Consider the following 57,671-nt stretch of genomic DNA (forward strand, 5'->3'; position numbering starts at 1 on the left):
AGCATAGAGAAGATCTCATCAGCATGAGCTGCATTCTCGATGGTGACTTGTTTGAGGAGTCGTGTCTTTGGGTCCATGGTGGTTTCCCAGAGCTGCTCGGGGTTCATCTCACCCAAACCTTTGTATCGCTGAGTGTGGATGTTCTTGTCTTCCACGCCTTCGCCATACTTGTCGATAAAGGCCTGGCGCTGCTGTTCTGTATAGCAGTATTCGCTCACCTTGTTCTTGAAAGAACATTTGTACAGTGGTGGAGTGGCGATATAGAGGTGTCCCTCCTCGATAACCTTTGGCATGAAGCGATAGAACAATGTCATAATCAGGGTGTCGATGTGTGAACCATCGACATCGGCATCCGTCATGATAATAATCTTGTCGTATCTCAACTTGTCTGTGTTGGCCTCCTTGCTGTCTTCTCCGTCTACTCCGAAGCGGACTCCGATGCTCTGGATGATGTTCATTACTGACTCCGCCTCGAACACCTTATGCCATTGCACCTTCTCTACGTTAAGAATCTTACCGCGCAAAGGAAGAATAGCCTGATGGAAGCGGTCGCGTCCCTGCTTGGCAGAACCACCAGCCGAGTCACCCTCGACAAGGAAAATCTCGCACTCCTTAGGATCCTTGATAGAGCAGTCGGCCAATTTGCCTGGCAGACCTCCACCTGTCATAAAGTTCTTGCGCTGTACACTCTCGCGTGCCTTGCGTGCTGCGATACGTGCTGTAGCAGCCAAGACCACTTTTTCACAAATCTTCTTTGCCTCGTCTGGATGTTCCTCTAAATAGTCGGTCAAAGCTTCATTGACAGCCTGTTGTACGGCACCCTGCACCTCGCTGTTTCCAAGCTTGGTCTTGGTCTGACCTTCAAACTGCGGCTCAGCGACCTTGATAGAGATGACAGCTGTAAGACCCTCACGGAAATCTTCAGGTGCAATCTCGACCTTGGCTTTCTCAATCTGCTTGGCTATGGTTGGCTCTGCTTCTGCGTATGCTTTCAGTGTGCGGGTGAGCGCCATGCGGAAACCAGTGAGGTGGGTTCCACCCTCGATGGTGTTGATATTGTTTACATACGAGTGAATATTCTCGCTGTAATCAGTATTATACATGATGGCAATTTCGATAGGAATGCCCTGCTTTTCTGTCTTCAGATAGATGACGTCGTCGAAGAGATGAGTGCGGTGACGGTCTACATAGCGAACGAATTCCTTCAAACCGTCCTTGGCATGGAACACCATCTGTTTTGTTTTTCCCTCTTCGTCGGGACGAAGGTCTGTCAGCGTTATCTTGATACCGGCATTAAGGAATGCCAACTCACGCATGCGGCTTGCAATAATATCCCATTTGTATACTGTAGTGGTGAAGATGGTTGGGTCTGGCCAGAACTGCTGGCGTGTACCACGCTTGTCGGTCTCGCCAATCACCTTTACAGGATAGAGAGGCTTTCCCTTTTCGTATTCCTGCTGGTAGATCTTGCCTCCACGGAACACCTGAGACATCATGTGTGTTGACAGAGCATTAACGCAACTAACACCCACACCGTGCAAACCTCCGGAAACTTTGTAGGAACCTTTGTCGAACTTACCTCCGGCATGGAGTACTGTCATTACTACTTCGAGAGCAGACTTGTGCAATTTTTCATGCTCGTCTACAGGAATACCACGTCCGTTATCTTCTACTGTGATAGAGTTGTCTTCGTTGATAGTAACCTCTATGTCTGTACAGTAACCTGCCATGGCCTCGTCGATAGAGTTGTCTACAGTCTCATTTACCAAGTGATGCAGACCTTTCTCGGAGATGTCACCGATGTACATCGCAGGACGTTTGCGAACAGCCTCAAGTCCTTCGAGAACTTGGATGTTGCTCGCTGAATAATTATTTGCGTTGTTTTGATTTTCTGCCATTTCTTTGTTTAGTATTATTTCCGTGCAAAGATAACAAAAAAAAGCGAGAAAAGGGATAGAATGTTGCTAAAAAACCACAAAAAGCGATGCTTATTTTTTTATTTTTCCCTTTTATATTCAAAAGGGTCGTTTATGCTCCTTTTGTGGGTGAGTTCCTGGATGTTTGGTAAACAAATTAAGGCTGCAATCCTTTCGGAATGCAGCCTTATGTATGTTTATCTCCTAATTTGAGATTAGCCCAACTTAGCGATATGCTGAGCAAGACCAGACTTCAAGTTAGCAGCCTTGTTGCTGTGGATGATGTTGATCTTAGCCAACTTGTCTAAAAGCTTCTGAACAGTAGGATACAGCTTTGTAGCCTCTTCCTTATCTGTCATGTTGCGCAACTTGCGTACAGCGTTACGCATGGTTTTTGCATAATACTTATTGTGCAGAGACTTCTTTTTGTCCTGACGGATTCTCTTGATTGATGATTTATGATTTGCCATCTTTTTTTATTATTATATATTCTACTTGTAGTCCCTAGCAGAGTCGAACTGCTCTTTAGAGAATGAAAATCTCTCGTCCTAACCGATAGACGAAGGGACCATTTGTTGTTTGCGGGTGCAAAGTTACTACATTTTTTTTGTTCTCACAAATTTTTTATGTGGAATTTTTCTTCAAATGCATATTTTTTCGTATTTTTGCCATAGTTTTGGTAAAAAAGGCGATTAAATGGTTATAAAAACGAAAGCTGTTGTGCTACATGTGGTTAAATTCGGTGACAATCAACTTGTTGTTGATTTTCTTACCGAGGCATTGGGGCGTTTGTCTTTTATGATTCGTCTGCCCAAATCGGCGAAGGCTAAGGTGAAGCGTCAGTATTTTCAACCTCTTTCTGTTTTGTCCTTAGAGTTTGATTATCGTCCTAAGGCCAGTCTGCAACGGCTCAAGGATGTTTTCATTGCTGTTCCTTTTACAGATATTCCGGTTTCGCCCTATAAAATGTCTATGGCGATGTTCCTTTCTGAGTTCTTGTATTATACTACACGCCACGAGCAGGAGAACGTTTCCTTGTTCAGTTTTGTAGTGAGCAGTCTGCAATGGTTGGACTTGGCGCGTGAAGGGTTTGCCAACTTCCATATCGTTTTCATGATTCGTCTTACCTTGTTCTTGGGAATTGCGCCCAATGTGGAAGATGCGTCACAAGGTGGTTGCTTCGACCTGAGTGAGGGAATGTTTGTTGCCCCAGCATCTGTACATTCGATGTTCTTGTCGAAAGATGATTCTTTGCGGATGCGCGATTTGATGAGGCTTCGCTTTCAAACAATGCACCTCTACACAATGTCACGGCAGGAGCGTAACAGATGTGTAGAGGTGATTATAAGTTATTATCGGTTGCATATGCCCGATTTTCCCGAATTGAAAACTCTCCCTATATTGAAGGAACTGTTTGTTTAAGCGAAACTGATGACACCCTTTACTGGTTCGTCGCCCTCTTCTTTCTTGGTGGTTTCCTGCTGACCGGAGGCGATGTGGCGAATGTCTTCAAGCATCTGACGTGTACGCTTGTAGGTTGGAGTATCTTCCACTTGCATGATGACGTCCTCGTTGTCCAGGTCTTCAGGACGGAAGAGGAAGATATGTGGATGACGCTTGTACTGAGGTGTATTGCCGTCAGAACCATAGTAATGTTTTCTGCGGTCTTCTCGCTCAGCTCTTTTCTCTTCCTGTTCGGCGATTCTGCGTGTCTCTTCCTCTGTATGTTTTCTGAGATGTACGTTCATACCGTCTACATCCTCTATGCCGAATCCTGTTGCAAGAACAGTCACTTTTACCTTGTTGCCCAACTCGGGGTCGATAGCCAATCCCCATTTCAGTTCGAAGTCGTCGCCAAAGTTGCCCATGAAGTCGTTGACGTCATTCATCTCGTCCATGGTGAGACCTGTGTTGTCTTTTCTCTCACTTGAGAAGGCAATGCTGAGAAGAATCTTCTTGGAGTTGAACACATCGTTGTCGTTGAGCAATGGAGAGTTGAGCGCATCCTCGATGGCTTTCTTTACTCTGCCTTCTCCCTCGCCATAACCTGTACTCATGATTGCCACGCCACCATCTTTCAACACTGTTTTCACATCGTTGAAGTCGAGGTTGATGAGTCCGTGTACGGTAATGATTTCGGCGATACTCTTGGCTGCAATGCTCAGTGTGTCGTCTGCTTTGCCGAAAGCATCGAGCACAGCCAGTTCCGGATAAATCTGACGCAGGCGCTCATTGTTGATAACGAGCAGAGCATCGACGTGCTTTGACATTTCCTCAACACCATCCAGAGCTTGGTCTATCTTCTTGGTTCCCTCGAAACGGAAGGGGATTGTAACGATACCTACGGTAAGAATGCCTAATTCCTTGCTTACTCTTGCTATGACTGGAGCTGCACCAGTACCGGTGCCGCCACCCATACCAGCTGTGATGAAGGTCATCTTGGTACCATCATTCAGCATGTTCTTGATGTCGTCCAATGTTTCTTCGGCTGCCTCGCGTGCTTTTTCTGGTTTGTTGCCGGCACCAAGTCCTTCCTTGCCTAATTGGAGATGTACGGGCACAGGAGAGTCGTTGAGAGCCTGATTGTCGGTGTTGCAGAGTACGAAACTCACATCATGGATGCCCTCTTTGTACATGTGATTGACTGCATTACCGCCGCCACCGCCTACACCAATTACCTTGATGATGCTGTTCTCTTTCTCTGGTTCTCCAAAATCCAGAATATGTGGAGTGTTATCTTGCATGATGAATATCTATATTAAATTTGTTGTTTGTATATATATATTAAAGAGGTGTAACTATTCTTCCTCAGAAATACTGTCTTCGACGAATTTCTTCAAGAATCGGAAGCCTCTGTGGAAGATGCTCTTCTCTTTCTTCTCTTTCTTGATTCGCTCAGCCTCCTCTTCGGCAGCTTTTCTTGCAGCCTCTTCCTCTTCTTCTATTTTCTTACGTGCCTCCTCTTCTGCTTTCTGCTTTTCGGCAGCAGTGAGAACTACGCCTGTTCCAACTGTATCGTTAGGATTTCGTGGAGTCTTATGTACATCATTGACAGTGGTGTGACCATCCTGATTGAACAGGTCGGTGTTGATTTCGTCGCCAGCACAGTTCATATTGCCTTTTGCCAACAATCCAAGAACAGTGTTCATCGTTCCGTCGTGGTTGGTGTATCTTGGATCTTTCGAGTTGACTGTCTGGTTGATGAACTTAGCAATTCTAATTTTGTCGATATGAGTGTGCATCTTGAAGGCCCTGCCAATCTCTGGCATATTGCTACCACCTCCGGTAAGGATGATGCCACCCAGCAGTTTGTCGGCATATTCTGCTGGAACCTGGAACCATACATTCTCCACGATTTCCTCAACACGTGCTTCCACAATCTCGATAAACTTTTTGCTTTCTACTACACGGTCTTTGTCTATCGGGTAGTTGAGTGTCGGGTCGATATTGCTGTTCTCAGTATAAGCCTTGCCATATTTGAGCTTCATCTTCTCGGCATCCTGTTCCTCGATTTGCAGGCTGGTGATGTCTTTTGTGATATTGTTGCCTCCCAGTGGGATGACTGAGAGATGACGCAAGATGCCCTTGCTGTAGACTGATACTGTAGTGGTGTCGGCACCTAAGTCGACAAGCATACAACCTGCTCTCTTCTCAGAGTCTGTCAGTATATGGTCGGCCAATGCCAAAGGTGCAAGATACATCTCGGCAATAGAGATGTGGGCATTCTCGAAACATGTGTTGATGTTGTTGTAGAAAGTCCTGCGCCACAGGATATTCAGGAAGATGCCCTCGAGGTGAGAACACTGTATGCCAACAGGATCCAGCTGGTGCTGGCTGTCTATCTTGTATTCTTGGGTGATGGCATCAAGGATTTCCTGGTCAGGATAGGTCATGTTGCGGTTGATGTCCATCAACTCGTTGATCATTTCCTGTGTGATGATGGTGTGCTCAGGCAGGTCTTTCACGATCACGTTCTTGATGCTGCGGATAGAACGGCCACCCACACCGACATAAACCTGTCGGATATCTTGCTTCAGTATTGCCTTCAACTTTTTGATGATATTGGTCAGGCAAAGACATGTCTGGTTGATATTGTATATCACACCTTTCCTGATGCAAGAAGACGAGTCTTCCTCCACTGTGGCAAGAACCGTGATGCTTCCATCCAGGTTCTTTTGTCCTGCTATACCTGTCATCTTTGATGAACCAAGTTCAATTGCTACGATAAATTCCTTTGGCATAGTTGTATCTATTTATCTATTTTTTATTTGCTGTGTTGTTTATTGCTGCCTCTTTTTGCAGATAATCTGGTTGTCGAACTCGATGTTGATGTACGAGTATTTGTTCCATCCTGCCTGTGAGAGTCCGTATTTGTAGAATTTCTCCAATCTGTCCATTTTCTTATTGACAAAATTGTTGATATCCTCTTCTCTTTTCCTCTTTGAGCTGCATTCAGGCAGGCGTCCTATATATACAATGTGGTTGCCTACTCTGGGTACCAGTTCTATGCTTCTGTCGGGAAGAACATTGATTTGTTCTATCTGGTTTCTCCATAACTCGTTGACCATAAGCGATTTGCTTAATAGTGAGATATAGTTCTGTGCAAACCATTTGTTGATCTGCCCTGTCGCTACAATGAGGTCGCTTGTATATTTGGTATTCGGCATCACCTGATAGTGGTCGTCAATATAGTAGTCCTCGTTGTTGGCGCTCTTTATCCGTACGATAGGCATTCGCTGTGTCAGATGGATGTCGACAAGGCCGTTTTGTGTCTTGTAGCATTCTGCTGTCTTGACAAAAGGACTGGTCTTCAGTGTCTCTTCTATTTTGCGGGCACTGATGTCGGTCATCTTCTTCTTCAGAGGGTACAGTTGCTTTGCTTCTAACCTTTTCTTTATTTCTTTAGCGTTCAGAAAACCATTCGTCATCTCGTCTTGTATGTTGATGTTCACCTTTGTGCAGACTTTCTTGCTTTCATCAGGTTTGTTAAACTTGGTGATAGCGAAAGTCAGGTAAACGCCGAGCATGAGGTCGAGCAAGATGATAATAGTCTTCTTCCAATTGATGCGCATTATATTTTTTCCTTTAGAATTTTTTCTATTTCAGGGACATAGTTGTCCAAGTCGCCAGCTCCGAGTATGACGAGCACGTCGAAGTCTCTGCTTCTTACGAGGTCGAGAACATCTTCCTTATGAATCATACTCTTCTCTACGCCTGGTTTGAGGTTGTCGTAGATGAGTTTGGAGGTGACTCCTGGTATAGGTTGCTCTCTTGCAGGATAGATGTCGCAGAGGATTACTTCGTCGAGCATGCTCAGACTGTCGGCAAAGTCCTTGTAGAAATCTCTTGTACGGGTGTACAGATGAGGCTGGAAGATAGCTGTTATCTTACGTTTCTTGTACAACTCGCTTAGGCTCTTTGCACTCTGGTAAATCTCCTTGGGGTGATGAGCATAGTCGGAAAGCAGTACCAACTTGTCGGTCTTAATCTTGAAGTCGAAGCGGCGAACCACTCCCTCGTAAGTCTTCATGCCCTGTCGCAACTCTTCTGCTGTGCAGCCATTGAGCTGTGCCATGGCCATAGCTGCCACTCCATTCTCTATATTGATAGGAACGGGTTGTCCTAAGATTACACCGGGCACGTTCTCAATAGGAGAAACAAAGTCGAATGTGATTTCGCCGTTGTCGATCTTGATGTTCTCGGCATGGAAGTCTCCTTCGTCGAGGCTGTATTCATATACGCGAACGCCTTCCTGTACATGCTGTTTCATCTCCAGGTTTTTGTGGATGATGAGGGCACCGCCAGGCTGGATGAGTTCTGTATAATGGCGGAAACTCTCCAAGTAGGCTTCCTTTGTGCCATAGATGTCAAGATGGTCGGGGTCGGTAGCTGTAATGACGCTCATCCAGGGACGAAGCCAGTGGAAACTGCGGTCGAACTCATCAGCCTCAATGACTACATAGTCGCTCTTGTCGGACAGGATGTAGTTGGTTCCATAGTTCTTTGAAATGCCTCCGAGGAATGCGTTGCAGTCGATATGACTCTCGTGCATGATGTGTGCGCACATGGTGGAAGTGGATGTCTTGCCATGAGTACCGGCCACGCATAGTCCTTTGTGTGTGCGGGTGAGTGTGCCCAATACCTGAGCACGTTTCTCGATGGTGAATCCATTCTGCTGGAAGTATACAAGCTCCTGATGGGTGGCGGGGATGGCAGGTGTGTAGATGACCAGCGTGTTCTTGGCATCCTTGCATGCTGAAGGAATCAGTTCCACATTCTCCTCATAGTGGATGAGCATACCTTCCTTTTCCAGTTCGTGTGTCAACTCGGATGGAGTCTTGTCGTAACCGGCTACGGTGAGCCCTTTCTTTAAGAAATATCTGGCGATGGCGCTCATTCCGATGCCGCCTGCTCCTACGAAATATACTGCTTTTATATCTTTGATTTCCATTATTTTGTTGCTAATTTTATGACTTCGTCGGCGATGACGTCGGCAGAGTTCTTCAGTCCTAATTTCTTGATATTCTCGCTCATAGAAGCGAGTTTCTTTGCATCCTCAACTATGCCGACAGCCTTCTTGATGAGTACTGCCGGTGCGTCGGCATCCTTCACATAGATGGCTGCATCCTTGTTGACCAGTGCCATGGCGTTCTTGGTCTGATGATCTTCTGCTACATTCGGGCTTGGTACCAAGATGACAGGCTTGCCGATAAGGCAGAACTCGCTGATACTGCTGGCTCCTGCACGACTTATGACAAGGTCGGCTGCTTGATAGGCTGCCCCCATGTCGCTAATGAAATCGGTAACCTTCAGCATAGGAAGGTCTTTGTCTTTGAGCTGATTGACGATGCTCTCGTGGTAGTACTTACCTGTTTGCCAGATAAACTGTACGCCACTTTTTTCTATGATGTCCAGGTTTTGCAAGCCACTTTCGTTGATGGTTCTTGCACCTAAGCTTCCGCCTACGAGCAGAATTGTCTTTTTCTCAGGGTCCAGACCGAACTGCTTGCGTGCTTCCTCTTTAGTGAGAGTAGTGCTCAGCACATTCTGTCTTACGGGATTACCTGTCATGATAATCTTGTCGGCAGGGAAGAAACGCTCCATTCCCTCATACGCCACACATATCTTCTGGGCTTTTTTGGCCAGAAGCTTGTTGGTTACTCCGGCATAAGAGTTCTGCTCTTGAATGAGGCAGGGAATACCTTTGCTGGCACACACGTTGAGAGTTGGACCGCTTGCATAGCCTCCAACTCCTACTGCTGCCATTGGCTTGAAGTCCTTGATGATCTTCTTAGCCATTCTTTGGCTTTTCCAGATTCTGAAAAGTACAGCGAAGTTCTTGAGCAAGTGTTTGCGGTCGAATCCGCAAATGGGCAAGCCTTTGATTTCGTATCCTGCTGCAGGGACACGTTGCATTTCCATTCTGCCTTTAGCCCCGACAAACAATATTTTTGCATCAGGACGCTTGGCTTTAATTGCGTTGGCAATAGATACGGCAGGGAAGATGTGTCCACCAGTTCCACCGCCACTAATGATAATTCTTAGCTCGTTATTCATATTTTTTCAGTTTCTATCGCAAAGGTAAATAAAAAAATCCATTTTATGGCATTTTTTATTTAAAATGTTGTTCTTTTTTATGCTGTAGCCAATTTTGGGTCAGTCTGCCTGTCATCTGCTCCTTCTTTCTTCTTGGCTGTTCTGCTGATGCTTAGGATAATACCCACATACATGCAGTTGATGATGGATGATGTTCCACCTCGGCTGATAAGAGGAAGTGGCTGTCCGGTAACAGGAGCGAGTCCTACGGCTACTGCCATGTTGAAAAGGGCCTGTGTGACGAGAAGAATGGCAAGTCCCATGGCAAGAAATGCCGGGAAATTGTTCTCACACCGGTTGGCTATTCTTCCTGTTCTGAAGAGCAGGATGATATATAGGAATGCGACAAAGAGTCCTCCCGGCACCCCCATCTCCTCAATGATGATGGCATAGATGAAGTCGGAGAAGGCCTGCGACAGGAAGTCGCGTTCTACAGAGTTTCCCGGACCTTTGCCCATGACGTTGGATGAGGCAATGGCAATATTGGCATGAGCCACCTGAGCATCCTTGTCAAGGTCTACCTCCTCTGGCGACACAGGCTTTGTGTCGAGGAAGTGGTCGATACGGGCTTTCCATGTATCCATACGGTGGAACATCTTCTGTACGGTATTCTTCTTCTCAGGTTGTTCTGTCGCTACCTGTTCGGTAAAGGTGTCGTTTGTCTTTGCCAACTTCTCTTCGTCATGCCCCAACAGCATGACCATCGAGATGGCGAAGACGATGGTGAGCAGTACAATACCAGCAAGCTTTCCGAGCAGTTTACCAGGCACTCTTCCTATGATCATCATGAAGAAAATGGTGATACACAAGAGCATGGCTGTAGACATATTCTCGAGCATGATGGGGAAAATCATAACGGCGCTGATTGTCAGGATGTATTTGAATGCCCGCTTGTCAGCTCCGTTCTCGTTCTGCATGGCACTTAGAATCTGTGCTACTGCAAGTACGAGTGTTCCCTTGGCTATCTCGGAAGGCTGAAACTGGATGCCCACGAGGCTGATCCATCTGGATGCGCCATTGGTAGACTGTCCAGCCAACAGTACCCACAGAAGTAAGACTATAGAGATAAAAATCATGAAAGGAGTCACGATTTTGAAATACTTGCACTTGACCTTCAGCATGCAAATCATGACGAAGACACCGCCAACCAGGATAGCCATGTGCTTGATGACTGGCCCCATGAAGTTTCCGCTCTTGTACGACAGCGTACTTGAGGCTGAGTAAACCTCAATGATGCTGATCATACAGAGGAAGAAAAACACCATCCAGATGACTTTGTCTCCCTTGAATATGTTACCTATTTTGTTGCTCATTTCTCTTTTTTGTCTTCCTCTTTGTCTTTAGTCTTTCTGTTTTTTACAGTTGTCGGGCAAGTGTCTTGAACTGTTCGCCTCTGTCTTCCATGTTTTTGAACAGGTCGAAGCTTGCACAACATGGACTCAGCAGAACAGTGTCGCCTTCTTTTGCCATCTTGTGGCAAGCTGCGATACAGTCTTTCATGCTGTGAGTATCACAAACAGGAATGCCAAGACTGTCGAAGTTGTCGTGCAACTTCTTGTTGTCGGCTCCCAAATATACCAGTCCTACACACTTTTGCTTTACCAGTTCTGTGATGTGGCTGTAGTCGTTGCCCTTGTCCTTTCCTCCCAAGATCAGGATGGTAGGTGTCTTCATGCTTTCGAGTGCATACCAGCAGGCGTCTACGTTGGTAGCCTTTGAGTCGTTGATGTATTGTACGCCGTTCACCTTGCATACTTTTTCCAGGCGGTGTTCCACGCCAGGAAAGTCGCCCAGGCTCTTGCGGATCGTAGCCTCGTCAATTCCTGCAATATGGCAGGCAAGTCCTGCTGCCAGGCTGTTGTAGATATTGTGTTTGCCTGTAAGGCTCAGCTCAGCTTCTGGCATGGCGAAAGGAGTAGGGTAGTCGAGTTTGTAGAGTCCGTCCTCTATGTATCCTACACATCCTTCCTCCTTGTTCTCAGCAAACGGACAGATTCTTGACTTCAGATTGTATTTCTCTATCTCTTTCTTCACGATGGAATCGTCGTTCCAATAGATGAAACTGTCTTCTTCTGTCTGATTTTGTGTGATACGCATCTTGGCGTCCACATAGTTTTGCATGCAGAAGTCGTAACGGTCCAGGTGGTCGGGTGTGATGTTGAGAAGGATGGCTATGTTGGCGCGGAACTTGTACATATTGTCAAGCTGGAAACTGCTCAGCTCGATGATGTAGTACTTGTGTGGCTCCTCTGCAACCTGGAGGGCAAGGCTGTTTCCGATGTTTCCTGCCAGACCTGCATCCATGCCCGCCGCCTTGAAGATGTGGTATATGAGTGATGTGGTTGTGGTCTTGCCATTGCTGCCAGTGATGCACACCATCTTGGCGTCAGTATATCTTGCGGCAAACTCTATCTCGCTGATGATAGGTGTGCCCTGCGCCATCAGTTTCTGAATCATGGGAGCCTCTTTAGGAATACCCGGGCTCTTGATGATTTCGTTGGCATTCAGTATTTTCTCTTCTGTATGGTGGCCTTCTTCCCATTCTATCTGGTGGTCATCAAGCAGCTTTTTGTATTTGTCCTTGATTTTTGACATGTCGGATACAAATACATCAAAACCTTCTTTCTTGGCAAGTACGGCAGCTCCTGCTCCGCTTTCGCCAGCACCTAAAATTACAATTCTACTCATATTTTTTATCTTATCTTCAATGTTATAATTGTTAAGGCAGCAAGAATGATGGTGATAATCCAGAAACGGATTGTTATCTTTGATTCGTGGATGGCACCATGTGGCTTCTTGATGAGATACTTACACTCAGGGTCGAGCTGGCTGTCCTGTGTTCTGAAGTTGTCGTGGATAGGCGTTCTCTTGAAGATGCGCTGCTTGATACCTTTACGCTTGCCTAATTTATAGTAGTATACCTGTACGATGACGCTGAGGCTTTCTACGAAGAAGATGCCACAGAGAATAGGCAGCATGAGCTCTTTGTGGATGATGATGGCTCCCACGGCAATAATGCCGCCAATGGTCAGCGAGCCTGTATCGCCCATGAATACTTGTGCAGGATAGGCATTGTACCACAGAAAGCCAATCAATGCTCCAATGAAGGCGCAGAAGAATACTACGAGCTCCTCGGAGCCAGGTATGTACATGATGTTGAGGTAGGCGGCATATTGGATGTGGGAAGACACATAGGCCAGTATGCCCAATGCCACACCTATGATGGCAGAGTTGCCTGCACACATTCCGTCCATACCGTCATTCAGGTTGGCTCCGTTGGATACAGCGGTCACGACAAAGATAGTCATCAGGACGAAGAGAATCCATCCTGCTGCTGTCTTGTATTTGCCGCAGAATCCCATGATGCGTGAGTAGTCAAGGTTGTGCCCCTTGATAAATGGTATGGTGGTCTTCAGCGACTTGGTAGACTCTGCCCTGTGCTTGACGACCATCTCCTGTCCCTGACGCTCGATGGCTAAGTTCTCGTTCATCTTGACATCAGGTGAGGCCCACAGCACCAAGCCAACGATAAGTCCGATGCCGAGCTGTCCCACTATCTTGTATTTTCCTTTCAGTCCTTCCTTGTCGCGCTTGAAGATCTTGATGAAATCGTCCATACCTCCCAGGAATCCCAGCCATACGGTGGTGATGAGCATCAGTATCAGATAGATGTTGCGTAAACGTCCCAACAGCAGTACCGGTATGAGTATTGCCATGATGATGATGACACCACCCATGGATGGAACTCCTATCTTCTTGACACCAAATGGGTCGATGCTGGCATCGCGCTGAGTTTCAGTTATCTGCTTGCTTTTGAGGTATTTGATGAACTTCTCGCCAAACCAAGCAGAGATAATCAACGAAAGAATGAGAGCCAGGAGGGCACGGAAAGAGATGTAACCCCACATGTGGGAGCCGGAAATGCCCCATTGCTCTAAAAATCTAAAGAGATAGTATAACATTTTCTTCTTTTATTATTTCTTGTTAATACCGAAGATGCCGCGAATCACTTCCTTGTCGTCGAAGTGGTGTTTCACGCCCTTGATTTCCTGGTAGTCCTCGTGGCCTTTGCCTGCCACCAGAATCACATCGCCCTTCTTTGCCATCATGCATGCTGTGCGGATGGCCTCTTTGCGGTCTACGATGCTGATGACTTTCTTCATCTGCTGTTCGTTCAGACCAGCCAACATGTCGTTGATGATGTCCTGTGGCTCCTCGAAACGGGGATTGTCGCTGGTGATAATCACCTTGTCGCTTTGTTTGACGGCTTCTTGTGCCATGAGTGGTCGCTTGCCCTTGTCGCGGTTTCCGCCTGCACCACATACGGTGATGACTTCTCCCTTTCCGTTGAGCACCTCATGTATGGCATTGAGCACATTCTCGAGAGCATCGGGAGTATGAGCATAGTCAACGATGGCTGTGTAGCCTTCTGGTGACTGGATGGGTTCGAGACGTCCGTTCACGCTGTGCAGTGTGCTCAGTACTACAAGCACATCTTCTGGATTTTTGCCCAGCATGATGGCTGTGCCATATACTGCCAGCAGATTGCTTACGTTGAATTTACCGATAAACTGCACGCCTACTTCTCTGCCGTCCACATCTAAGTACATGCCTCCGAAGTGGCATTCCAGGATTCTTGCCTTGAAATCGGCCATGCTCCGTGTAGAGTACGTCTTGATGGTGGCTTTTGTGTTCTGTACCATGATCATGCCGTTCTTGTCATCGGCATTGGTAATGGCAAAGGCCGACTTTGGCAGACCGTCGAAGAAGGCCTTCTTGGCATTGCGATAGTTCTCGAAAGTCTTGTGATAGTCGAGATGGTCGCGTGTGAGGTTGGTGAAGATGCCGCCTGTGAATGTCAGACCGCCGATACGCTTTTGTGCTATGGCGTGCGAAGAGCATTCCATAAAGGCATACTCGCATCCTGCTTCTACCATCTTGCTCAGCAGGAGGTTGAGCTCGATTGGGTCGGGAGTGGTGTGGTCGGCAGGAATAGCTTCGTCCTCGATATAGTTGCAGACGGTAGACAGCAAGCCGCACTTATGTCCGAACTTGCGGAACATATTATATAATAAGGTGGCGATGGTGGTCTTTCCGTTTGTTCCAGTCACACCCACCAGCTTCAGTTTCTTGGATGGATCGCCATAGAACAGGGTGGCAACTTTTCCCACTGCGTCCTCTGTAGATTCTACTTTCACGTAGGTGACGCCTTCCACCTTCTCCTCAGGCATGTCTTCGCACAGAATGGATTTGGCGCCAAGTTCGATGGCTTTGGGTATAAACTTGTGACCATCTACTTGCGTTCCCTTCATGGCAACGAACAAATGGCTATCTTTGATTTTTCGAGAGTCAATGTTCACTCCTGTAACCTCGGTCTCCACATCGCCTGCTATTTCCACAGGCTGAATGTTCTTGAGTAAATCTTGTAGTTTCATATTCTGTTTCTTTGATGTTTCTATACATTATTATATATTATAGGTCGAGTGTGAGTTCGCAGACTTGTCCTTTCTTGATTCTCGTTCCTGGTACAAGACTTTGTTTTACTACTTTTCCACGACCGTAAATTCTGGTCTTTATGCCTCGGCTTTCCATCATGAAGATAGCGTCTCTTGCTCCCATGCCCGATACATCGGGTACGGCATTCTTGCTGTATTGCTTCTCCTTGATGAGCAGTACTTTCTTCTTTCCTTCCTTCTCGGCCTTTCCCCATATAGGATTGCCTGTCGCATAACTGCCCGACCAATTGGTGGCGGTGTTTATTCCGAGATGCTTCAGCACATAGTCGGCAGCCAGTATGTTGCCCGACTTTACGTCTGGCAAGAAGACTGAGGCTGAGTCGCGGGCATCTTTCACATCGAGTTTCAGACTCTGTGCCATGATGCCTTCTGAAATTTCATGAAAGACCTTTCCACTCATCGTGCCGCCCGAAGCTGGGAGTCCCGATTTCTGAATGCAGACGATGCAGCTGTATTGAGGAGCATCGGCAGGGAAATAGCCTGCGAAACTGACGAGGTAGTTTGTTCCTCCGTTCTTGTATCCTCCCGCACCTTTAGATATCTGGGCTGTACCCGTCTTGCCTGCCACCTTGAAATTGGGTGAGCCTGCCTTACGTCCCAATCCCACACTTACCACTTGCTCCAAGATGGTCTGCAGTTCTTTGATGCTTTTTTCTTTGGCTATCTGTGGTCGCATGACTTCTACTGGGAACTCTTTGAGGGTTTCTCCGTTCTTCACCACTTTGGTGACGAAGCGCGGACGAACCATCTTTCCGTTGTTGGCTACTGCGTTGTAGAATGTCAGCGTGCTGATGGGCGGAACCTGTGTCTCGTATCCTATACTCATCCATGGCAGGGCAGTCTTGCTCCAGTTGACGTATTGCCCACGGCTGTTCTTGCGAGGCATACGGATGATGGCAGGTGTAGAGCCCACCAATGGTATTCTCAGATTGTCTCTCAGTCCGAGACGGTCTATTCCCTGCACAAACTTCTCTGGATGTTTGTGGTAATGGTCGTCTATGATTCGGCTTACTCCGATATTGGAGCTGTACCACAGGGTCTTCGCAAAGGTAAGCATTCCGTAGCCTCCCTTTCTCCAGTTATGGTCTTTCATGTCTCGACCATACATGTTCCATACGCCGTTTCCTGTCTCCACTCGGCACAGGGTGTCAACCACTCCGTCGTCCAAGGCTACAAGCAGCGAGGCTGGCTTGAATACAGAGCCTGGCTCCAGCAAGTCGCTGACGGCATGGTTCCTTACTTCCCGATATTCGCCGTCATCACACTTCTCCAGGTTGACGATGGCTTTCACATCTCCCGTATGCACTTCCATGACGATGGCTACGCCCACATTTCCGTTTATTTCCTTCAACTCCTGCTCTAATGAGCGTTCTGCCAGGTCTTGCATGCTCACGTTGATGGTGGTCACGATGTCGGCTCCGTCTATAGGTGGCGTGTCGGTAATGTTCAGGTATTTGTTAAGCACTTTCTTGCGCTGCACGATTCCGTTGGTTCCTCTCAGGATGGAGTCGTATGAGAGTTCCAGTCCGAAGCGGGCAGTATCCTTGGCACCAAACAAGGCTCCGATGGTTCTGCCAGCCAGTCCTCCGAATCCACGTGTACGGGCGTTGTATTCTTCCCAATGGAAACCGCTGCTGTTCTTTCCCAGGTTGAATACCGGCAGGGCTTTCACCTCGGTGAACGTGTTGTAGTTGATGCGGCGTGGATATAAAGACCAGTGTCGGCTTTGTTTCTTTCTTCCCTCGTCTATGTGTCGCTTGAATTCGGTGAATGTCAGTTCGGGGAAAATCTTACTCAGCCCCATACAGATGGAATCTTCCTTGACGTCCCACAGTGAGTCGTTGCCAGCTTCTTTGAGTGCCTTGAAGTCCATGAAGAGCTTATATTCAGGCAGCGAACTGGCCATCAACTGTCCGTCGCAACTAAGGATGTTTCCTCGGGTAGGCTTCACGGTTACAGAATCTTTCTTCTGTCGCTGTGCCACCTTCATCCAGTAGTCGCGCTTGGCCGTTGCTATGTATATGGATTTTCCTACGATGCAGAGTGCAAAGACCGTCATGACGATGGCTATGGCGCTGTATCGTGGCATCACTCTCTTATTGTCAAATTTACTCATTCTCCGGTACGTTTATGATGTATGGTGGCTGAGTGGCAATGTGCAGGACGCTGTCTTTGTTGTTCTGCAGCATTTTCAGCACGTTGCTCTCTCGGCTTCTTTCTGTTATCTGGCTGCTGCTCGACAGGGCTTTGTATTTGGCGTTCTGCAGTTCCTCCTGCAGTTGGTCTATCTCTATCATGTCCTGTTGTATGCTGTATCTGTTGGATATGTATATGATGATAAAGAACACCACTAACACGATGAGCCATATCTGCCGGCGTATCACTTGTGCCGTCAGAATGTCGCCGCCCAAAATCTTTCTCAGGGTGAAGCTCGACGATAGGGGCGCCTCGTCTTCTATGGCTTGTTTGGCGATGGCTTCCTTGAGCGACTCCTCGTGTTCCTCTCCCTCAGCCGGCTCCTTTGGATCGTCTGAGTCTTGCGAGTCTTGGGGCTTTTGTGAGGCTTTCGTTTCTTTTGCCTCTTTTGCCTTCTTGCCCAGCTCTTGAGGAGCGGGTGTCTCGGCAGTCTTGCTGTCGGCCTTCGCTTCCTGGTCTTCCTTTATTTCTTTTTCTTTCATCTCTTTTCTGCAATTCTAAGTTTGGCACTTCGGCTTCTTGGGTTTCTCTCTTGCTCCTCCTGGTCGGGGATGATGACCTTGTTGTTGATGAGTCTGAAGGGAGATTCTATTCTTCCGTAGAAGTCCTGCACAACTTTTCCCTCTGGGTTTCCCGTCTTCATCACGTTTTTCACGATTCGGTCTTCCAGCGAGTGGTAAGTGATGACCGACAGTCTTCCGCCTGGTTTCAGGATTTCTGTCGCAGCCTTGAGCATTTCCTTCAGGGCATCCATCTCGTGGTTTACCTCTATTCGCAGGGCCTGGAACAGTTTGGCCATGTCTTTTTTCTCTCGCTCGCGCTTGAAGAAAGGCTCCACTACGTGTATGAAGTCGGTCGTTGTCTCTATCTTTTGGCTGCTTCTTGCTTTGACGATAGCTGCAGCTATGCGCCGGGCGTTGCGCAGTTCGCCGTACAGGTAGAAGATGTCTGCAAGTGCCTCCTCCTCGTATTCGTTTACGATATCGGCAGCAGTCTTGCCCGCTCTTTTGTTCATTCTCATGTCGAGCGGAGAGTCGAAGCGGAAGGAGAAGCCTCTGCTCTCATCATCGAAATGATGGCTCGATACACCCAGGTCGGCAAGCAACCCGTCAATACCTTCCTCGCCATAGTAGCGCATCCAGTTCTTCAGGTATCTGAAGTTGGAGCATACGAAGGTGAAGTGCTCATTGGGGATGACGTTCTGTTCGGCGTCGGCGTCTTGGTCGAAGCTGTACAGGTGACCGTTGTCGGCTATTCGTGAGAGTATCTCCTTAGAGTGGCCTCCGCCTCCAAAAGTAACGTCCACATACACTCCTCCAGGATGTATGGACAGGCCGTCTACGCTTTCTTTGAGAAGCACAGGCACGTGGTATGTATTGTTGTCGATTAATCGCATGTGTACCTATTTAAATAAGAATTCGGGTTCAAAGGTACACAAAAATCCTCATATCCGTTTACTTTTTCTTGCAAAATTTATAAAACTTAATAAAATGAGGTCGCTTTTTGTCTTGTGTCAAGAGTTGGCGAGAGTTCTTTCAGAATGTTTAAAGTGAGCTTCAGACATAAAAATGAAAGCCAAAAGCTATATAAATCGACTGTTTTTTCATCAAAAACATCGTATTTTATCATTTTTTCATCAAAAATGGCACGTATTTAAAAAAGTTGAGTTATTTTTGCACGTACTTTAGATGTTTTTACAGCAAACATGAGCGAATCTATAGAGAAAACGATTGACATAAGCAGGATTTTGAAGAGCAAGATGGGAGCAAAGGCAAAGTTTGTGCCCTCTTTTCTTGTGTCCTGGCTCAAGAAGACCGTTCACGAGGATGAAGTGAACCGCTTCTTGTGGGAAAGTCGTCATCTTCAGGGTACCGAGTGGCTTACTGAGTGCGTGAAGTATCTCAAGATGAACATACAATTGGAGGGAGTGGAGAATCTGCCCGACAAGAACGATGGCAAGCTTTATACCTTCGTGTCCAATCATCCGTTGGGAGGACAGGACGGTGTGGCGCTTGGCTCCATCATTGGCACCCATTATGACGGAAAGTTCCGGTATCTTGTGAACGACCTGCTTCTTAATCTGCCAGGTCTCAAGCCCGTCAGTATAGGCATCAACAAGACGGGACGCCAGAGCCGTGACTTCCCCCGTATGGTGGAGGCTGGCTTCCAGAGCGACAATCACATGCTGATGTTCCCTGCAGGTCTCAACAGCCGCAAACAGCCAGATGGCAGTATTCGCGACTTGCCCTGGAAAAAGACATTTATCTCAAAGAGTGTGGAGTATCAGCGCGATGTGGTGCCTATCCATTTCAGCGGACAGAACTCGGAGCGCTTCTATCGCATCGCCCGATTCAGCGACAAGTATTTGCCTTTCAACTTAGCTATGCTTTTCTTGGTCGACGAGATGTACCGGAACGTGGGAAAGGACTTCCGTATCGCCTTTGGCAAGCCCATACCCTGGCAGACCTTCGACAAGAGCAAGACTCCCACAGAATGGGCGCAATATGTAAAAGACAAAGTTTACGAATTATAGAAAGTTACATCATAGATTATGGAAGAAGATATAATCCAGCCAATAGACAGGGACTTGTTGAAGAGTGAACTCACTCCCGACAAGCAGCTTCGTATGACAAACAAGAGTCATAACGAAATCTATATCGTGACAGCCAACGACTCTCCCAATGTGCTGAAGGAGATAGGCCGTCTTCGTGAAATCGCATTCCGTACAGCAGGAGGCGGCTCGGGCAAGTCAATGGATTTGGACGAGTTCGACTTTGGAGATAATTGTTATAAGCAGCTCATTGTGTGGAATCCTGAGGCCGACGAGATTATTGGCGGTTATCGTTATCTCTTGGGTAAAGACTGGAAACTCGATGCTAAAGGACAGCCTATATTGGCTACGAGTCATATGTTCCATTTCTCAGACAAGTTCCTTAAGGAGTACATGCCTTATACCGTGGAGTTGGGACGTTCCTTTGTCTCATTGGAATATCAGAATGTGCGCATGAACAGCAAGAGCATCTTTGCGCTCGACAACCTGTGGGATGGTCTGGGAGCTCTTACCGTGCTCTATCCCGAGCTGAAATATTTCTTTGGCAAGATGACGATGTATCCGTCTTACATTCGCCGTGGTCGCGACATGATTCTCTATTTCCTCAAGAAGCATTTCGATGATAAGGAGAATCTTGTTATCCCGATGAAACCATTGAAAATAGAGACTCCAGAGAGTGAGCTGAAGGCGCTCTTTACCGAAGATGACTTCCGTGCAGACTATCGCATTCTCAATCGTGAGGTACGTGAGTTGGGCTACAACATTCCCCCTTTGGTGAATGCTTATATGAATCTCAGTCCTACGATGAAGCTTTTCGGAACAGCCATCAATTATGGTTTTGGTGATGTGGAGGAAACTGGTATTCTGATTGCTGTCGACGAGATTTTGGAAGAAAAGCGTGTGCGCCATATCAACAGTTTCATAGCCGAGCATCCGGAGGCGTTGAAGATAACAAGTGGCGCCAACAATATTATTTATAAGGAAAAGGAAGACAAGTAAACCTTATCCGTTTTATAAAAGACATTCAACTTCCGAGTGGAGTGAAAGTTGGAGAAGTAAAACAAGATACTAAAGAAGCGTTTCGTTCATTCGAGGCGCTTTTTTAGTATTCTTGTTTATGAATGTCTACGATTTTTAACCTGCTGATAAAACGAAGTTGCTTGTGATGGACAATGCAAGTACTTGTTTTTTCTATTTATTCTGCTGAAAAGCTTTAGTATATATATTCATCGGGGCGCTATGGTTAACTGCGAAAAAATAATTTCCCAGTTGGGAAAAAATATTTTTCCAGTTGGGCAGATTCTTTTTCCCAGTTATGTGGCGCTTTTCGGACAATTATCGCATGAATATACAGTATAAATATGCGTTCGTGTTTTCCGTTTCTCTCCCTCACGCCCTATACGATAGGCAGGCTGATACCGTTTATCTTCTGATAGATGTCGAGGGCGTAAATGTCGGTCATTCCGCTGATATAGTCGATGACAGCCATGATTCGCTCCTCTATATTCTCGTTGTTGATGTCGTACTGACTGCTTACCCGTCGCAACAGTTGTTGAGAGTCGAAACGTTCGGGCGTGATAGCTGCATTGACAAACACCTCCATAAGTGTAGCCATAATCTTGTAACCTGACAGTTCGATGTCGAGTACAGGCTTGCTGTGGTAAATCTTTGCAAACGAAGTCTTCTCGCATTCTTTGTAGGCATTTCGCTGTTGTTCGGCGATATGGTCGATGAGGCTTCCCTCGAATGTTCCTGCCAAAATCTCCTTCTCATGCTCCAGGAAGGCCGTTACACATTCGTTCTCCAGTCGGCCGATGGCGCTGGCTCTCATGTAGACCACCTTTTCGTTCTCGTCGGTCACGCCTTCTTCCTTGATTCGCTCCTTAATCTTATTTTGGGTTTCCTTGTCGAAGAATCCCAACAGCAGTCTCTCCGTCTCTTCGTAAGACAGGATCTTGAGTTTGTGGGAGTCTTCGATGTCCATGATTTCGTAGCAGATGTCGTCGGCAGCCTCTACCATATATACTAACGGATGACGGGCGTATCTTAGAGGCTCACCAGGTTTTGACTTGCAAAAAATGCCCAATTCATCGGCCACTTTCTGGTACGAGTCCTTTTCCAAGGTGAAGAAACCGAACTTGCCATGACTTCCAGCCAACTGGCTGGCGAATGGATATTTTACGATAGAAGCCAGCATGGAGTAGGTCATGACGAAGCCGCCTTTGCGTCTTCCCTTGAATTGGTGGGTCAGTATGCGGAAGGCATTGGCGTTGCCTTCGAAGTGAGTAATATCTTGCCAAAACTCCGGTGAAACCAGCTCTTTTACTGCTTTTCCTGCTCCCTCGCTGAAGAAAGTTTGTATGGCTTTCTCTCCAGAATGGCCGAAAGGAGGATTGCCCAAGTCGTGTGCCAGGCAGGCTGCGCTCACGATAGTTCCTATTTCCTCAAAGAGAGTATCCTTCAGTTCAGGGCGCTTTTCTATGATACGTTTCGAGATGTCGTTGCCCAACGACATTCCTACACTCGATACTTCCAGACTGTGGGTCAGTCGGTTGTGTACAAAGATAGAACCAGGCAAGGGGAAAACCTGAGTCTTGTTTTGCAGTCGTCTGAAAGCCGACGAGAAGATGAGCCTGTCGTAGTCGCGTTTGAACTCCGACCGGTCGTCGTGGCGCTCGGCATGCTTATGCTCCTGTCCGAAACGCTTGTTAGATATGAGTTTAATCCATTCCATATCGCAAAAATACAGCAATCCTGACACAATACAAAATAAAAAAGCATTTATTTTTTATAAAATCTATCATTTTCGTCATGAAAATGCCTAAATGTGCCCGAAAAACATTATTTTTGCATCTTAAAAGAATGAACATGATGAAAGTACAAATTATCAACCGTGGGCATCAGCCGTTGCCAGCTTATGCCACACCCCAGAGCGCAGGTATGGACCTGCGTGCCAATATCGACGAATCTATCGTGCTTCACCCCATGGAACGCCGGCTTGTACCTACAGGTCTTTTCATGGCTTTGCCTGCAGGCTTCGAGGCACAGATACGTCCTCGCAGTGGGTTGGCATTGAAACATGGCATTACTGTTCTTAATACCCCCGGCACTATTGATGCCGATTATCGAGGCGAGATCATGGTTCTGCTCATCAACTTCTCGCAGACCGATTTTGTCATCAATGATGGTGAGCGTATTGCCCAAATGGTGATTGCCAAGCACGAAAATGCTGAATTCATCGAAGTAGAGACGCTCGATGAAACTGAGAGAGGTGCTGGTGGCTATGGTCATACAGGTGTAAAATAAATATAGATACATTCAATTAATCTGTTGTGAATAGAATCAATATTTTGAGACAAGTATTCTTGGGCTTCATAAGCTTTATAGCATTCCTGACAGCTATGCCCGTGCAGGCTGCCGATGGTTTGAAGGGCAATGACCGCAAGCGTTACGACTACTTCTTTCAGGAGGCGGCCCGTCTTCAGGCTTTGGGTCGTTACGGCGATGCATTCGAGCTTTTTGAGCATGCCCGCAAGATCAATCCACGTGCTGCTGAGGTGTATTTCTATCAGTCGATGTACTATCAGCAGATGAAGCAAGACTCCTTGGCTCAAGACTGTCTGGCGCGTGCCATCACCTTGGCTCCATCCAATCTTACCTTTCGCGAGCGGATGGCACAGTATTATGTTGCCAACCAGCAGTACGACAAGGCTATCGAAGCTTATGAAGGCATCTTCGCTCAGAATCACGACAATACCGATGCGCTCTATATGCTGTTGCGCCTTTATCAGCAGCAGAAAGAATATCCACAGATGCTGAAAACCCTCAACCGCTTGGAGACAGAAGAGGGCGAGAACGAGAAGTTCACGCTTGAGAAGATGCACATCTACGAGTTGATGAACGATTCCAAGTCAGCCTACAAGGAACTCAAGTCGCTGACCGAGGCGCATCCGCTTGATATGATTTATAAAACCATGTTGGGCAACTGGCTTATGGAACACCAGCGCCGAAAAGAGGCCTATAAGTTGTTTACCCATGTGCTCGAAGAAGAGCCTGACAACTCGTATGCCCAGATGTCGCTCTACGACTATTATAATGCCACCGACCAGAAAGAACAGGCTCACGCCATGCTCGACCGCATTCTGTTGGGCAAGAAGACCGACCTGGATACCAAGTTGATGATGATTCGCTCGTTCATACAGGATAACGAGAGCCATGGTGCCGATTCAACCCAAGTCATCGCTCTTTTCGACAGAATGCTGGCTCAGCCCAAGCCCTCGGCAGACATCGCTGAGTTCCGTGCTGCCTATATGAATATTAAGAAAATGCCGATGGATACGGTCAATGCCGCTTACCGCAAGGTGCTCGAGATAGCTCCCGACCGTAGTGAGTCGCGCATCCAACTCATTCAGAATCTATGGGAAAAGAAAGACTACGACGAGGTTATCCGCCTGTCTAATGCTGCCCATGACTACAATCCGGAAGAGATGGTATTCTATTACTTTGGCGGTATGGCGCACTATATGAAGCATGAGGAAGATGCCACGCTCGAAGAGTTCCGCCGCGGAGTGGGACAGATCAACAGCAAGAGCTCTCCCGATTTGGTGTCCGACCTTTATATGATCATGGGCGACATCCTTCATGGCAAGAACCGTCAGGCAGAAGCTTTTGCCGCTTACGATTCCTGTCTGCATTGGAAACCCGACAATGTTCCTGGACTCAACAATTATGCTTACTACATCAGTCAGACGGGCAAGAACCTGCAGAAGGCAGAGTTGATGAGCTACAAGACCATCAAGGCAGAGCCCAAGAACTCCACCTATCTTGATACTTATGCGTGGATTCTCTTTATGGAGGAACGTTATGCCGAGGCCAAAACCTATATCGACCAAACCTTGGCGTATAGTGATTCAACGGCCGACAACAGTACCGTTATTGAGCATGCAGGCGACATTTATGCCATGAACGGACTTACCGACCAGGCTGTGGCCTACTGGAAGCAGGCACAGAAAGGCAGCCAGGACCCTGATGCTCTGAAGGTGAAAATCGAGTGCAGGAAATATATGACAGAAAGTGAAATCATTAAATATAAGCGAAAATGGAAAAAAACAAAATAATGAAACTGGCAGCATTCTGTCTGCCCTTGATGTTGCTGGCATCGTGTGGCACCAAGAAACAAATTATCTCTGATGGCGTGAGCAACAAGAACTTGCCACATCAGGAGGTGAAAAGTGTAGAGACCGAACGCATGCAGAAACTGGCTTTTGTACAGAAGGTGTCCGACAATCAGGTGTACGCCAAGAACATTACGGGCAGCATAAACTTCACCATCCGCATGGGAGAGAAGAAAATTTCGGTAGATGGTGCGCTTCGAATGCGTAAGGACGATGTGATACGTCTACAGTTGTATGCTCCCATTCTGGGCTTCGAGATTGGCCGTCTGGAGTTTACCCCCGATTATGTGCTCATCATCGACCGTTATCACAAACAGTATATCAAGGCCGACTATAATCATGTAGACTTCCTGCAGAAGCAGGGCATCAACTTCTATTCGTTGCAGGCGCTGTTCTGGAATCAGCTTCTCTTGCCTGGAGCCAAGCAGGTGAAGGAGTCTGATCTGAAGAAGTTTGATGCCGATTTGGCTGTAGAGGGAAACGAAGTGCCAGTCACCTTGAAGAATGGCAACATGACGTATGCCTGGACTTCCCAGCGTGCCACAGGTCGTATAGACAAAGCCGACGTGAAGTATGTCAGTTCGCAGCATGGCACATCGGGAGTGCATATTCGTTATGACAACTTCCGCGCCGTAGGTGTCAAGATGTTCCCAGCCTTGTTGGATATGACTCTTGTCACTAATGCAACCCGTCAGAAGAAGGAGATCAACATCGTTATCAAGATGAACGAGGTGAAGACCGACAGCAACTGGGAGTCGCGTTCCGAAGTTTCGAGCAAGTACGAGCAAGTATCGGCAGAAGACGTGCTGAATAAAATAATGAGTCTGTAAATGAAACGTATATTATTGATTATTCTGGCCTTGTCGTTTGTCTTGACTCCTTATGCGCAGAAGACTGCACAAAGAAAGAAGACTGCCACAACGGCAAGAACGGTAAGAACCCAAAAGAAAACCCCAAAAAAGAAGCCTGTGAAAAGGCGCCAATCCAAGGCTCCCACACGGGCAGAGAAGAAAGCCGCCTATAGCAATGCTTCCATTCGAGGATTGCAGGGACAGCGTGCCAACATACAAAAGAAAATCAAGGAGCAGGAGAGAGCTCTCCGCCGCAATCAGGCTGACGTGAAGAAACGTCTGCAAGACCTCATGGTGCTTAATGGCGAAATCGACCAGCGACAGAAGAACATCGATGGTATACAGCAGGATATCCACCACATCGATGGCAATATCGGCTTGCTCAATACTCAGCTCAAAACCCTTGAACAGCAGTTGCAGGACCGAAAGAACAAGTACATCCGTTCTATGCGCTATATGACCCGTCATCACTCTGTGCAAGACAAGCTCATGTTTATCTTCAGCGCCAAGAACCTTACGCAGATGTATCGCCGCCTGTCGTTCATACGTCAGTATTCTGCCTATCAGAAGGCACAGGGCGAGGCGGTAAAGGCCAAGCAGAAGCAGGTGACCGAGAAGCACAAGCAACTGCAGGTGGTGAAGGGACATAAGAACAACCTTTTATATAAAGGTCAGCAAGAGAAAACTGCGCTTGAAGGCAAGCAGACCGAGCAACAGCAAGTGGTGCAGGGATTGCAGAAGCAACAGAAAACCATTCAGGCTGTTATTGCTGATCAGCGCAAGAAGGATGCTGCTATCAATGCGCAGATTGACCGTCTGATAGCCATTGAGGTAGAGAAAGCGCGTGCCCGTGCGGCAGCTGAGGCTAAGCGTAAGGCTGAAGCTCAGGCGGCAGCACAGCGTAGGCGTGAGGAACTGGCTCGTCGAAAGGCCCAGGCCGAGGCTGAGGCGCGTGAGAATGCCCGCCGTATAGAGGAGGCACGGCGCAAGGAACGTGAGGCCGAGTTGGCTCGTCAGCGTGCTGCAGAAGAGAATCGTAAGGCTCAGGAGTTGGCTCGTAAGGCCCAGGAGGAAGCTCGTCTGCAAGCCGAAAATAGTGCTAAGGCCAGAGCTCAGGATAAGGCACGTGCCCGTGCAGAGAAGGCTGCCCGTGAGGCTGCTGAACAAGCCAACCGACAGGCCAGAGCTGAACAGGCTGCTCGTGAGGCTGAGGCCGACAGACGAGCTGCAGAGTTGAAGGCAAAAACTGATGAGGCACGTAATCGCAAAGAGTTGGCAAGCGCCCGCCGGGAAGCCAATGATGCTGCTACTCTCAGTACGGTAGACCGTATGCTGAGTGGAGGTTTTGAGGCCAACCGTGGTCGCCTTCCTATGCCTATCACAGGAACTTACAAGATAGTGAGTCATTTCGGACAATACAATGTACAGGGTCTTTCCGGCGTTACCCTCGACAATAAGGGTATCAACCTTTTGGGCAAACCCGGTTGCGTGGCTCGTAGCATCTACGATGGTGAGGTAAGTGCTGTCTTTGGTTATGGAGGCATGTGGAATGTCCTTGTTCGCCATGGTGCCTATATCTCTGTATATTGTAACCTCAAGTCGGTGAGTGTTCACAAGGGCCAGAAGGTAAGTACCCGTCAGGCTTTAGGTGCTGTGGGTGCCGACAATATCCTGCAGTTCCAGTTGCGCAAGGAAACAGCCAAACTCAATCCCGAGGCATGGCTTGCCCGTTAATGTAAACTTCTCTAACTTCCGTACATGCGAAAGTTAGATTAAAATATTCTTTGAAGGAGAGGTAGTACTTACTTGCCCAAGTGAGCACTACCTCTTTTTTTGTATTGCATCAATAAATGGTGGATTTCCTTGAAACCGTGCAAACGATTGCTCATGGAATAAGCATTTTTTTCCTGATAAACTTAGTGGTCTATCAAAACTTATTTCTATTTTTGCCAACGTTTGAACTAATAACTTATCAACTTAACATATTATTTTATGCAAAAAATTTCTACGATGCTTTGTACTTTGGCAATGCTTTTCGGCATGATGATGGCTCCGGGAAATGCTCTCGCTGCTGTTACCGCCGATGATTATACGCCAATAGTTACAGAAAATGAGATCTCCGTGTTCTTGGAGACAAGTTATGATAATGCCAAGATTTGGGCCTGGAATGACAAGGTAAAACAGTTTACTACTGCTGCTTGGCCTGGAGATGCCATGACCCTGGTGGGAACTAAAGGTGGCAAGAATGTCTTTAAATGGACATATACAGCTGGTACTGAAATTCCTACAGGTGTGATTTTTACTCATGATGGTGAGCAGAAACTGAATGGCGGTGATCAGGAATTCAAGAATCATGGTTATTACGTAGAAGGTAAATATGAAAAGACGATTACCCCTGGCCCTGAAGGCAAGGTAATGGTCTTCTTCGATAATTCCACAGCCAACCTCGCAGATGTATATTGCTATATCTACGACGGTACAAAGGCGGCTCAGGAATGGCCTGGATTGAAGATGAGTCTTGACAACGAGACTGAGTACAATGGCAAGAAGGGCTATTATACAGTAGAAGTCCCTGCTGCTTTTGTCACAGGCTATTTCGTAATCAACAACGGACAGAATGGCTCTGTTCTCACAGGCGAGACGGTTTACGTAAACGGACAGGCTTCCTCTATCGAAAACACCGTTCTTCAGGAGGTGCAGAAGGCAGAGGACAATGCTTGGTACACCTTGACAGGTATGCGTATCGGCAAGCCTGCTCAGCCAGGTCTCTATATTCACAATGGTAAGAAAGTAATCATCAGAAAATAATAGCAGATTATGAAAAAGACAATCAATTATGGTCTCCTGATGTTGGTGATGCTGTTCAGCATGGCATCCAACATCTTTGCAGACAACAAATACGGTCTTAAAGACAATATTCAGGATGGTGTCATCCTTCATTGTTTCGACTGGACGTTGGCAGATATCCAGGAAGAAATTCCTAATATCGCCAAGGCAGGCTTTACTGCCGTTCAGACATCTCCTGTTCATGAGAGAGCAGGTAAAGGATCCGTTTGGTATGATGTTTATCGTCCATACGACTTTAAGATAGGTAATGGACTTGGTTCTGAAGCAGACCTGAAGGCCCTCTGTGCTAAGGCTCATGAGTATGGTGTTAAGGTGATTGTGGATGTTGTTGCCAACCATACCGACCATCCTAACGTGGCTGAACGCTTGAAGGACGAGAGTCTTTATCATGAACGATTTGGCGTGGGTAACTGGCACGACCGTCATCAGGTGACATTTGGCATGATTGGTATGTGGGACCTCGATACCAACAATCCTACTGTGCAAGCCATCATCAAACAATACATCCAGGATTTGAAGGCCTGTGGTGTGGATGGTGTACGTTGGGATGCTATCAAGCACATTGGTTTGCCTTCTGAGGGTGACTCTTTTATGCAGAATGTGGTGGATCCGGAGATGTACAACTATGGTGAGATCCTTGACAGTACTGGTGGTGATGATAATGTCCTTTTCCCTGAGTATCAGACCTACATGAGCATTACTGATAATGGTTATGGTAATGGATTTGCCAATTCTTTTGCCGGTGGTTCTATCAACGAATCTGTTGGCAATTTCAATCGGAGAAATGCAAAGACAGAAAAGTTGGTTTATTGGGGTGAAAGCCATGATACTTATGCCAACGATGGTGGCGAATCAAAGGAAAAGAGCCAGAATGTTATCGACCGTGCGTATGCTGTTGTTGCAGGTAACAATGGAGCTACCGCTCTTTATTTCTCCCGTCCTGCTCAGAAGGCAAAGAATGATATCAAATTTGGCGATAAGGGAAGTGTTCACTTCAAAGATGCCGAAGTGGCTCAGGTAAACCACATGCACAATGTTTGTGCCGGCGAGCCTAACTATTATGTAAAAGGTAATGGCGTTTGTGCTCAGGTTCGTAAGAGTGGCGCTATTATCGTATTGGGAAGTGGTTCTGACCGTGACGTGACTGTAGCCAATGGTGCTGGCGACGGCAAGTGGCTCAAGTCTGGTACTTATAAGGATATGGTAGGCGGTGGTGCTTTCACCGTCAATGCTTCTACAATCTCTGGTCATGTTGGCGAGTCAGGTATTGCTGTCATCTATAATGCTGGTCCTATCGTGCTGACTCCTGAGGTGATTTTCAATCCTGCTGACGGTACAGCCTTCTCTGATGAAACGCTCACCGTGACAGCTACTCCTTTGAATGCTGTTTCTGCCTGGATTCAGGTGAATGGTGGTGCTAAGCAGACTTTTACTGCAGCCAAGCAGTTTACTGTAGGTGCTGATGTTGCCTATGGTAAGAATGTTACCATCACTTGGGGTGCAACCGACAAGGCTGGTAAGACAGAAACAGGTTCGGTAACTTACAAGAAGGTGAAGGCTTACGTTCCAGCCTTGGGCAAGGCTGACGAAATCTCCTGTTTCTTGGAGACATCCAATGCGGCAGCAGCCGTATATGTATGGAATAACAAGGTTAGTCCTGTAATTAAGTATGCTGGTGATTGGAATGATGCTATCAATAAAAAGTTGCCTCTTGTAGGTAAGAGTGTTTCTGGAAAGAATGTCTTCAAGTGGACTTATGATGGCACCGAGACAAGTGCTCCTACTCATATCATTTTCTTGGATGGTAATGGAAATAAGTTAACTGATAACGTGGACTTTGTCAACCACGGCTACTATGTTGACGGAGCATACAGCACTACTGTGACCAAGGTACATGAAGATGAGACCGTTGATCCAGAGTATGTTTACTTCGATAATGCTTCCAACTGGGAGAATGTTTATTGCTACTTCTATAATGGCACCACCTCTTCTGCTGCATGGCCAGGAGTCAAGATGACTTACGATGCATCTGCTTCTCATAATGGTAAGACTGGTTGGTATAAGGTTCAGATTCCTACAGCATACCTCAATGCTAAGTTCTTTATCAACGATGGTACTGCCGGTACTCCTATTAATGGCAAGAATGCCTCTACTGAACAGGTAGTGAAGTAATTCTGCAGGTAAACATATAATATAGATGAATCGAGCAGAGCTCTTAGATGGCAGCGCCATCTAAGAGCTCTTTGTATTTGGCAATAGCATCAGCTATTTCGCTTATTCTGATAAACTCATCTGCGGAATGCGAGCGGGAGGACTCTCCTGGTCCCAACTTGAAGGAAGGAAATGGCATCAGAGCCTGGTCGCTAAGGGTAGGACTACCGAAAGGCTTCATTCCCATGGCTACACATTTCTTAATAAGAGGATGCTCAGGATCAATACGGGATGATTTTAGACGGAAACTATGAGCCTTTACTTCGCTCTTCAAGTGCTGGCAGATAAAATGATAGACCTCCTCGTTGTCATAAAATTCATTGGTGCGGATATCTACCAGCATCGTACACTTGTCGGGAATCACATTGTGCTGGGTTCCTGCGTTGACTACGGTAAGTGTCATCTTGGTAGGACCTAAGAAAGGACTCACCTTCTCAAACTTGTAATCACGAATCCAGCGCATGTCGTCCAATGCCTCGTAGATGGCATTCACGCCTTCGTTTCGGGCTGCATGTCCGCTTTTTCCGTGCGCTATCACGTCTAATACCATCAGTCCCTTCTCTGCCACGGCAGGGTTCATGCCCGTAGGTTCGCCCACGATGGCGAGGTCTATCTTAGGCAATAGCGGTAGAGCACGGCTGATACCATCTTTGCCCGATACTTCCTCTTCGGCCGATGCTAAATAGATAAGGTTGTAGTTCTGTGTTTTCTCTGTCAGCATCCGGAATGTCTGCAGTAGTGAGCACAGACCGCCTCCACAGTCGTTGCTGCCCAGACCATAAAGCGTGTCGCCCTCTATTGTAGGAGCAAAGGAATCGCGCCTCCATGAATCGACAGGCTTCACGGTGTCTATATGGGCATTGAGTAGCAAAGTGGGCTTCTGCTCGTCGAAGTGTGGGTCAATCACCCATACATTGTTGGCTTCACGATGTGGCGTGAAACCATAGTTGCGAAGGGCTTTTTCCATGATGTCGGCGGCATCCTTCTCGTTGCGACTTGTCGAAGGGGTAGCAATCAGCTGGCTGAGCAACCCGATGGCGTCTCTTACATATTCCTCTTGTGTCATCATATCTGTCTCTCTTAGTCTTATTTGTGATGCAAAGTTAAGCTAAAACGGGATAAGGACAAAATAAAATTCCGATTTATTTTGTTTTCTTAATGTTTTCTATTATCTTTGCATCCAATAATTAAACATTATGCTTATGCAAGTCAAAAGTCATCTTTCGGTACTGATTCACGATTTGGCCAATAAATACGGCGATAAAACTGCACTTACGTTCAAGAAGTTTGGCAGCGACAAGTGGCAGTCTGTGTCATGGAATCAGTTTTCGCTGAGAGTGAAACAAGTGAGCAATGCTTTGCTGAACATCGGTGCAAAGCCGCATGACAAGATTGCTGTTTTCTCCCAGAATTGCGTGCATTATCTCTATACCGACTTTGGTGCTTATGGCATCAAGGTGTGTTCGATTCCCTTTTATGCTACCAGCAGCGAGCAGCAGATACAATATATGATTAACGACGGACAGGTGCGCTTCCTCTTTGTAGGCGAGCAGGATCAGTACGACAAGGCACATCGTGTCTTTGCTCTCTGTCCTTCGTTGGAGCGTATCATCATCTTCGACTCCAGCGTGCGCATCAGTACTCACGACCCGGCTGCCCTTTACTTCAAGGATTTCATCAAGTTGGGCGAGAACCTGCCTCGACAGACAGAGGTGGAGGCTTTGTATCAGTCGGCAAGCATGGATGATATGGCTAACATCCTTTATACCAGTGGTACTACCGGTGACAGCAAGGGAGTCATGCTGACCTATGGACAGTATGATGCTGCCCTGAGAGCCAACGACGAGGTAGTGCCTGTTTCAGAGAAAGACCGTGTCATCAATTTCCTGCCATTTACCCATATCTTTGAGCGTGGATGGGCTTACCTCTGTTTGAGCGAGGGAGCACAGTTGTTTATCAACACTTATCCGCACGAGATTCAGGAGAGCATGCGCCAGGTACATCCTACCTGTATGTGCAGCGTGCCCCGCTTCTGGGAGAAGGTGTATATTGCCGTAAAGGCCAAGATGGATGAGGCTGGTTCTGTACAGAAGAAACTTTTCTATCATGCTCTTGCCGTAGGTCGCAAGCGCAATATAGAGTATATGGCCAATGGCAAGCGTCCTCCTTTGACACTCGAGTTGGAATATAAGATTATCAACAAGACCATCCTGAGCATGGTGCGTAAGCAGTTGGGCTTGGAACATCCTAATATATTCCCCACAGCAGGTGCCTATGTGAGTCCGGAAGTCGAGGAATTTATTCTCTCTGTCGGTATCGGCATGGTCGTAGGCTATGGCTTGACCGAGAGTCTTGCCACGGTATCGTGCGTGCATCTCGACAAGAAGTTTACCATCGGTTCTGTTGGTCGCCCTATCTCCAGTATCCAGATCAAGATAGGCGAGGACAACGAGATATTGCTCAAGGGTCCAACCATTACAAAGGGGTATTATCATCGCGACACCACCAATGCCAAGGTGTTCGATGAGGAGGGCTTCTTCCGTACTGGCGATGCCGGATATATGAAGGATGGCGAGTTGTTCCTCACCGAGCGCATCAAGGACTTGTTCAAGACATCTAATGGCAAGTATATCGCTCCCCAGCAGGTGGAGTCGCTGTTGCTTGTTGACAAGTTTATCGACCAGGTGGCTGTCATTGCTGACCAGCGCAAGTTTGTGTCTGCACTCATCGTGCCGGAGTTCCGACTTGTTGAGGACTGGGCACGCGAGCATCATATCGCCTTTAGCAGTCGTGAGGATCTTTGTGCCAACGAACAGGTGAAGAAGATGCTGCAGGAGCGCATCAACACCTTGCAACAACAGTTGGCCTATTACGAGCAGATCAAGCGTATCACACTCTTGCCTCATCACTTCTCTATGGAGTCGGGCGAGTTGACCAATACGCTGAAGATCCGCCGCCCTATTATCAATAAGAACTATCAGGCAGAGATTGACAAAATGTATGAGGAGTAATATGCAGCATAAGGCTATTGGCTAAAAACTCCTTTGAGACTGAAGAAAGAAGCGGTAACGGATTTGACTGCTATAACTTCAATAATTTATAATAAATTAATGATAACAGCTGACCAATTGAAGGATGTGATGGAGCGCGCTGACGCCCTGCATCGCTATCTCAATATAGACCAGAAACAGGTGGAGTTCGAGGAAGAACAACTCCGCACACAGGCTCCCGATTTCTGGGAGGACCCAAAGTATGCCCAGGAACAGATGAAGAAAGTGAAGGGTATACAGAAGTGGATAGACGGCTACAAGACCGTGCGCCAGTATGCAGACGAGCTGCAGTTGGCTTTCGACTTCTACAAAGACGAAATGGTGACCGAGGAAGAGGTAGACGCCGACTACGATAAGGCCATCAAGGCCATAGAGGACTTGGAGTTGAAGAACATGCTGCGCCAGAAGGAAGACCCGATGGACTGTGTGCTGAAGATCAACTCAGGTGCCGGAGGTACCGAGAGTCAGGATTGGGCTTCCATGCTGATGCGTATGTATATGCGCTGGGCTGAGGCTCATGGCTACAAAGTGACCATTACCGATATGCAGGAAGGCGATGAGGCAGGTATCAAGAGCGTTACCATGACGATAGAAGGCAACGAGTACGCCTATGGTTATCTGAAGAGCGAGAATGGTGTGCATCGTCTGGTGCGTGTGTCGCCTTTCAATGCTCAGGGCAAGCGTATGACCAGTTTCGCAAGTGTCTTCGTTACGCCGTTGGTCGACGAGACTATTGAGGTATATGTAGACCCAGCCAAGTTGTCATGGGATACCTTCCGCTCCAGTGGTGCCGGAGGTCAGAATGTCAACAAGGTGGAGTCGGGTGTGCGTCTGCGTTATTGGTATACTGATCCCGACACAGGCGAGGAAGAGGAAATCCTCATCGAGAATACCGAGACGCGCGACCAGCCTAAGAACCGTGCCAAGGCTCTGCTTCTCTTGAAAAGTCAACTCTACGACCGCGCCATGAAGAAGCGCCTTGAGGCGAAGGCGAAGATAGAGGCAGGCAAGAAGAAGATAGAGTGGGGAAGCCAGATTCGCAGTTATGTGTTCGATGACCGTCGTGTCAAAGACCATCGCACCAACTATCAGACATCCGATGTCGATGGCGTGATGGATGGCAAGATAGACGGATTCATCAAGGCTTACCTGATGGAGTTCCCCTCTGAGAATGAAGAATAGTAATAACCTAATAATATAGAACGACTATGAGTAGTAATAAAGAATTAAGAAAGTCAAAGCATGCTGCTTACGAGAAGAAGCAGGCTGAAAAGGGTGAGAGAATCATCAAGTGGATATTTTTCGTGCTGATAGTATTGGCCATTTGTTTTGCCATCTATTCGGCTACTATCGTGTAACGGATCATATCCTGACATAACAGAAATAAAAAATGAGTGGACTGGAAATAGAGAGAAAGTTCCTTGTCAAGAAAGGCGACGCATACAAGAGCGCCGCCTTTTCTGATAGTCATATTCAGCAGGGCTATATCCCTGCGCAGGGAGCTACGGTGAGAGTGCGCACACGCGACGACAAGGCTTACCTTACCATCAAGGGTAAGTCGGTGAATGGTGGCATGACGCGTTATGAGTTTGAAAAAGAAATCACGCTCGACGAGGCACAGCATCTGCTGCAGTTGTGCCAGGGTGGCGTCATCGACAAGCGTCGCTATCTGGTAAAGAGTGGCAATCATGTCTTTGAGGTCGACGAGTTCTATGGCGACAACCAGGGACTGGTCATGGCAGAGGTGGAACTGGGCAGTGAGGATGAGGCCTACGAGAAGCCCGACTTCATAGGTCGTGAGGTGACGGGCGACAAACGTTTTTACAATTCTCATTTGCTTGTCAATCCCTTCTGCAAGTGGCGTGACAGTCTGCCGGAAGAATAGTTTATACTGATTAAGTAACCTTGCTCTATTAGCATCAAGTTGCCTTTTTGTAGTCAATTCGCATTTTTACTTTCAATTTATACGTTTATATGCAAAATATTTTATAATTTTGCAGTCGTATTATAGAGAAAGGATAAAAATGACAGAATTAGATAGAGGTAGTTTTGGTAGCAAGATAGGATTGATTCTTGCTACTGCAGGTGGTGCTGTAGGTTTAGGCAATGTATGGCGCTTTCCTTATATGGCAGGCCAGGAAGGTGGTGCTGCCTTCATCTTGGTTTATATAGGGTGTGTGCTCCTTTTGGGCATTCCCTGTATGATTTCCGAGTTTATCATAGGCCGTCATGGTGCTTCGAATACAGCCCGTGCCTATACCAAGCTGTCGAAAGGAAAGGCATGGAAGTGGGTGGGCTACTTGGAGGTGCTTACCGGTTTCCTTATTACGGGCTATTATGCCGTCGTGTCGGGCTGGTGCCTACAGTATGTGTATGCCAGCATCATGGGCGAGCTGCATGGCGACCCAACCTTTGTGGCAGAGTACTTCAAGGAGTTCTCTGCCGATCCTATACGGCCTGTCATGTGGACGGTAGTCATCTTTCTGATTTGTCATTTTGTGATTATCCATGGTGTTCGTGGAGGTATTGAGAAGGCGTCAAAGATCATGATGCCCGTCTTGTTCATCCTCCTGCTTATCATCGTGGTGGCAGCCTGCCTGTTGCCTAATGCCGGAAAGGGCGTTGAGTTCTTGCTGAAGCCCGACTTTTCCAAGGTGGACAACGGCGTTTTCTTGGGTGCCTTGGGGCAGTCGTTCTATTCGCTCAGCATCGGTATGGGTTGTATCTGTACCTATGCTTCCTATTTCAGCCGACAGACCAATCTGTTCAAGACAGCTCTGCAGATATCGGTCATCGACTTCATGGTGGCGATACTTGCCGGACTGATGATCTTCCCTGCGGCTTTCTCTGTGGGAGTTTCGCCCGACAGTGGCCCGTCGCTCATCTTCATCACCCTGCCCAATGTGTTTAATGAGGCTTTTGCCGCAGTACCTGTCTTGGGCTGGACTATCTCGCTGTTGTTTTATGTTCTTTTGTCCTTGGCGGCTCTTACATCGCTCATGTCACTCCATGAGGTCAACACCTCTTTCTTCTATGAGGAGCTGAAGATAGGCCGCAAGAGTGGCGCTTTGATTGTCACCGTGTCTTGTGCGGTGATAGGTGCTTTCTGCTCGCTGTCTTTAGGGGCTACAGATGCGCTCACGTTTGCCGGCAAGTCGTTGTTCGACTGGTTCGACTTTGTCACGGGGCAGGTGTTCCTGCCTGTAGCAGGCTTCCTTACCTGTCTGTTCGTAGGCTGGTATGTGCCCAAGAAGCTGGTCAGGGACGAGTTTACCAACTGGGGAACATTGAAGGGAAATCTCTTCTTCGTCTATCTGTTCTTGGTGCGTTTCGTGTGCCCAGTACTCATCCTTTTGGTATTCCTCAATCAGTTGGGACTTCTCGAAGGCATTCTGTAAGGGGGTAAATCAATCATATCAACCGTATAAAAAAAGAAAAAATGGAAAACAGCAGAGGCAGCTTTGGCAGCAAGTTGGGCGTGATCCTTGCTACGGCAGGATCGGCAGTGGGCTTGGGCAATATATGGCGCTTTCCCTATATGACAGGGCAGAATGGTGGCGCAGCCTTCATTCTTATCTATCTGGTGTGTATCTTTATGTTGGGCATTCCCGGCATGGTGGCTGAGTTTATCATCGGTCGTCATTCTGCTGCCAATGCTGCGCGGTCGTATAAGAATCTTTCCAACGGCAAGCCCTGGGGCGTTATCGGCTACATGGGTGTCTTTACTTCAATGATTATCCTGGGCTTCTATGCGGTGGTGGCTGGCTGGTGCCTACAGTATCTCTATGCCAGCATCATGGCCGAGGTGCAGGGCGATGCCAATTTCGTAAAGGAGTACTTTGCCTCTTTCTCTTCGGATGCGGTGCGGCCCACTTTGTGGACCATCGCCTTCATCCTGCTGACTCATGTGGTCGTGGTCAAGGGTGTACGCAATGGTATAGAGCGTGCTTCCAAGATACTGATGCCGCTGCTCTTTGTGCTGTTGGTGGTGCTGGTAGTTGCTTCCTGCTCTTTGCAGGGAGCCTGGAAGGGTGTGGAGTTCTTGCTGAAGCCCGATTTCTCTAAGGTAGACCCGAATGTGATGATAGAGGCTTTGGGACAGGCTTTCTTCTCGCTGAGTCTTGGCACGGCCTGCCTTTGTACCTATGCCTCCTACTTCAGCCGTCAGACCAATCTTCTCAAAACTGCCACACAGATAGCTTTCCTCGATACGCTGATAGCCATTCTGGCTGGACTGATGATTTTTCCTGCAGCATTCTCCGTGGGCGTGCAGCCCGACAGCGGTCCGTCGCTTATCTTCATCACCCTGCCCAATGTGTTCAATGAGGCTTTTGCTTCCATGCCTGTGGTGGGTTATGTCATCTCGGTGCTTTTCTATGCCCTGCTTGTGTTGGCGGCGCTTACCTCTACCATCTCCATGCACGAGATAGGTACGGCTTTCTTCTATGAGGAGATGCATATCTCCCGCCGTGGTGGAGCCTGGATAGAGACGGTGGCTTGTTGTGTGATAGGTATCTTCTGTGCCTTGTCTTGTGGTGCGGCTCCCGAACTCACCTTCTTTGGCAAGTCGTTTCTCAACTGTTGCGACAATTTTACGGCACAATGGCTCATGCCGATGGCTTCTTTCTTCACCTGTATCTTTGTGGGATGGTATATTCCTAAGAAGGTAGTGCATGACGAGTTTACCAATTGGTCAACCCTTCGTGGCAGGTTCTTTGGCGTTTATCTTTTCATGGTTCGTTTCGTCTGCCCTCTTTGCATCCTCATTATTTTCCTGCATCAGTTGGGCGTACTTTAACGCTTCGCCTGTCATTCGTCAATCTTCGCATTTTACGTGAACCAAATCCGCATCTTATTCGTACGACACGTAAGGTTCCAGACGTTCTATCTGTGCAGGAGGAAAAGTCTTGAGGAGCGATAATTGCCGCAGACTCTTAATGGGACCATGCAGTCGGCGATAGTCGCAGATATCGCGTGCCTGGTAGAAGTTGAGATAGGGATGTCGGCGAAGCTGACTCATCGAGAGCTTGTTGATCTTCAGTTTCGTTATCTTGTCTTTCTCTACTTGCATGAATGACAGCGCCTCTTCAGGGAAACCTTCAATCTCCATCAGTTGGTTGGCATTGACGTATCCACCCAAACGCTCCCGGTATCTCACGATGGCACGCGAGTATGCGCTTCCGATACCTGGAATCTTCTTCAGTTCGGTGGTGTCGGCAGAGTTCAGGCTGACATGCTCGCCAGCTTTCAACTTCTGTGGATAACTGTAAATCTTCTCTTCGGTCTTCTCGCCAGTGGCTTGGCCTTTCTCCGTTTTCCCTTCTTCTCTCGCTTGTCGGTTGTAAGCGTAGTCTTTTTGCTGTCCGTAGTAGTCGGATGCTGGTCGGTAGTCTTCACCTATTATTATATAGGGGCGTAAGGTCTCGTATTGTTTCTTGGTGAGACCATAAAGACGGGCAAAGTCTTCGGGTCGTCTGTAGATACCACCCTTGGCACGGTAACGGTAGATGTTTCTCACCTGCCATTCCTGCAACCCCAGCCTGAGCAGGTCGGTGCTGTCGGCTGTATTGGGATCGAAGGCGAAAACTTCGTGTATCTCTTCGTCTACCTTATAATATAAAGGATGTTCCTTGTCTACGCGTTCCGGGTGCTGGGTGAGGGTAGAGTCGGCAACTCCCTGGTGGGAACCGTCGTCCTCGCCTCCGATGAAGATAATAAGTGAGCAAATGATAGCTATTATCATCAATATGACGATAATTGCGTTTCGATCGTTGCGTTGAAGATAAAATATACTTCTCATAAAAGTCGGGATTAGGCGACTCGAACGCCCGACCCCTACGTCCCGAACGTAGTGCGCTACCAACTGCGCTAAATCCCGATAGGTTTATTCTAAAACCTCATGCAAAGGTAAGAAAATAGGATGAAAAGTCCAAGTAATATGTCTTTTTTTTGCTTTTTTGAAAGAAAGTTGCTGAAATATTTGCAAGAACCAAAATAAAATGTTACCTTTGCACCCGCAAATAAGGCTTCCCGCCTTGTGAGGCATAAATTATAATGGTGCCATAGCTCAGTTGGTAGAGCAAAGGACTGAAAATCCTTGTGTCCCCGGTTCGATTCCTGGTGGTACCACACAAAAGGCTGACTTTCTTACGAGAGTCAGCTTTTTTGTTTCTCTTCAAGTAAAGTGCTCAAAAGATTTCTTACGCTCCTTTTGTTGTTTTTCCTCGGAAGTTGTAACAACTCAGCGCCCCCTTAGCCATAAGTAGTTACTTTAATACTATACAAATTGTTTTCTGTTCATTATGAATTTGTTCTGTCTCTGTAGATAAATCTCCGTTCCGTGATACGGAATGTGCATTCCGTACTTTGGAACGGCCGTTCCGTATCACGGAATGGCGGTTCCGTATCACGGAACGGAGATTATTCTAGGCTAAACAAAACATTTATATAGTATAAGAGCAAGATTTTTCCAGTATAAGCGACAGTTTCTTTGGGTTAATTTTGTTCCTTTTTGTGCCATTTTGATAGTCTTTTGCCTTGGTGAATGATAAATTGTCAGAACGCCACTTCTGAAAACGTTTGCGTAGCTTTTTTGACGAAAACGTATCCGTCCTTTATTATTTTGTTTTAATTTTGCAGCAGATACTTAAAACAACAAATCTACTAAATGCTAAAAACAATGAAAAAAATGTACTTCATGTTGTTAGGAGCGCTTTTGTCTACTGCTGTGATGGCAGACAACAAGCAAACCGTAACAATCGACGGCTCGCAGGTTAGCAAGACCGTCAAAGAAATCACCTTCGATGGTGACAATGTAACTCTTACTTACGACGATGAGACTACTGAGACTCAAGACATGTCGCTTGTGAAACTTTCTTTTGCTTATATCACTACAGGTATCAGCAACATTGAGACAAGCAACAAGGTTCTTGCAGGCAAAGTGTTTAACCTCAATGGCCAGCTTGTGGGTACTTCTACCCAGAACCTGAGCAAGGGTATCTACATCGTGAATGGTAAGAAAGTAATCATCAAGTAAAAAAGGAGGAACGTAAAATGAAGAAAATGGTATTTACTTTGGCACTCCTCTTGATGAGTTTGAGTGCTGCCATGGCACAGACATGGACATTTGGTGCCATGAGTGAGGCTGATAAGGCTTTATGTGCAGCTGATGCTAATTGGGTATTGGGAACCGATCGCTATTGCTATACCTTAGCTTTGGAGAATGAAGCTCTTGTAGCAAATGGCTCAGAATTGGCTTATGCTAAGGGCTTGAAGTTTACTGCTGGTGCTCCTACAACAAAAGATGAAGGAAAGGCTAAGGTGCGTTTGAACTATGGAAATTCTCGTTTGGAATTGAATGGAAACGGAATTGTATTGACTATTCCAAGTTTGAAGGCTGGTCAGAAAGTAACTGTTAGTTGCTGTACTGGTAAAACTGACGTTGCTCGTGGTTTGAATGCAACAAACATTACTCCTGTTTCTGGTTCTTTTAATGCTACTTCTGCAGATAAAGTAACAAACGTCGGAACGGTAACTGCTGATGGTGATGTTGTTTTGACCACAAATGTTGGTGGTATGTACATCTACAGCATCAAGGTTGAGACAGTAGGTGGCGGATCTACCGTTACTCCTGGTTCTACCGACAAAATTACCAATGCCGTTGCTCGTAACAGCAAGGTCAATCAGATGTATGTTACCACCAAGTCGGGTGATGTGAAGTATTATAATACTGCAGACTTGACAAGTGTGAAGTTCGAAGGTGATAAGACCATCATTGCTCCTAAGTCAGGTGCTGAAAATGATGAATATGATGCTTCTGTTCAGGCCATCAGCTTTGCTAAAAAGGCCGATCAGGGCGAAAGTGGTGATGTTGACAATCCTGCAGGTGTGATTCAGATTACTGAGGCTAAGGGCTGGCAGGAGTCTGCCTACCTGAAGTGGGCTCCATTCGAGGGTGCTTCTTCTTATAATGTATATGTAGATGACAAGAAGATTGATGCTCAGCTGATTCGTCAGTATGCTTCTTACTATCGTGCTGATGTTCTCGGTTTGAAGGCTGGTACTTATTCTGTAAAGGTTGTCCCTGTCAATGCTGAAGGTACAGAGATTGCTGGTGCCAATACTGCTTCTAACTTGGTAGTAAAGAGCTACAACCGTGAGGGCTTTGCTCATTTCAAGTATGATGGTGTAGGTGCTTATAATAATGATGGTACATTGAAGGCTGGTGCTAAGGTGCTGTATATTACAGCCAAGACCGCTAAGACAGTTTCTACAACCGTCAATACAGGTAAGTCAGAGACTATTACTGGTCTTCAGTCTATTATTGATGCTTATTCTAAAGGTAAGGATAAAACTCCTATCGCATTCCGTATCATTGGTAAGGTTAGTCTTTCTGATTTGGATCACATTTCAAGTTCTGCAGAAGGTTTGCAGATTAAGGGAGCTACTATGAATATGACATTCGAAGGTGTTGGTGATGATGCTACCGTATATGGCTTCGGCTTCTTGCTTAGAGAGGCTGAGAGTGTAGAGTTCCGTAACTTTGCTATCATGCGTTGCCTGGATGATGCTATGTCTCTTGATACTGATAACTCTCATGTATGGATTCACAACATGGATCTCTTCTATGGCAAGAAGGGTGGTGCTGCCGACCAGGCTAAGGGTGACGGTACTGTAGATATCAAGGGCGATTCTAAGTATGTTACTGTAGCTTACAACCGCTTCTGGGATAATGGTAAGGCTTCTATGTGTGGTATGAAGAGTGAGACTGGTGAAAACTGGATTACTTATCATCACAACTGGTTCGACCATTCAGACTCTCGTATGGCTCGCGTTCGTACCATGAGTGTTCACATGTACAACAACTACTATCAGCATTGTGATGTTTATGGTATTGGTGCAACCAGTGGTTCAAGTATATTCATGGAGTCTAACTACTTTGATGCTGTTAAGCGTCCTATCATGAGCTCTTTGCAGGGTACTGATGCTATGGGTGATGGTACTTTCTCTGGTGAGAAAGGTGGCTTGATTAAAGCGTACGGCAATGTATTTGTCAACAAACCTGATAACTTCAGCTATATCACATACGCAGACAATAATACAAGCTTTGATGCATACGAGGTTTCTGCCCCAAGTGAGCAGGTTCCTTCAAGCGTAAAGACTTTGGTAGGTGGTACTTCTTACAACAACTTCGATACCAACTCAAGCCTCATGTATGCATACGCTGCAGATAAGGCAGAAGATGTTCCTGCTATTGTAGAAGGCTTCTATGGCGCAGGTCGTTTGAATCATGGTGATATTGATTTCGTTATTCCTGATGAGACAGTCGTAACAAATGGTCACCAGCAGCCATGGCCTGCTTTGGCAAGCATTCTTGATGCTTATACTTCTGGTGTTGTTAAAGTGTTCGGTGATAGCAATGCAACTGGCGAAGGTGGTTCTACAGAAGGTGGCGAGACAGGTGGCTCTGGTTCTGGCGAAGGCTCTGGTTCTGGCGAAGGTGGTAGCACAGGCGGCTCTACTGGTGGTACAGAAGGTGGCAGCACAGTAACTCCTATTGAGGGTACAGTAATTTGTAGTTTTACTGCGAACGGAAAAGAGGCTGTTCCTTCTAATAGTGCATTTGTTTTGACAGGTTCAGCTAAGAATGTAAAAGTAGAAGATACTGTTATCGAAGGTACTACTTATTCTGCAAGTCTTAAGATGGAATCTAATACAGAAGTTTCTTTCACCACATCTCAGAAGATGACTCTGTATGTATATTATGGTACTTCTGGTACAAAAACTAATGTAAAGGTAGATGGTGTGAAGCAGGCAGGAGCTCCTACAACAGTTGTACTTGAGGCTGGCGCTCATAAGATTACAAAGGGTGATTCTTCCGCAATCGCTCTCATTAAACTTGTACCTGTAACAGAATAATAAACATTTTTTCCTCAATGAGGAAAGATATATAAAATGAAACAAACTAAGGGCTGTCTTTTCGTGATGAGGACAGCCCTTTTTTCTCAAAACAAAAATAAATCAAAAACTAATCCTACAATGAAACAAATTAACACTACCGTTTCTGCACAGTTCAAGGCTGTTTGTCGTAAAACCCTTTTGGCTTCTGCTTTGCTCTGTGGCTTCTCTATGATGGCAAATGCGCAGACACAAGATGGTCGTGATTTCTCTATTGATGGCTTTGCAGCCTACGAAGGTGTGGCAGGCTCTAATTGGTATCGTGCTGGTGGTACCACTGGTGGTGCTGGTGGTAAGGTCGTAAAGGCCAATACTTTCTCTGAACTACAGGCCTATCTCCAGGCAACTGACCCATATATTGTTATCGTAGATCATGATATTACTACAGGCATCAAGTGCTATGTGGATGATCTGAGTACTGGTCGTTTGCTTGACGACCAGAGTGGTAAGTCTGGCGTGGAGTCTGTCTATGGTGAGCGCATTATGGTAGCCCCTAACAAGACTTTGATTGGTGTGGTGGACCCTGCAACAGGCAAGGCTCCTCTCTTTTCTCATATCACCTTCGTGATGCAGTCGGTTGATAACATTATTATCCGTAACTGTCGTTTCACCATGAAGGGTGTACCTGTGCTCAGAACTGGTGAAAATAAGATTGTGGCTTGGCGTAATGGTGCACAAGTAGAAGTGGGCGACCCTGACTGCATCGGAATCCAGGCAGATAAGGTAAGTGCCAAGACCAACTGGGGTGGACATATCTGGATTGACCACTGTGAGTTCTTCAATGGTGATGCTGCCAATAAAGACCGCTACGATGGTTTGCTCGACTGCAAGAACAATGTGCAGTGGATGACATTCAGCTATAACTATTTCCACGACCATGACAAGAGTTGCTTGTGGGGTAAGGGTGATTCAGATGTTTATGAGAACTGCCGCACCATCTCTTTCCATCATAATTTCTTTGATCAGATAGAAGGCTCCCGTCTTCCTCTCCAGCGTGGTGGTCATGTACATTATTATAATAACTATATGCGTGGTTGCGAGGATGGCTGGGATATCCGTACAGGAGCTGTGGCATACGAAGAAGGTTGCTATTTCGAAGATACGAAGTCGCCTATCCGCTCAGATAGAGGTGGTAGCTTGAATATCTCTAAAGTTGAAGGCTATGATTGTATCTACAAGGGCTGTAACAACTTGATGGAAGGTTATACCAATATTGATGGCGCTAAGATTAGCAAGTCTTTTCCTGTAACCAAGACAGATTGGGTTCCTACTCAAACCACATCCTCTTACATCCAGCATTATCTCGACAAGACAGTGGATGTTCCTGCCATCTGCGAGAAGTATTCTGGCGCAGGCAAGGTAGAAATCTGGAAGGCTTATACCAATGAGATTCCAACAATAGATATAGCCGAGTTCGATCATGCCATCAAGAACTACAGCACTGCCAAGACCTATGATGCAGAAGGAAAGGAAATGTCTGGTGCCTCTACTACTGGCATCGAAATGTTCGATTATGCTGCTGCTCTGACAGCCAAGGCTGAGTACTTCGACCTCTCTGGCAAGCGCCTGTCTGCTCCCTGTCATGGCATCACCATCGTTAAGGCTACCGACGCTCAAGGCCATGTATCCGTCAAGAAAGTTGTGAATATGTAATTGAACTTTCACAAAGTGCTTTAAGTACGGGCTAAGAGCTTCTGCCCCTTCATGGCGTGTGGGGCAAAACTTGCGAAACTTCAGTTGGTAATCAGTATTTTTTAATGGATTACGCAAAAAGCCTTCACCCTTCACCTTGTCATTTCCCCCTTGAAACACTGATAAACACAGGAGATTCCGAGGGAAAAATGAATGGTGAAGGGTTTTTGCGTATTTCTATTTTTTAAAAAAGCAACACGTGGATAGCAGATGTCTTATCGCTTTACGCCTTCGGAATCGACCTTATCCCGAACTGAGGTAGTTTAATACCTTTGTTCGCAAGTGTGATGCTCTGCGGAGTACCTTATTTACTGATAGCTGACGATGCGCTTTTTTAGGGGAAAACGAAGCGCAATTATAATTGACAGAGGCTTCCTATAGTAATGTCCAAGTATTGACAGAGACAAAAGAAAAGCGGGAAGACGCCTGTTGCGTCCTCCCGCCTGATGATTTTTTATAAACTCTAAGTTTATTCTTTCTTCTTTCTTCTTTCTTGAATGCTCGTATTATTTGTTCTTAAAGCCGTAGCCATTCTCGAAGCCACCAGATGATAAGATGTTAGGAGTGAGAGGCCAGAGATAGATAGGAGCCTTTACATAGTCGTAATCCCAGAAGAGATACTTGTAGTACTCGTCATCATAGTTTGCAAGGTCCTTACCCCAGTTTACCTTCTCATAACCATCTGCCTCAAGAGCAGTCTCCTCTTCTGCAGAAAGCTTGTTGAACAAGCCCTTGATAGCGACGTTTGTTAAAGGAGTATCTGTCTTGTAATCCAAGCCGTAAGCCTCCCATTTGTCGTTCTGGCCGCGCCATGAAGGATAGAGTACTGGGTCGTTTTCCTTTCCTTCTGGACACTGTGCTGTCAGTCGGTAACCTTTCTCAGTCTTGGCATCCACGCTCTTGGTATAGATATAGCTTGAGATGGTGTTACCATTCTCGAAGGTGTAATAACCATTAGACTCCAGACCATCCAGCATTCTGCGGGTGAGTTCCTTGATTTCACGAATCTTCTCTGGCAACAGACCAGTACGAATCAAAGTGAAACGACGGTCGCCCTCTCCTGCAAACTCGAAGCCGCGCTCATCGATGACAGCCTTGAGCAGAGAGCCTTCCTTGGCGATAAAACCATCCACATTGGCCTCTGCTGGTGTGCGGAAAGCACGGTTGCGTATCTTGGTAAGGTATGTCTTGGCTTCGGCACTGTTGGCATCGAGTGCGGCGCAAGCCTCGGCATAGCCCAAGTACATTTCAGACAGGCGCATGTAAGGACTATTGATACCCGAACGGCGCTGGTTTTTGGTCCATACCTTTGCCTGGCGATTCTCATCAAACTTGTTGCAGCAGATACCACCGCCAGCAGCTTTAGAGTTAGGTACGAGAGGAATCAGGGTCTCCGTACCCTTACCTGTACTACCTGTAACCGTGAAGCATACGTCACGACGCAAGTCCTTGGGGTCGAACTCGCCATAGTAGAAGGCTGGGTTGGCACGTCCCTGACCGTAAGCCTTGCAAGGATATGCGTTCTTACCGCCACCGCTTGATGCACGACCTAAACAATAAGAGCGCTCACTCTGTGTGGTCACACCACCATCAGAACCCTGGGTGTATGGAACCTCGAAGATACTTTCGTCTGCATAGGTTACATCAGCCTCGTGCATCTGCTGGAAGAAATACTGGTAAGGGTTGCCGAATACGCGTCCCTTATTGTCTTTCTCACGTGGGTCGGTATCGTGGAATATGGCTGTTCCGGAATTATCGATGGCTTTCTTGAAGTAGGTCTTGGCAGTGTTGTAAAGATCCTGCCAGTCTGAACGGCGGCCATATTCTGCACCAGCGTTAGCTGTTCCCATGGTCTCGAAGGTGAGAGGATTGCCCTGACCATCTACTCGCTTGATGTCGCCACGGCGAGTCTGATAGCCTCCTGCCTCCAGAGCCATGCGGCCAATGAGTCCGTCGACGTAGGTACGTGAATAGTAATTCTTGGCATTGGCGGTGTAGTGAGGGCAAGCCCCCAGTACGTACATCAGTGGTTCCACCTTCTTGAGTTGCTCGATGCAGACATCATAGATAGAGTCGCGTGAGGCAATACCGCCAGCAGGCTTGCCGAACTCGGCAGGGCAAGGCACATCGCCAAAGTACTTGATGAGTTCGCGGTAGCAGGTGGCACGCAGTGCTACAGCCTCGCCATAAATCTGACTCTCGTCGGTAGGTTTTGTCTGTGCCATCATCTCGTTGAATCCTTCTTCCTCCTCGAAGGCTGAGGTTATGGCGTTGCACTTACCGATGACATCAAACAGCGCACCGTATGCTCCATCTGTTCCCTCTTTCTGATAAATGAGGAGGTTGTAGTTGCCTACTTCGGTACCATTTCTATAAAGGCCTTCAGGAATATGGCGTCCCAACTGGTTGTTGTGAGCCTCTGGGTGGCGCATGATGTCGGAACCTGCTATATCAGCAGCATAATAAAGTCCGCTACCAAAAACCTGCAGGGTGTAGGCATTCAACATGGACTTTTTGGCACCTTCCAAGGCTGCCCATTTTGTGGTGGTGGTGGAGAATACAAATTCTTTATCAACAGTGGATGGTGAACTTGTCTCCAGATAATCGTTACATGAGGTGGCACCAGAGAGGAGGCCTGCCGCACATAAAGCTATATATAAATATCTATTTTTCATGTCAATATTCAGTTTTAATAGATTAGAATGCTAAGTTGAGGCCGAATGTCCAAGAGCGAGTCTTAGGATAAGCCTGGTAATCGTAGTTAGGGGTAGGGAATCCGTTGCCACCAGCGTTGAAGTCTGTGTTGACGTCAGGATCAATTCCGCTATAGCCCTTGATGCAGAAGAGATTGGTAACAGTGGCATAGATGCGCAGGTTGCTGATGCCGAGTGGCTTCATCCATGTCTTAGGGAAGGTGTAGCCTACAGAGAGGTTCTGGAGGCGCAGATAAGAAGCGTCCTCAATGAACTCGCTGGTTACCAGACCGTACTCGCAGTATGGCAAGGCATACTTGGCACCTGCATTCAGGGTGCGGAGCTCGTCAGGGTTGGTAACGGCATAGAGGTTACCATTGTTGTCTACATTATACATCTTCCAGCAGTCTGCCAGTTCGGAAACACGTGCAGAGCCGAAGCCAGTATCCTTGTTACCCATCATGTCGTGTAGAGCATTGGCGTTGTAAACGTCGCCACCAATCTGATAAGCAAAGTTGGCGTTGAGATCGAAGTTCTTATAACGTCCAGAGATGTTGAAACCACCCGTATGCTCAGGCTTGGTCTTACCGATGATGGTAACGTCGTTAGAAGCCACGGTGCCGTCATTATCTACATCGGCAAACTTGTACATGCCAGGGAATGCCTTCTGACCAGCAGGAAGCTTGTAAGCCTTGGCGCATCCTGCAGAATAGTTGCAGACTGTATTGTCTGGAATGCCATCCTTCAGTGTCCATACACCATCGGCGCTTACGTTGAAGTCGTCAACAGTGTAGAAGCCCAATGACTTGTAACCCTGAACCAAACCTACAGGATTGTCCTTGCGGATGACGTAGTCGTAGTATGGCATACGCATCTGTGATCCCCAGTTGGTATGGGTGTCTGCCAATACGTTGTCGAAGAGTTCGTCTACATTGTTGTGGTTGAAGTTGTAGGTCATGCCGAATGTCAAGCCCCAGTCCTTCTTGTTGACGATGTCGTAGCTCAGGGCAAGCTCTATACCCTTGTTGGAAGTCTTACCTACGTTCTGGAACTGGTAGGTGTAACCAGTAGAAGTGTCAATAGGAACCATCATCAAGATGTTCTTGGTGGTGTTCCAGTAGAAGTCTAATGTACCGCGCAGACGACCGTTCCAGAAACCAAAGTCGAGACCGATGTTGCGAGAGATGGTAGTTTCCCACTTCAGGTCGGGGTTGGCCATCATGGTGCCAGGACGGAAGGTGTTGACAAGTTGGCCGTCAACCTCAGTAGTTTCGCTTATCCATGTAGCCTTCCATAGCGAAGCGTCGATATTATCGTTACCGGAAGTACCGAAAGAGAGACGGAGCTTCAAGTTGCTCAGCCAGTCTTGTGTACCCTTCATCCAAGGTTCGTCTGAGATACGCCATGCGGCAGCTGCAGCAGGGAAGTAACCCCAGTGGTTGTTGGGTGCGAACTTAGAGCTACCATCAGCACGGAAAGTAGCGGTGAAGAGGTAACGGCTCAGGTAAGAGTAGTTGACACGTCCGAACCAAGAAAGGGTGTGGTTTGGTGTGCCGATCTCCGACTTGTTGGTATCTTTCAGAGAAGTAGACTCCATGTGGCTCATGTTGAGCTGACCGAAGGCTGTGTCCATGTCCCATCCTAAAGGATAGCCATAGCCATTGAAAGTAGTGGAGTTGCTCTTGCTGGCAAGAACCTCGTTACCCAAGAGGAAGTCGAGGCTGTGGTCTTCGCCCAATCCCTGTACGGCATAGTTGGCAGTGGTGGTCCAACGCACGTTGTAGCCATTGCTCTTTACCAGGGTGGCATGGTTGTAGCCCTTCTCGTAGCCGTCGTCCCAGGTCTGCTGCTCACGCCAGTTGCGGGCAAGGGTAAGCTCGGTCTTGCCTGTCAGTCCCTTGATAGGAGTCCAGGTAAGCGAGTTGGTGGCACGCAGACGGTTGTGGGTGTTGTATTGTGTATAGCTGTCATAGATGCTGACAGGGTTGTATTTGGGGTCCACGTTGGCATCGCCCATACCCAATAATGATGGGTCGTCCACGCCTAAAGGAGTGTCGATGGGTCGGTATGCATAAGAAGATGTGGCATACTGGAACTGGCTGCCTTGGAAGCGCATCTCGCTATAGCGGGCATCGATGTTCCACTTCAGGTTCTTGGTGATGTCCTGTGCCAACTTGAAGTTCACATTCCAACGGCGGAAACCAGTGTCTTTCAGCGAACCCTTATCATTAGTATAGTTGACAGAAGCATAGTACTTGGTATGCTCTGTACCGCCACTGACGCTCAGGTCGTGGTTCCATGCGTGAGAACTGCTGAGCAGGTCGTCCTGATAGTTGTGGGTACCCATGTTGCGGTATTCCTCCAAGTGATTGCCGTTCTCGCTGCCCAAACCAAAATACTTGGCAACGTTGGTGCCATACTTGTCACCATAAGAGGTGGCATAGCTCCAGTTGCGCAGTACGTAGTCGTAGGCGCTTTCAGTGTCGTAGGTAGTAGGCTTCTCCTTTACAGAGTAGTACATGTTGTACTTCACCTGTGCCTTGCCTTCCTTGGCGCTCTTGGTGGTGATCATGATGACGCCATTGGCACCACGCGCACCATAGATGGCTGTTGAGGCGGCGTCCTTGAGCACGTCAATGCTCTCGATATTATCTGCAGGGATATCATCAATACGTGATACCTGCACACCGTCGACGATGAAGAGAGGGTCGTTGCTCTGGGTGATGGAACCACCACCACGTACACGGATACTCATTGAACCACCAGGACGGCCATCCTGAGAGGTTACTGATACACCTGGCAACTGGCCTTGCAGTGCCTCGGCGATGTTGGATACAGGGTTTTGAGCCAACTTGTCACCTGTAACTGAGGCTACAGCACCCGTCAGGTCGCGACGCTTCATCGTGCCATAACCGATAACTACCACCTCATCGAGGCTCTTGTCGGTAGACTGCATGACGATGTTCAGCGCCGACTGGTTGCCCACGGTGATGGTTTGTGTTTTACATCCTAAATAGGAAATGGTGATCTTGTCACCAGGCTTTAGGTTTTGGAGACTGAAGTTACCATCGATATCGGTAACTGTTCCGCCCTTTCCGGCTTGGATAGTTACACCAATTAATGGTTCACCTGTAGCATCCTTCACATTACCTGTGATGGTCTTTTGTGCAAATGCACCGATGCAACACAAGCTAAGAGACAGAGCCAAAGCTCCCTTCTTGATTTGTTGATACATAAATGGTTTGTTTTTAGTTATACATTAAGAAATGTTTGTTTTCTTTTTTGTTAGTCGTCAGTAGATAACTTCGTTTATTGCTGCCAAAAGTAGCAATAATCTTTTATAAAGTAGATAAATTGGATGTAAAATTAGCAGTATTTAACGCATTTAACGCTAAATACTGCTAAAAGTTCTTATTTTGTTTGGTATTTCAGAACATACCACAGGTCTCTGATGCGTGCTTCGGGATCCCATTTGCCATCAAAGGTCCAAAGGGCAGTAAGGCCATGGAAGGCAGGATGGCCAGGAGCCTGGTCGAGATTGTCGCGCAGCCATCCGCTGTCACCTCCCTCGCGTTCGCAACCATAATAATATACGCGCAATCCCCAGGGACAAGGGTCGAGCACCTTGTCGCTATAGGCATAGCTGATGTTACTGTCGAGGATGTTCTTCGACATACGGCAGTGGGCCAGATAGAACTGGTGATCGTGGTGATAGCGTCCCAACTTGGTGGGCGAGAGGGCATCGAAGGAAGAGCATGTCACGACAAACTTGTTGTTGATGTCGCCTCTGCCGTCGTGCCAGAGGATGGCTCTGCTGTCGCCGACAAACTTGCAGCGTGTGGCATAGCATCTGCCACGAGGACACATAAAGTCGACACCCGGACAGCGCAGGTAGAGGTCGGCATGATAGTACATTCCTCCATTCTGACACCATAGCGAGAGAGCATCGTTGCCGTCGGCAAAGATATTGCTGTTGATGACGATGGTGCGTGTTGCCTTGCCATAGATGGCCATCTGGTGTGTGGTGGTCTTCTCCACCGTGCTACCATAATTATTATATACGGTGATGCCGCTGATGATACAGTCGTTGGCATTGTCCTGCAGTACGATGACACCCATGTGTACAGGCTTTCCCTTGTATTCCTTAATGGTTTGTGAGGCTGTGGTCTCGGCATATTGGATGATGACACTGTCGCGGTCTTCGCCTACGAGCACGATGTTGGGACGGTCGATAATGACCTTCTCGTGATACACTCCGTTGCGGATGAGTATCTTGAAAGGCTTCGCTGGGTTCTCGGGAGCCTTCTCTATGGCATCCTGTATGCGCTCGCCGGCATTGACTATTGCATCGAAACATGACAGCTTTGGCTTCGAGAAGCGGTTCATGTTGATGAGTCCACGCTCGTTGGCACCGGGCGAGTTGAGACTGAGGTTCAGTTTGTTGGCAGTATCATACTTGTCGGCCCACTTTTCGTAGAGAGGATAGATGAAGGCAGTACGGTCGCTGTACCATGAATAACCGTTGCGGCGCTCTGTACCTATCTCCCAAAGATGACGGCGGGGCACACCGTCGCGGTCGCACACGAATGGCTCACAGTGCTCTAAGTCGTAGTATCTTGCCCATAGAGGTGTGGTGGCATCGGGGTCTTTAACGAGTTCGGTTGTTTTGAAAGGAGAACCAAACTCGCCCTTGCGTACCACTTTCAGGCCCGTCAGCTTATAGGTATCAAACCACTGCATGGCTCCACGAATGGCGCGTTTTATCTCTTCGCTTGGGTTAGGAATCTCCATCAGCATAGCCACGATGCGTGCACTTTCGTTAGAACTGTAGGACGAGAGCTCGAAGGCACGTGCCGGACGAGGCTCGAAGGTTACGCGGTCATGCTGCTGGCACCATACGGTAGGCTTGCCGTCCTTGACAATCTGGCACTTCAGTATGCACTCCACACCCTTGTTGAAAGCCTTGATGGCCTTTTGGCGCAGCGCCTTGTCGGTCAGCTTGCCATCGAAGGGAGCCTTCTGCAGATAGATGTCGCGCAGCATTTCCATGGTGTTGACCATGGCATCATCGTTGAAAGTGATATGAACCTGATAGCCACGCATCCCGGGCCAGAACTGTGGCCATCCGCCATTGTCGTACTGTCCGCTCAGCAGGTATTCCACACCCTGGTAGAAAGCCTCACGGTACTTCTTACTCTTGGTGGCCTGATAGAGCCGAGCCAGATACGTCATCTGCATATTGGTGGCATCGTTGTCGGTGGTGGAGTCGTCACGCCGGCTTTTGTCATTGAGTACTTGCAGCCGCTCCTCATGAGTCATGGGCTTTGCCATGTCGATGTTCTTGGGCCATCCGCCTGTCACTCTCTGGTAGTCGAGAATCTGGTCGCCGATGAGTCGGGCTTGCTCTGTTTTGAAAAACTCCTTTTTAGTTTCCCTCATCGCATTGTACCTGCGCTGGGCATGGGCTGGCAAGAGGGTCAACGCCATCAGGATAGAAAGATAAAATGCTTTCATATTATAATAGTTTATGTTTAGTTTTTAAGTTTGGTGCAAATATACAAATAATATTTTGATAATATCCTATTTTTTTTGTATTTTTGCCGCTGTATGAAAGTCTTTTATCCCATATTAACGATTACAGGTTCCGACAGCACGGGCGGTTCGGGGGTCCAAGCCGATATCAAGACCATTTCAGAACTGGGTGGTTATGCCGTTTCGGCCATCACCTCCATCACCGTTCAGAATACGTTGGGTATTCAGGAATTCTTTGATGTACCGGCAGAGATTGTGTCGGGACAGATAGAGGCTATCATGAATGATATTCAACCGAGCATTGTGAAGGTGGGTATGATTCGTAGAGTGGAGACGCTTGAGGTTGTGATCGATGCCCTGACGAAGTATCGTCCGGATTATATCATTTATGCCCCTGCCATCTGGTCGAGCAATGGCGATGCATTGATGACGGAGGATGTGGTGAGCCAGATCAAGTATCGCTTGCTGCCGCTCTGTTCGGTAGTTGTAGCCCGAAAAAAAGAAAATGATATTATTCTGCAAGACACCAAGTTGCTGCGTATGGCTGAGGACAATGGAATGAAGGTGTTCCTGCTCGATAATGCCAATTCTCATGGTCTTACCAACCGTTTCTCTTCTGCCCTTGCCGTATATCTGAACCAAGGCAAGAAGATGGAGGATGCTTTGGCGATGGCACAGGATTTCATCAACGTAGAGTTGACACGTGAGAGCAACCTGCAGGGACGCAGTTCGGAACTTTATAATCAGTTTATCTCTCAGGTCAACAACTTCTGCCGTACCTATAGTGATGTGCATTTCTATGCAGACCAGTTGAATGTGAGCAGCCGCTATCTGGCACAGGTTACCCGCCGTATCTCCGGCAAGACACCGAAGGCAATCATCGATGAATACATCGTGAAGGAGATAGAGCGAGAGTTATCCACCACTACGCATACGGTGCAAGAGATAGCCAATACTTTCGGCTTCTCCTCGCAAGCCCATCTCACTAAGTTCTTCAAGAAGATGCGAGGGCTTACTCCTTCGGAATATCGAAAGAAGTAACAACGCTATTTATATATTTGGGAATATCCTTTGTATATTTGAGAAATGCATTTTGTACAAAATGACGCAAAGTTTATAATTATTGGAACACTTTTCTCCTATTTCCCTAAAAAGTGTTTCCTTTGCAGCCATAATTTAGTAAAAAGAATATAATTATGGCAGAAAACAGACAAGAATTGAACCGCAACTTGGCTCAGATGCTCAAGGGTGGTGTGATCATGGACGTAACAACTCCAGAACAGGCAAAAATAGCAGAGGCAGCAGGTGCCTGCGCAGTAATGGCTTTGGAACGTATTCCAGCCGACATTCGTGCAGCAGGTGGCGTGTCTCGTATGAGTGATCCTAAGATGATCAAGGGCATTCAGGAGGCTGTCTCTATCCCTGTAATGGCTAAGTGCCGTATCGGTCACTTCGCTGAGGCTCAGATTCTTCAGGCTATCGAAATCGACTATATTGACGAGAGCGAGGTGCTCTCTCCTGCAGATAATGTTTATCACATCGACAAGACTCAGTTTGACGTACCTTTCGTTTGTGGTGCCAAGAACCTGGGCGAGGCGCTCCGTCGTATCGCTGAAGGTGCTACCATGATTCGTACCAAGGGTGAGCCAGGAACTGGTGATGTGGTACAGGCTGTTACCCACATGCGTATGATGCAGAGTGAAATCCGCCGCCTGGTTTCTATGAGCGAGGATGAACTCTACGAGGCTGCCAAGCAGTTGCAGGCTCCTTACGAGTTGGTGAAGTATGTTCATGAGAATGGCAAGTTGCCTGTAGTAAACTTCGCTGCCGGTGGTGTGGCTACTCCTGCTGATGCTGCCCTGATGATGCAGCTCGGTGCCGAGGGCGTATTCGTAGGTTCTGGTATCTTCAAGAGCGGCAACCCTGCCAAGCGTGCCCAGGCCATCGTGAAGGCTGTTACCAACTATAATGATGCCAAGATGCTGGCTGAGTTGAGCGAGGATCTCGGTGAGGCAATGGTTGGTATCAACGAGCAGGAGATTGCGCTCCTCATGGCTGAAAGAGGTAAGTAATAGATGATGATGTTTTAATTGGAAGGCCCCTCCTGAAAAGAAGGGGCTTTTGTATTAGGAAAAATATGAGAATAGCAGTATTAGCTTTACAAGGCGCTTTTGCTGAGCACAGACAGAAGTTGGCTCAGTTGGGTGTGGTTAGTTTTGAGGTGCGCCAGTTGAAGGATTGGGATCAGCCCAAGGATGGCTTGATTATTCCTGGTGGCGAGAGTACGACCCAGGCAAAACTCTTGAATGAACTCGGATTGATGGAACCAGTGAAGGAGGCCATCGCCGCAGGCTTGCCTGTTTATGGTACTTGTGCTGGTTTGATTCTTCTTGCCAAGAAGATAGAGGGTGAGCCAAGTCTTCGCATTGCTTCCATGGATATCACGGCATTGCGCAATGCCTATGGTCGCCAGTTGGGCAGTTTCTACATAGAGGCTCCGATGAAGGGTATCGAGGGTAATATCCCTATGACTTTCATCCGTGCTCCTTATATTAAAGAGGTGTGGGGCGATGCCGAGGTTCTTGCCGAGGTAGATGGCAAGATTGTAGCTGCACGTCAGGGCAACCAACTCGTTACCGCCTTCCATCCGGAGTTGAACGAAAGTTTAGAGATACACAAGTATTTTCTGGATATGTGCAAGAAGTAGGCTTCATCCCATAATGAAACGGGCTTCGTTGGCCAATGAAACAGGCTTCGTTGGCACATGAACCTATATTGCAAAGTATCTTAGGATACATTGCCAAGTATCTTAAGATACATGAGCAAGTATCCTAAGATACTTTTTTTATCACTTTTTCATCTACCATAATTGCTCTATTTGAGGATAATTTCTTATTTTGATTGAAAAATACAATAAAGCCTTTAATACCAGCAGGTTACCGTCCTTGTACTTTGCTAAAATGCATATTTTTGCCCTTCAAACTTTGCTAAAATGCATGTTTTTATCCTTCAAACTTTGCTAAAATGCATATTTCCGTCCTTCAAACTGTCTTATACTTGAAAAAGTAGCAGCTTCCCAAAGTGGACACGAATAGGCTTCATAGATACATGATGCTATATAGAAAAGTATCTTGAGATACTTTTTTGTTGAATGTCTGATACTTTTTTCCGATAAATGTTTGCCGTTTACAAATATTCATCGTATCTTTGTATTATAAAATCTTCGTTACGTAAAACTCATAATGATGTAAATGCTTATGGTACAGTTAAATCCTTTTATTATTGAAGGCTATCTTTCACCGGAATATTTCTGTGATAGGGTAGAGGAAACTGCTCTTCTTACCCGCCATTTGACCAATCGGTGCAATGTCGCGTTGATTGCGCCAAGACGTCTGGGTAAGTCGGGACTGATTTATAATTGTTTTCAGCAGGAAAACATCTGTGAGCAGTATCATTGCATCTATATTGATATTTATGATACGAAAAATTTGAATGAATTCGTCTATGCGCTGGGCAAGGGAATCCTGACGGCACTCAAGCCAAAGGGCAGGAAAGTATGGGAATTTTTCCTGAATATGCTCCAGTCTCTGAAGTCAACTATCTCTTTTGACATCAATGGAAATCCAGAGTGGAGTGTGGGCATTGGGGATATACAGACACCAGAAATTACCTTGGACGAGATCTTCGCTTATCTCGTACAGGCAGATAAGCCTTGCTTGATTGCGATAGATGAGTTTCAGACGATAGCCAACTATCCTGAGAAAACCGTTGAGGCGAGTTTGCGTAAGCGAATACAGAATTGTCATAACGCCAACTTCGTGTTTTCTGGTTCCAAGCGTCACATGATGGCTTTGATGTTTACGTCTCTGTCTCGTCCTTTCTATCATAG

Annotated in this window: 42 protein-coding genes and 2 tRNA genes (2 of these 44 running past the window's edge); 23 read left to right on the plus strand and 21 right to left on the minus strand. The window is 47.1% G+C overall.

Annotated elements, in window-relative coordinates:
* Positions 1-1,898, minus strand: the 5' portion of a protein-coding gene (gene gyrB / locus P3T48_RS01765) for a DNA topoisomerase (ATP-hydrolyzing) subunit B (RefSeq protein ID WP_276505395.1). It extends 73 nt beyond the left edge of the window; the window shows 1,898 of its 1,971 coding nt (coding positions 1-1,898); it begins with the start codon at positions 1,896-1,898; its stop codon lies off the left edge, out of view.
* A gap of 233 nt (positions 1,899-2,131) precedes the next feature.
* Entirely contained in the window at positions 2,132-2,386 is a 255-nt protein-coding gene (gene rpsT / locus P3T48_RS01770) for a 30S ribosomal protein S20 (RefSeq protein ID WP_022252070.1), read from the minus strand.
* 226 nt (positions 2,387-2,612) lie between these two features.
* Here rpsT and recO point away from each other — a divergent pair, with 226 nt between their 5' ends.
* Positions 2,613-3,338, plus strand: coding sequence for a DNA repair protein RecO (gene recO / locus P3T48_RS01775; RefSeq protein ID WP_158463776.1), 726 nt, complete (start codon positions 2,613-2,615; stop codon positions 3,336-3,338).
* Here the strand turns inward: recO and ftsZ are convergent.
* From ftsZ to rsmH, 12 genes are all read right to left on the minus strand, one after another.
* Complete coding sequence (gene ftsZ, locus P3T48_RS01780) at positions 3,335-4,660, minus strand: cell division protein FtsZ (RefSeq protein WP_022252072.1); 1,326 nt, start codon at positions 4,658-4,660, stop codon at positions 3,335-3,337. The genes recO and ftsZ overlap by 4 nt on opposite strands.
* A 54-nt stretch (positions 4,661-4,714) precedes the next feature.
* Entirely contained in the window at positions 4,715-6,157 is a 1,443-nt protein-coding gene (gene ftsA, locus P3T48_RS01785; RefSeq protein ID WP_022252073.1) for a cell division protein FtsA, read from the minus strand.
* A gap of 39 nt (positions 6,158-6,196) precedes the next feature.
* Complete coding sequence (locus P3T48_RS01790; RefSeq protein WP_158463774.1) at positions 6,197-6,988, minus strand: cell division protein FtsQ/DivIB; 792 nt, start codon at positions 6,986-6,988, stop codon at positions 6,197-6,199.
* The gene (gene murC, locus P3T48_RS01795; RefSeq protein ID WP_276505396.1) at positions 6,988-8,367 is read right to left on the minus strand and encodes a UDP-N-acetylmuramate--L-alanine ligase; all 1,380 of its coding nucleotides are present in this window, start codon (positions 8,365-8,367) and stop codon (positions 6,988-6,990) included. The genes P3T48_RS01790 and murC overlap by 1 nt, the downstream gene beginning before the upstream one ends.
* Positions 8,367-9,473, minus strand: a complete 1,107-nt coding sequence (murG, locus tag P3T48_RS01800; RefSeq protein WP_276505397.1) for an undecaprenyldiphospho-muramoylpentapeptide beta-N-acetylglucosaminyltransferase — start codon at positions 9,471-9,473, stop codon at positions 8,367-8,369. The genes murC and murG overlap by 1 nt, the downstream gene beginning before the upstream one ends.
* 77 nt (positions 9,474-9,550) lie before the next feature.
* Positions 9,551-10,825 (minus strand): FtsW/RodA/SpoVE family cell cycle protein, encoded by a 1,275-nt coding sequence (locus tag P3T48_RS01805; RefSeq protein WP_158463772.1) that lies wholly within the window; start codon positions 10,823-10,825, stop codon positions 9,551-9,553.
* 43 nt (positions 10,826-10,868) lie between these two features.
* Positions 10,869-12,200, minus strand: a complete 1,332-nt coding sequence (gene murD, locus P3T48_RS01810; protein ID WP_276505398.1) for a UDP-N-acetylmuramoyl-L-alanine--D-glutamate ligase — start codon at positions 12,198-12,200, stop codon at positions 10,869-10,871.
* A gap of 5 nt (positions 12,201-12,205) precedes the next feature.
* Complete coding sequence (locus tag P3T48_RS01815) at positions 12,206-13,474, minus strand: phospho-N-acetylmuramoyl-pentapeptide-transferase (protein WP_276505399.1); 1,269 nt, start codon at positions 13,472-13,474, stop codon at positions 12,206-12,208.
* A gap of 12 nt (positions 13,475-13,486) precedes the next feature.
* Positions 13,487-14,947, minus strand: coding sequence for a UDP-N-acetylmuramoyl-L-alanyl-D-glutamate--2,6-diaminopimelate ligase (locus tag P3T48_RS01820; RefSeq protein ID WP_276505400.1), 1,461 nt, complete (start codon positions 14,945-14,947; stop codon positions 13,487-13,489).
* A 37-nt stretch (positions 14,948-14,984) separates the two neighbouring features.
* Complete coding sequence (locus P3T48_RS01825) at positions 14,985-17,144, minus strand: PASTA domain-containing penicillin-binding protein (protein WP_276505401.1); 2,160 nt, start codon at positions 17,142-17,144, stop codon at positions 14,985-14,987.
* On the minus strand, positions 17,137-17,502 hold the full coding sequence (locus P3T48_RS14310) for an FtsL-like putative cell division protein (protein WP_217757158.1): 366 nt from the start codon (positions 17,500-17,502) through the stop codon (positions 17,137-17,139). The genes P3T48_RS01825 and P3T48_RS14310 overlap by 8 nt, the downstream gene beginning before the upstream one ends.
* A 200-nt stretch (positions 17,503-17,702) precedes the next feature.
* Positions 17,703-18,620, minus strand: coding sequence for a 16S rRNA (cytosine(1402)-N(4))-methyltransferase RsmH (gene rsmH / locus P3T48_RS01835; protein WP_158463767.1), 918 nt, complete (start codon positions 18,618-18,620; stop codon positions 17,703-17,705).
* A 309-nt stretch (positions 18,621-18,929) separates the two neighbouring features.
* Here rsmH and glsA point away from each other — a divergent pair, with 309 nt between their 5' ends.
* Both glsA and glsB read left to right on the plus strand, forming a co-directional pair.
* Complete coding sequence (gene glsA / locus P3T48_RS01840) at positions 18,930-19,757, plus strand: lyso-glycine lipid O-acyltransferase GlsA (protein ID WP_158463766.1); 828 nt, start codon at positions 18,930-18,932, stop codon at positions 19,755-19,757.
* A gap of 18 nt (positions 19,758-19,775) precedes the next feature.
* Entirely contained in the window at positions 19,776-20,774 is a 999-nt protein-coding gene (glsB, locus tag P3T48_RS01845; protein WP_276505403.1) for a glycine N(alpha)-acyltransferase GlsB, read from the plus strand.
* Positions 20,775-21,171: 397 nt separating this feature from the next.
* Here glsB and P3T48_RS01850 read toward each other — a convergent pair whose 3' ends face one another.
* The gene (locus tag P3T48_RS01850) at positions 21,172-22,509 is read right to left on the minus strand and encodes a deoxyguanosinetriphosphate triphosphohydrolase (RefSeq protein ID WP_022252086.1); all 1,338 of its coding nucleotides are present in this window, start codon (positions 22,507-22,509) and stop codon (positions 21,172-21,174) included.
* Between the two features lie 134 nt (positions 22,510-22,643).
* On the opposite strand from P3T48_RS01850, the gene dut reads away from it, so the two are divergent.
* The 6 genes from dut (at position 22,644) to P3T48_RS01880 (ending at position 30,819) form a co-directional block, all read left to right on the plus strand.
* Positions 22,644-23,081 carry a dUTP diphosphatase gene (gene dut / locus P3T48_RS01855; protein WP_158463764.1) on the plus strand — a complete coding sequence of 146 codons (438 nt, stop codon included), beginning with the start codon at positions 22,644-22,646 and terminating at the stop codon, positions 23,079-23,081.
* Between the two features lie 44 nt (positions 23,082-23,125).
* Positions 23,126-24,892, plus strand: coding sequence for a tetratricopeptide repeat protein (locus tag P3T48_RS01860; RefSeq protein WP_276505404.1), 1,767 nt, complete (start codon positions 23,126-23,128; stop codon positions 24,890-24,892).
* Positions 24,874-25,779: a lipoprotein insertase outer membrane protein LolB1 gene (gene lolB1, locus P3T48_RS01865; RefSeq protein WP_276505405.1), complete on the plus strand. Its 906-nt coding sequence runs from the start codon at positions 24,874-24,876 to the stop codon at positions 25,777-25,779. Before P3T48_RS01860 ends, lolB1 begins: the two co-directional genes overlap by 19 nt.
* On the plus strand, positions 25,780-27,534 hold the full coding sequence (locus P3T48_RS01870; RefSeq protein WP_276505406.1) for a peptidoglycan DD-metalloendopeptidase family protein: 1,755 nt from the start codon (positions 25,780-25,782) through the stop codon (positions 27,532-27,534).
* Between the two features lie 258 nt (positions 27,535-27,792).
* Positions 27,793-28,608, plus strand: coding sequence for a starch-binding protein (locus P3T48_RS01875; protein WP_276505407.1), 816 nt, complete (start codon positions 27,793-27,795; stop codon positions 28,606-28,608).
* Positions 28,609-28,617: 9 nt separating this feature from the next.
* On the plus strand, positions 28,618-30,819 hold the full coding sequence (locus P3T48_RS01880) for an alpha-amylase family glycosyl hydrolase (protein WP_276505408.1): 2,202 nt from the start codon (positions 28,618-28,620) through the stop codon (positions 30,817-30,819).
* 43 nt (positions 30,820-30,862) lie between these two features.
* On the opposite strand, the gene P3T48_RS01885 is transcribed toward P3T48_RS01880, so the two are convergent.
* Positions 30,863-31,927, minus strand: coding sequence for a M20 family metallo-hydrolase (locus P3T48_RS01885; protein ID WP_276505409.1), 1,065 nt, complete (start codon positions 31,925-31,927; stop codon positions 30,863-30,865).
* Between the two features lie 133 nt (positions 31,928-32,060).
* Here P3T48_RS01885 and P3T48_RS01890 point away from each other — a divergent pair, with 133 nt between their 5' ends.
* The 6 genes from P3T48_RS01890 to P3T48_RS01915 all read left to right on the plus strand — a co-directional run bounded on the left by P3T48_RS01890 (position 32,061) and on the right by P3T48_RS01915 (position 38,706).
* Positions 32,061-33,869 carry an AMP-dependent synthetase/ligase gene (locus P3T48_RS01890; RefSeq protein ID WP_276505410.1) on the plus strand — a complete coding sequence of 603 codons (1,809 nt, stop codon included), beginning with the start codon at positions 32,061-32,063 and terminating at the stop codon, positions 33,867-33,869.
* A 99-nt stretch (positions 33,870-33,968) separates the two neighbouring features.
* Positions 33,969-35,090 carry a peptide chain release factor 2 gene (gene prfB, locus P3T48_RS01895; protein ID WP_276505411.1) on the plus strand — a complete coding sequence of 374 codons (1,122 nt, stop codon included), beginning with the start codon at positions 33,969-33,971 and terminating at the stop codon, positions 35,088-35,090.
* Positions 35,091-35,116: 26 nt separating this feature from the next.
* Positions 35,117-35,266 (plus strand): hypothetical protein, encoded by a 150-nt coding sequence (locus tag P3T48_RS01900; protein WP_276505412.1) that lies wholly within the window; start codon positions 35,117-35,119, stop codon positions 35,264-35,266.
* Positions 35,267-35,298: 32 nt separating this feature from the next.
* Positions 35,299-35,793 carry a CYTH domain-containing protein gene (locus P3T48_RS01905; protein WP_022252097.1) on the plus strand — a complete coding sequence of 165 codons (495 nt, stop codon included), beginning with the start codon at positions 35,299-35,301 and terminating at the stop codon, positions 35,791-35,793.
* A gap of 139 nt (positions 35,794-35,932) precedes the next feature.
* Complete coding sequence (locus tag P3T48_RS01910; RefSeq protein ID WP_276505413.1) at positions 35,933-37,306, plus strand: sodium-dependent transporter; 1,374 nt, start codon at positions 35,933-35,935, stop codon at positions 37,304-37,306.
* Positions 37,307-37,347: 41 nt separating this feature from the next.
* A complete protein-coding gene (locus tag P3T48_RS01915; RefSeq protein ID WP_276505414.1) occupies positions 37,348-38,706 on the plus strand; it encodes a sodium-dependent transporter in 1,359 nt (452 codons plus the stop codon).
* Between the two features lie 54 nt (positions 38,707-38,760).
* Here the strand turns inward: P3T48_RS01915 and P3T48_RS01920 are convergent, their stop codons facing one another.
* Both P3T48_RS01920 and P3T48_RS01925 read right to left on the minus strand, forming a co-directional pair.
* Positions 38,761-39,651: a ComEA family DNA-binding protein gene (locus P3T48_RS01920; protein WP_276505415.1), complete on the minus strand. Its 891-nt coding sequence runs from the start codon at positions 39,649-39,651 to the stop codon at positions 38,761-38,763.
* Between the two features lie 62 nt (positions 39,652-39,713).
* Positions 39,714-39,786 (minus strand) — tRNA-Pro (locus P3T48_RS01925).
* A gap of 178 nt (positions 39,787-39,964) precedes the next feature.
* Here P3T48_RS01925 and P3T48_RS01930 point away from each other — a divergent pair.
* The 4 genes from P3T48_RS01930 (at position 39,965) to P3T48_RS01945 (ending at position 45,518) form a co-directional block, all read left to right on the plus strand.
* Positions 39,965-40,037, plus strand: a tRNA-Phe gene (locus P3T48_RS01930).
* Between the two features lie 550 nt (positions 40,038-40,587).
* Positions 40,588-40,944 carry a subtilase gene (locus P3T48_RS01935; RefSeq protein ID WP_276505416.1) on the plus strand — a complete coding sequence of 119 codons (357 nt, stop codon included), beginning with the start codon at positions 40,588-40,590 and terminating at the stop codon, positions 40,942-40,944.
* Positions 40,945-40,961: 17 nt separating this feature from the next.
* Complete coding sequence (locus P3T48_RS01940; RefSeq protein WP_276505417.1) at positions 40,962-43,826, plus strand: pectate lyase family protein; 2,865 nt, start codon at positions 40,962-40,964, stop codon at positions 43,824-43,826.
* A gap of 120 nt (positions 43,827-43,946) precedes the next feature.
* On the plus strand, positions 43,947-45,518 hold the full coding sequence (locus P3T48_RS01945) for a pectate lyase family protein (protein ID WP_276505418.1): 1,572 nt from the start codon (positions 43,947-43,949) through the stop codon (positions 45,516-45,518).
* A gap of 545 nt (positions 45,519-46,063) precedes the next feature.
* Here the strand turns inward: P3T48_RS01945 and P3T48_RS01950 are convergent.
* The 3 genes from P3T48_RS01950 to pelA all read right to left on the minus strand — a co-directional run bounded on the left by P3T48_RS01950 (position 46,064) and on the right by pelA (position 53,737).
* Entirely contained in the window at positions 46,064-48,232 is a 2,169-nt protein-coding gene (locus tag P3T48_RS01950) for a RagB/SusD family nutrient uptake outer membrane protein (RefSeq protein ID WP_276505419.1), read from the minus strand.
* A gap of 22 nt (positions 48,233-48,254) precedes the next feature.
* Entirely contained in the window at positions 48,255-51,485 is a 3,231-nt protein-coding gene (locus tag P3T48_RS01955) for a SusC/RagA family TonB-linked outer membrane protein (protein WP_276505420.1), read from the minus strand.
* A gap of 176 nt (positions 51,486-51,661) precedes the next feature.
* Positions 51,662-53,737 (minus strand): pectate lyase, encoded by a 2,076-nt coding sequence (gene pelA, locus P3T48_RS01960; RefSeq protein ID WP_443217155.1) that lies wholly within the window; start codon positions 53,735-53,737, stop codon positions 51,662-51,664.
* A 120-nt stretch (positions 53,738-53,857) separates the two neighbouring features.
* Here pelA and P3T48_RS01965 point away from each other — a divergent pair, with 120 nt between their 5' ends.
* The 4 genes from P3T48_RS01965 to P3T48_RS01980 all read left to right on the plus strand — a co-directional run.
* Positions 53,858-54,823, plus strand: a complete 966-nt coding sequence (locus tag P3T48_RS01965; RefSeq protein ID WP_276505422.1) for a hydroxymethylpyrimidine/phosphomethylpyrimidine kinase — start codon at positions 53,858-53,860, stop codon at positions 54,821-54,823.
* Positions 54,824-54,978: 155 nt separating this feature from the next.
* Positions 54,979-55,854 carry a pyridoxal 5'-phosphate synthase lyase subunit PdxS gene (gene pdxS, locus P3T48_RS01970; RefSeq protein ID WP_276505423.1) on the plus strand — a complete coding sequence of 292 codons (876 nt, stop codon included), beginning with the start codon at positions 54,979-54,981 and terminating at the stop codon, positions 55,852-55,854.
* Positions 55,855-55,919: 65 nt separating this feature from the next.
* Positions 55,920-56,489 carry a pyridoxal 5'-phosphate synthase glutaminase subunit PdxT gene (gene pdxT / locus P3T48_RS01975; RefSeq protein ID WP_276505424.1) on the plus strand — a complete coding sequence of 190 codons (570 nt, stop codon included), beginning with the start codon at positions 55,920-55,922 and terminating at the stop codon, positions 56,487-56,489.
* Positions 56,490-57,039: 550 nt separating this feature from the next.
* Positions 57,040-57,671 carry the 5' portion of an AAA family ATPase gene (locus P3T48_RS01980; protein ID WP_276505425.1) on the plus strand. 487 nt of this gene lie beyond the right edge of the window, so the window shows 632 of its 1,119 coding nt (coding positions 1-632); it begins with the start codon at positions 57,040-57,042; its stop codon lies off the right edge, out of view.

This window comes from Segatella intestinalis, from assembly GCF_029348455.1.
GTDB lineage: Bacteria > Bacteroidota > Bacteroidia > Bacteroidales > Bacteroidaceae > Prevotella.

Coding starts and splice junctions, on each gene's coding strand:
- rpsT (WP_022252070.1), bottom strand. CDS start 2,386: ATGGCAAATCATAAATCATCAATCAAGAGAATCCGTCAGGACAAAAAG.
- recO (WP_158463776.1), top strand. CDS start 2,613: ATGGTTATAAAAACGAAAGCTGTTGTGCTACATGTGGTTAAATTCGGT.
- ftsZ (WP_022252072.1), bottom strand. CDS start 4,660: ATGCAAGATAACACTCCACATATTCTGGATTTTGGAGAACCAGAGAAA.
- ftsA (WP_022252073.1), bottom strand. CDS start 6,157: ATGCCAAAGGAATTTATCGTAGCAATTGAACTTGGTTCATCAAAGATG.
- P3T48_RS01790 (WP_158463774.1), bottom strand. CDS start 6,988: ATGCGCATCAATTGGAAGAAGACTATTATCATCTTGCTCGACCTCATG.
- murC (WP_276505396.1), bottom strand. CDS start 8,367: ATGGAAATCAAAGATATAAAAGCAGTATATTTCGTAGGAGCAGGCGGC.
- murG (WP_276505397.1), bottom strand. CDS start 9,473: ATGAATAACGAGCTAAGAATTATCATTAGTGGCGGTGGAACTGGTGGA.
- P3T48_RS01805 (WP_158463772.1), bottom strand. CDS start 10,825: ATGAGCAACAAAATAGGTAACATATTCAAGGGAGACAAAGTCATCTGG.
- murD (WP_276505398.1), bottom strand. CDS start 12,200: ATGAGTAGAATTGTAATTTTAGGTGCTGGCGAAAGCGGAGCAGGAGCT.
- P3T48_RS01815 (WP_276505399.1), bottom strand. CDS start 13,474: ATGTTATACTATCTCTTTAGATTTTTAGAGCAATGGGGCATTTCCGGC.
- P3T48_RS01820 (WP_276505400.1), bottom strand. CDS start 14,947: ATGAAACTACAAGATTTACTCAAGAACATTCAGCCTGTGGAAATAGCA.
- P3T48_RS01825 (WP_276505401.1), bottom strand. CDS start 17,144: ATGAGTAAATTTGACAATAAGAGAGTGATGCCACGATACAGCGCCATA.
- rsmH (WP_158463767.1), bottom strand. CDS start 18,620: ATGCGATTAATCGACAACAATACATACCACGTGCCTGTGCTTCTCAAA.
- glsA (WP_158463766.1), top strand. CDS start 18,930: ATGAGCGAATCTATAGAGAAAACGATTGACATAAGCAGGATTTTGAAG.
- glsB (WP_276505403.1), top strand. CDS start 19,776: ATGGAAGAAGATATAATCCAGCCAATAGACAGGGACTTGTTGAAGAGT.
- P3T48_RS01850 (WP_022252086.1), bottom strand. CDS start 22,509: ATGGAATGGATTAAACTCATATCTAACAAGCGTTTCGGACAGGAGCAT.
- dut (WP_158463764.1), top strand. CDS start 22,644: ATGATGAAAGTACAAATTATCAACCGTGGGCATCAGCCGTTGCCAGCT.
- lolB1 (WP_276505405.1), top strand. CDS start 24,874: ATGGAAAAAAACAAAATAATGAAACTGGCAGCATTCTGTCTGCCCTTG.
- P3T48_RS01870 (WP_276505406.1), top strand. CDS start 25,780: ATGAAACGTATATTATTGATTATTCTGGCCTTGTCGTTTGTCTTGACT.
- P3T48_RS01875 (WP_276505407.1), top strand. CDS start 27,793: ATGCAAAAAATTTCTACGATGCTTTGTACTTTGGCAATGCTTTTCGGC.
- P3T48_RS01880 (WP_276505408.1), top strand. CDS start 28,618: ATGAAAAAGACAATCAATTATGGTCTCCTGATGTTGGTGATGCTGTTC.
- P3T48_RS01885 (WP_276505409.1), bottom strand. CDS start 31,927: ATGATGACACAAGAGGAATATGTAAGAGACGCCATCGGGTTGCTCAGC.
- P3T48_RS01890 (WP_276505410.1), top strand. CDS start 32,061: ATGCAAGTCAAAAGTCATCTTTCGGTACTGATTCACGATTTGGCCAAT.
- prfB (WP_276505411.1), top strand. CDS start 33,969: ATGATAACAGCTGACCAATTGAAGGATGTGATGGAGCGCGCTGACGCC.
- P3T48_RS01900 (WP_276505412.1), top strand. CDS start 35,117: ATGAGTAGTAATAAAGAATTAAGAAAGTCAAAGCATGCTGCTTACGAG.
- P3T48_RS01905 (WP_022252097.1), top strand. CDS start 35,299: ATGAGTGGACTGGAAATAGAGAGAAAGTTCCTTGTCAAGAAAGGCGAC.
- P3T48_RS01910 (WP_276505413.1), top strand. CDS start 35,933: ATGACAGAATTAGATAGAGGTAGTTTTGGTAGCAAGATAGGATTGATT.
- P3T48_RS01915 (WP_276505414.1), top strand. CDS start 37,348: ATGGAAAACAGCAGAGGCAGCTTTGGCAGCAAGTTGGGCGTGATCCTT.
- P3T48_RS01920 (WP_276505415.1), bottom strand. CDS start 39,651: ATGATAATAGCTATCATTTGCTCACTTATTATCTTCATCGGAGGCGAG.
- P3T48_RS01935 (WP_276505416.1), top strand. CDS start 40,588: ATGAAAAAAATGTACTTCATGTTGTTAGGAGCGCTTTTGTCTACTGCT.
- P3T48_RS01940 (WP_276505417.1), top strand. CDS start 40,962: ATGAAGAAAATGGTATTTACTTTGGCACTCCTCTTGATGAGTTTGAGT.
- P3T48_RS01945 (WP_276505418.1), top strand. CDS start 43,947: ATGAAACAAATTAACACTACCGTTTCTGCACAGTTCAAGGCTGTTTGT.
- P3T48_RS01950 (WP_276505419.1), bottom strand. CDS start 48,232: ATGAAAAATAGATATTTATATATAGCTTTATGTGCGGCAGGCCTCCTC.
- P3T48_RS01955 (WP_276505420.1), bottom strand. CDS start 51,485: ATGTATCAACAAATCAAGAAGGGAGCTTTGGCTCTGTCTCTTAGCTTG.
- pelA (WP_443217155.1), bottom strand. CDS start 53,737: ATGGCGTTGACCCTCTTGCCAGCCCATGCCCAGCGCAGGTACAATGCG.
- P3T48_RS01965 (WP_276505422.1), top strand. CDS start 53,858: ATGAAAGTCTTTTATCCCATATTAACGATTACAGGTTCCGACAGCACG.
- pdxS (WP_276505423.1), top strand. CDS start 54,979: ATGGCAGAAAACAGACAAGAATTGAACCGCAACTTGGCTCAGATGCTC.
- pdxT (WP_276505424.1), top strand. CDS start 55,920: ATGAGAATAGCAGTATTAGCTTTACAAGGCGCTTTTGCTGAGCACAGA.